The 57,671-nt window shown below is 65.1% G+C and carries 47 protein-coding genes (1 of these 47 cut by a window edge); 25 read left to right on the plus strand and 22 right to left on the minus strand.

Annotated features, from left to right (window positions below; translation table 11 throughout):
• A protein-coding gene (gene rimO, locus OX462_RS11365) for a 30S ribosomal protein S12 methylthiotransferase RimO (protein WP_409028743.1) crosses the window boundary here: on the plus strand, positions 1-794 show its 3' portion. 562 nt of this gene lie to the left of the window's left edge; 794 of the gene's 1,356 nt are visible here — the last part of the coding sequence; the start codon falls outside the window, past its left edge; it ends in the stop codon at positions 792-794.
• A gap of 95 nt (positions 795-889) precedes the next feature.
• Positions 890-2,056 (plus strand): cystathionine beta-lyase, encoded by a 1,167-nt coding sequence (locus OX462_RS11370; protein WP_070291546.1) that lies wholly within the window; start codon positions 890-892, stop codon positions 2,054-2,056.
• A gap of 37 nt (positions 2,057-2,093) precedes the next feature.
• On the opposite strand, the gene OX462_RS11375 is transcribed toward OX462_RS11370, so the two are convergent.
• Entirely contained in the window at positions 2,094-2,456 is a 363-nt protein-coding gene (locus OX462_RS11375; RefSeq protein ID WP_070220215.1) for a DUF4870 family protein, read from the minus strand.
• 86 nt (positions 2,457-2,542) lie between these two features.
• Here OX462_RS11375 and OX462_RS11380 point away from each other — a divergent pair, with 86 nt between their 5' ends.
• Positions 2,543-4,408 carry a serine hydrolase domain-containing protein gene (locus tag OX462_RS11380; RefSeq protein WP_409028436.1) on the plus strand — a complete coding sequence of 622 codons (1,866 nt, stop codon included), beginning with the start codon at positions 2,543-2,545 and terminating at the stop codon, positions 4,406-4,408.
• Positions 4,409-4,412: 4 nt separating this feature from the next.
• On the opposite strand, the gene OX462_RS11385 is transcribed toward OX462_RS11380, so the two are convergent.
• The 7 genes from OX462_RS11385 to OX462_RS11415 all read right to left on the minus strand — a co-directional run bounded on the left by OX462_RS11385 (position 4,413) and on the right by OX462_RS11415 (position 12,763).
• Positions 4,413-4,670: a hypothetical protein gene (locus OX462_RS11385; RefSeq protein ID WP_070220210.1), complete on the minus strand. Its 258-nt coding sequence runs from the start codon at positions 4,668-4,670 to the stop codon at positions 4,413-4,415.
• Positions 4,667-5,521 carry an MbnB/TglH/ChrH family RiPP precursor modification enzyme gene (locus OX462_RS11390; protein WP_070300331.1) on the minus strand — a complete coding sequence of 285 codons (855 nt, stop codon included), beginning with the start codon at positions 5,519-5,521 and terminating at the stop codon, positions 4,667-4,669. Before OX462_RS11390 ends, OX462_RS11385 begins: the two co-directional genes overlap by 4 nt.
• The gene (locus OX462_RS11395) at positions 5,511-6,437 is read right to left on the minus strand and encodes a TIGR04222 domain-containing membrane protein (RefSeq protein ID WP_070291551.1); all 927 of its coding nucleotides are present in this window, start codon (positions 6,435-6,437) and stop codon (positions 5,511-5,513) included. Before OX462_RS11395 ends, OX462_RS11390 begins: the two co-directional genes overlap by 11 nt.
• Entirely contained in the window at positions 6,434-7,162 is a 729-nt protein-coding gene (locus OX462_RS11400) for a nucleotidyltransferase domain-containing protein (RefSeq protein ID WP_139143150.1), read from the minus strand. Before OX462_RS11400 ends, OX462_RS11395 begins: the two co-directional genes overlap by 4 nt.
• A gap of 105 nt (positions 7,163-7,267) precedes the next feature.
• A complete protein-coding gene (serB, locus tag OX462_RS11405) occupies positions 7,268-8,110 on the minus strand; it encodes a phosphoserine phosphatase SerB (RefSeq protein WP_070218909.1) in 843 nt (280 codons plus the stop codon).
• A 55-nt stretch (positions 8,111-8,165) separates the two neighbouring features.
• Positions 8,166-11,609: a transcription-repair coupling factor gene (gene mfd / locus OX462_RS11410; RefSeq protein WP_070218906.1), complete on the minus strand. Its 3,444-nt coding sequence runs from the start codon at positions 11,607-11,609 to the stop codon at positions 8,166-8,168.
• A 218-nt stretch (positions 11,610-11,827) separates the two neighbouring features.
• Positions 11,828-12,763: a 5'-nucleotidase gene (locus tag OX462_RS11415; RefSeq protein ID WP_121669819.1), complete on the minus strand. Its 936-nt coding sequence runs from the start codon at positions 12,761-12,763 to the stop codon at positions 11,828-11,830.
• Positions 12,764-13,103: 340 nt separating this feature from the next.
• On the opposite strand from OX462_RS11415, the gene OX462_RS11420 reads away from it, so the two are divergent.
• From OX462_RS11420 to OX462_RS11440, 5 genes are all read left to right on the plus strand, one after another.
• Positions 13,104-14,879 carry a methyl-accepting chemotaxis protein gene (locus OX462_RS11420; RefSeq protein ID WP_070300218.1) on the plus strand — a complete coding sequence of 592 codons (1,776 nt, stop codon included), beginning with the start codon at positions 13,104-13,106 and terminating at the stop codon, positions 14,877-14,879.
• 353 nt (positions 14,880-15,232) lie between these two features.
• Positions 15,233-15,925, plus strand: a complete 693-nt coding sequence (locus OX462_RS11425; RefSeq protein ID WP_409028437.1) for an MCP four helix bundle domain-containing protein — start codon at positions 15,233-15,235, stop codon at positions 15,923-15,925.
• 31 nt (positions 15,926-15,956) lie between these two features.
• Positions 15,957-16,799 (plus strand): methyl-accepting chemotaxis protein, encoded by an 843-nt coding sequence (locus OX462_RS11430; protein ID WP_409028438.1) that lies wholly within the window; start codon positions 15,957-15,959, stop codon positions 16,797-16,799.
• Positions 16,799-17,845, plus strand: coding sequence for a putative bifunctional diguanylate cyclase/phosphodiesterase (locus OX462_RS11435; protein WP_070219917.1), 1,047 nt, complete (start codon positions 16,799-16,801; stop codon positions 17,843-17,845). The genes OX462_RS11430 and OX462_RS11435 overlap by 1 nt, the downstream gene beginning before the upstream one ends.
• Before the next feature lie 98 nt (positions 17,846-17,943).
• Positions 17,944-20,685, plus strand: a complete 2,742-nt coding sequence (locus OX462_RS11440) for an ATP-binding protein (RefSeq protein ID WP_409028439.1) — start codon at positions 17,944-17,946, stop codon at positions 20,683-20,685.
• Between the two features lie 3 nt (positions 20,686-20,688).
• Here OX462_RS11440 and OX462_RS11445 read toward each other — a convergent pair whose 3' ends face one another.
• Both OX462_RS11445 and OX462_RS11450 read right to left on the minus strand, forming a co-directional pair.
• A complete protein-coding gene (locus tag OX462_RS11445; protein WP_409028440.1) occupies positions 20,689-21,615 on the minus strand; it encodes a lipase secretion chaperone in 927 nt (308 codons plus the stop codon).
• 10 nt (positions 21,616-21,625) lie between these two features.
• On the minus strand, positions 21,626-22,540 hold the full coding sequence (locus OX462_RS11450) for a lipase family alpha/beta hydrolase (protein ID WP_409028441.1): 915 nt from the start codon (positions 22,538-22,540) through the stop codon (positions 21,626-21,628).
• A 357-nt stretch (positions 22,541-22,897) separates the two neighbouring features.
• On the opposite strand from OX462_RS11450, the gene OX462_RS11455 reads away from it, so the two are divergent.
• Positions 22,898-23,551 (plus strand): TetR/AcrR family transcriptional regulator, encoded by a 654-nt coding sequence (locus OX462_RS11455; RefSeq protein ID WP_257218064.1) that lies wholly within the window; start codon positions 22,898-22,900, stop codon positions 23,549-23,551.
• 348 nt (positions 23,552-23,899) lie between these two features.
• Here OX462_RS11455 and OX462_RS11460 read toward each other — a convergent pair whose 3' ends face one another.
• Positions 23,900-26,227 carry a penicillin-binding protein 1A gene (locus OX462_RS11460; RefSeq protein WP_409028442.1) on the minus strand — a complete coding sequence of 776 codons (2,328 nt, stop codon included), beginning with the start codon at positions 26,225-26,227 and terminating at the stop codon, positions 23,900-23,902.
• Positions 26,228-26,426: 199 nt separating this feature from the next.
• On the opposite strand from OX462_RS11460, the gene OX462_RS11465 reads away from it, so the two are divergent.
• Positions 26,427-28,694, plus strand: coding sequence for an OPT family oligopeptide transporter (locus tag OX462_RS11465; RefSeq protein WP_409028443.1), 2,268 nt, complete (start codon positions 26,427-26,429; stop codon positions 28,692-28,694).
• A 55-nt stretch (positions 28,695-28,749) separates the two neighbouring features.
• Here OX462_RS11465 and OX462_RS11470 read toward each other — a convergent pair whose 3' ends face one another.
• Positions 28,750-29,679, minus strand: a complete 930-nt coding sequence (locus OX462_RS11470) for an AAC(3) family N-acetyltransferase (protein WP_409028444.1) — start codon at positions 29,677-29,679, stop codon at positions 28,750-28,752.
• Positions 29,672-30,865 (minus strand): prenyltransferase/squalene oxidase repeat-containing protein, encoded by a 1,194-nt coding sequence (locus tag OX462_RS11475; protein WP_409028445.1) that lies wholly within the window; start codon positions 30,863-30,865, stop codon positions 29,672-29,674. Before OX462_RS11475 ends, OX462_RS11470 begins: the two co-directional genes overlap by 8 nt.
• 144 nt (positions 30,866-31,009) lie before the next feature.
• Between OX462_RS11475 and OX462_RS11480 the strand changes: the two genes are divergently transcribed.
• On the plus strand, positions 31,010-31,237 hold the full coding sequence (locus tag OX462_RS11480; protein ID WP_070291560.1) for a hypothetical protein: 228 nt from the start codon (positions 31,010-31,012) through the stop codon (positions 31,235-31,237).
• A gap of 9 nt (positions 31,238-31,246) precedes the next feature.
• Here the strand turns inward: OX462_RS11480 and OX462_RS11485 are convergent, their stop codons facing one another.
• The 4 genes from OX462_RS11485 to OX462_RS11500 form a co-directional block, all read right to left on the minus strand.
• Positions 31,247-31,630 (minus strand): hypothetical protein, encoded by a 384-nt coding sequence (locus OX462_RS11485; protein WP_409028446.1) that lies wholly within the window; start codon positions 31,628-31,630, stop codon positions 31,247-31,249.
• A 13-nt stretch (positions 31,631-31,643) separates the two neighbouring features.
• Positions 31,644-33,338 carry a hypothetical protein gene (locus OX462_RS11490; protein ID WP_409028447.1) on the minus strand — a complete coding sequence of 565 codons (1,695 nt, stop codon included), beginning with the start codon at positions 33,336-33,338 and terminating at the stop codon, positions 31,644-31,646.
• A gap of 12 nt (positions 33,339-33,350) precedes the next feature.
• Positions 33,351-34,028 (minus strand): UPF0149 family protein, encoded by a 678-nt coding sequence (locus OX462_RS11495; protein WP_409028448.1) that lies wholly within the window; start codon positions 34,026-34,028, stop codon positions 33,351-33,353.
• Between the two features lie 131 nt (positions 34,029-34,159).
• The gene (locus OX462_RS11500; RefSeq protein ID WP_070219941.1) at positions 34,160-35,665 is read right to left on the minus strand and encodes a peptide MFS transporter; all 1,506 of its coding nucleotides are present in this window, start codon (positions 35,663-35,665) and stop codon (positions 34,160-34,162) included.
• A gap of 310 nt (positions 35,666-35,975) precedes the next feature.
• Here OX462_RS11500 and ppnN point away from each other — a divergent pair, with 310 nt between their 5' ends.
• From ppnN to OX462_RS11555, 11 genes are all read left to right on the plus strand, one after another.
• Positions 35,976-37,346: a nucleotide 5'-monophosphate nucleosidase PpnN gene (gene ppnN, locus OX462_RS11505; RefSeq protein WP_070219944.1), complete on the plus strand. Its 1,371-nt coding sequence runs from the start codon at positions 35,976-35,978 to the stop codon at positions 37,344-37,346.
• A 205-nt stretch (positions 37,347-37,551) separates the two neighbouring features.
• A complete protein-coding gene (locus tag OX462_RS11510) occupies positions 37,552-38,622 on the plus strand; it encodes a LacI family DNA-binding transcriptional regulator (protein ID WP_409028449.1) in 1,071 nt (356 codons plus the stop codon).
• A gap of 215 nt (positions 38,623-38,837) precedes the next feature.
• Positions 38,838-39,644, plus strand: a complete 807-nt coding sequence (locus OX462_RS11515) for a transporter substrate-binding domain-containing protein (RefSeq protein ID WP_070219948.1) — start codon at positions 38,838-38,840, stop codon at positions 39,642-39,644.
• Positions 39,645-39,734: 90 nt separating this feature from the next.
• Positions 39,735-40,427 (plus strand): amino acid ABC transporter permease, encoded by a 693-nt coding sequence (locus tag OX462_RS11520; RefSeq protein ID WP_409028450.1) that lies wholly within the window; start codon positions 39,735-39,737, stop codon positions 40,425-40,427.
• A 1-nt stretch (position 40,428) separates the two neighbouring features.
• Positions 40,429-41,079, plus strand: coding sequence for an amino acid ABC transporter permease (locus OX462_RS11525; protein ID WP_070291566.1), 651 nt, complete (start codon positions 40,429-40,431; stop codon positions 41,077-41,079).
• Entirely contained in the window at positions 41,066-41,800 is a 735-nt protein-coding gene (locus tag OX462_RS11530) for an amino acid ABC transporter ATP-binding protein (RefSeq protein ID WP_034755389.1), read from the plus strand. The genes OX462_RS11525 and OX462_RS11530 overlap by 14 nt, the downstream gene beginning before the upstream one ends.
• Complete coding sequence (locus OX462_RS11535; protein ID WP_409028451.1) at positions 41,797-42,543, plus strand: sugar phosphate isomerase/epimerase family protein; 747 nt, start codon at positions 41,797-41,799, stop codon at positions 42,541-42,543. The genes OX462_RS11530 and OX462_RS11535 overlap by 4 nt, the downstream gene beginning before the upstream one ends.
• 11 nt (positions 42,544-42,554) lie before the next feature.
• Complete coding sequence (locus OX462_RS11540) at positions 42,555-43,514, plus strand: sugar kinase (protein ID WP_070291645.1); 960 nt, start codon at positions 42,555-42,557, stop codon at positions 43,512-43,514.
• Positions 43,515-43,533: 19 nt separating this feature from the next.
• Positions 43,534-44,493 carry a 2-hydroxyacid dehydrogenase gene (locus OX462_RS11545; protein WP_409028452.1) on the plus strand — a complete coding sequence of 320 codons (960 nt, stop codon included), beginning with the start codon at positions 43,534-43,536 and terminating at the stop codon, positions 44,491-44,493.
• Positions 44,494-44,528: 35 nt separating this feature from the next.
• Positions 44,529-45,551: a porin gene (locus OX462_RS11550; protein ID WP_409028453.1), complete on the plus strand. Its 1,023-nt coding sequence runs from the start codon at positions 44,529-44,531 to the stop codon at positions 45,549-45,551.
• Between the two features lie 12 nt (positions 45,552-45,563).
• On the plus strand, positions 45,564-46,565 hold the full coding sequence (locus OX462_RS11555; protein ID WP_409028454.1) for a Gfo/Idh/MocA family protein: 1,002 nt from the start codon (positions 45,564-45,566) through the stop codon (positions 46,563-46,565).
• Positions 46,566-46,757: 192 nt separating this feature from the next.
• Here the strand turns inward: OX462_RS11555 and lysS are convergent, their stop codons facing one another.
• The 3 genes from lysS to prfB all read right to left on the minus strand — a co-directional run bounded on the left by lysS (position 46,758) and on the right by prfB (position 50,114).
• Complete coding sequence (gene lysS, locus OX462_RS11560; RefSeq protein WP_070291572.1) at positions 46,758-48,287, minus strand: lysine--tRNA ligase; 1,530 nt, start codon at positions 48,285-48,287, stop codon at positions 46,758-46,760.
• A gap of 18 nt (positions 48,288-48,305) precedes the next feature.
• Positions 48,306-49,007, minus strand: coding sequence for an HAD family hydrolase (locus tag OX462_RS11565; RefSeq protein ID WP_070291573.1), 702 nt, complete (start codon positions 49,005-49,007; stop codon positions 48,306-48,308).
• 2 nt (positions 49,008-49,009) lie between these two features.
• Positions 49,010-50,114 (minus strand): peptide chain release factor 2 gene (gene prfB, locus OX462_RS11570; RefSeq protein ID WP_121669803.1). Its coding sequence is split into 2 segments (ribosomal slippage): positions 49,010-50,032 and positions 50,034-50,114, totalling 1,104 coding nucleotides; the frame shifts between segments, so codons are not numbered across the junction.
• A 202-nt stretch (positions 50,115-50,316) separates the two neighbouring features.
• Between prfB and OX462_RS11575 the strand changes: the two genes are divergently transcribed.
• From OX462_RS11575 to OX462_RS11585, 3 genes are all read left to right on the plus strand, one after another.
• Entirely contained in the window at positions 50,317-52,362 is a 2,046-nt protein-coding gene (locus OX462_RS11575; protein WP_070219965.1) for a bifunctional 2',3'-cyclic-nucleotide 2'-phosphodiesterase/3'-nucleotidase, read from the plus strand.
• Complete coding sequence (locus OX462_RS11580) at positions 52,359-52,847, plus strand: tetratricopeptide repeat protein (RefSeq protein ID WP_139143752.1); 489 nt, start codon at positions 52,359-52,361, stop codon at positions 52,845-52,847. The genes OX462_RS11575 and OX462_RS11580 overlap by 4 nt, the downstream gene beginning before the upstream one ends.
• Positions 52,848-53,158: 311 nt before the next feature.
• Positions 53,159-56,209 carry a heparinase II/III domain-containing protein gene (locus tag OX462_RS11585; protein ID WP_409028455.1) on the plus strand — a complete coding sequence of 1,017 codons (3,051 nt, stop codon included), beginning with the start codon at positions 53,159-53,161 and terminating at the stop codon, positions 56,207-56,209.
• 21 nt (positions 56,210-56,230) lie between these two features.
• Here OX462_RS11585 and OX462_RS11590 read toward each other — a convergent pair whose 3' ends face one another.
• Both OX462_RS11590 and OX462_RS11595 read right to left on the minus strand, forming a co-directional pair.
• Complete coding sequence (locus OX462_RS11590; RefSeq protein WP_121669799.1) at positions 56,231-56,653, minus strand: hypothetical protein; 423 nt, start codon at positions 56,651-56,653, stop codon at positions 56,231-56,233.
• 24 nt (positions 56,654-56,677) lie between these two features.
• On the minus strand, positions 56,678-57,586 hold the full coding sequence (locus tag OX462_RS11595) for a hypothetical protein (RefSeq protein ID WP_409028456.1): 909 nt from the start codon (positions 57,584-57,586) through the stop codon (positions 56,678-56,680).
• Positions 57,587-57,671 lie beyond the last annotated feature (85 nt).

Below are 57,671 nucleotides of genomic sequence, written 5' to 3' on the forward strand. Positions count from 1 at the left end.
TCAAGGAATTGCTGGTCATTTCGCAAGACACCTCGGCGTATGGCGTGGACGTGAAATTCCGCTCCGGCTTCTGGAATGGCCGTCCCGTCAAGACGCACATGACGCAGCTGACGGAAGCGCTGGGCGAGCTGGCCAAGACCTACGGCGCCTGGGTGCGCCTGCACTATGTGTACCCGTACCCGCACGTGGACCAGATCATCCCGATGATGAGCGGCGGCCACATCCTGCCTTACCTCGATATTCCGATGCAGCATGCGCATCCTGACGTGTTGAAACGCATGAAGCGCCCGGCCAGCGGCGAGAAAAACCTCGATCGCATCCAGGCCTGGCGCGCCATCAACCCGGACCTGACGATCCGTTCGACCTTCATCGCCGGTTTCCCTGGCGAAACGGAAGCGGAATTCGAGTATCTGCTCGACTTCCTCAAGGAAGCGCAGATCGACCGCCTCGGCTGCTTCGCCTATTCGCCCGTCGAAGGCGCGACGGCCAACGAAATCGCCAATCCCGTGCCGGAAGAGCTGCGCGAAGAGCGCCGCGGCCGCGTGATGCTGCTGCAGGAAGAAATTTCCAAGAAGCGCCTGCAAGCCAAGGTCGGCAAGACCGTGCGCGTGCTCATCGATGAAGTCACCCGCTCCGGCGGCGTGGGCCGTTCGTCCGCCGACGCGCCGGAAATCGACGGCGTCGTGTATGTGAAGCCGCCGTTCGAGCCGCACCGCAAGCTGGCCGTGGGCCAGTTCGTTGACGTAAAAATTACTTCCGCGGACGCGCACGACCTGTGGGGCGCCGCCGAGTAAGCAGGTGTAACAACAGTACGGCAGGCAAGGGCATAAGCCCTTACAATCAAGGCGGATCAGCACAGGCTGATCCGCCTTTTTTTATTCCTGACGCCATGACCACACCCAAATCTCCGCAAACCGCGCTGATCCACAGCGATTACCAGGCGCCGCAAGGCTTTGCCGCGTTTCCCAACGCCATCCATCACGCATCGACCGTGCTGTTCAAGGACGTGGCGGCCATGCGCTCGGGCGACTGGAAAGAGAAGAACGCCTATACCTACGGCTTGCACGGCACGCCGACCACGTTCACCCTGGAAGCGCGGCTGGCCGAGATCGAAGGGGGCACGCACTGCCTGCTGGCGCCGTCGGGACTGGCGGCCATCGCCATGGCGGACTTTGCCTTGCTGAAGACGGGCGACGACGTGCTATTGCCGGAAAATATCTACAACCCGAACCGCGAACTGGGACGCTGGCTGGCGCAGGATTTCGGCATCACGGCCCGTTATTACGATCCGCTCATCGGCGCCGGGATCGCGGCCTTGATCCAGGAAAATACCAAGCTCATCTGGACGGAAGCACCGGGCTCCGTGACGATGGAAGTGCCGGACTTGCCCGCCATCTGCGCGGCCGCCCACGCGCGCGGCGTGCTGGTGGCTTTGGACAACACCTGGTCGGCGGGCCTGGCCCTGCGCGGCTTCGACCTGGGCGTGGACATCATCATGCAGGCGCTGACGAAATACCAGTCGGGCGGTTCCGACGTGCTGATGGGCGCCCTGATCACGCGCGAGCGGGCGCTGCACGACCGCCTGGCGCAGGCGCACATGCGTCTGGGCATGGGCGTGGGGGCGGACGACGCCTACCTGGTGCTGCGCGGCTTGCCGACGATGAAGCTGCGCTTCGACGCCCACGATGCGGGCGCGCGCACGGTGGCCGCCTGGCTCAAGAGCCGGCCGGAGATCGCCACGGTGCTGCATCCGGCTTTCGCCGATTGCCCGGGCCACGCCATCTGGCAGCGCGATTTCACGGGCGCGGGCGGCCTGTTTTCCGTGCTGTTCGATGCCCGCTACACGGAGGCGCAGACGGACCGTTTCGTCGATGCCTTGCAGTTGTTCAAGATTGGCTACAGCTGGGGCGGTGCGAACAGCCTGGTGATGCCGTACCGCATCGCCGCCATGCGCAAGGGCTGGCAGTTGCCGGGCCAGTTGGTGCGCCTGAATGTGGGGCTGGAAGATCCGCAGGATCTGATCGCCGATATCGAACGGGCGTTCGCGGCGATGTAGCGGTATGGGGCAAGCATGTGGGCTTGCCCGCAAGCGCCTACATGGGCACGGGTTTGTTGTTGTTCAGGTCGAGGAAGCCGCGCAGCAGGCGGTAGGCTTTCCACAGCCAGGCCACGCCCCACACGATGATGGCCAGCGGAATGCCGATCAGCGTGATCCACAGGATGGCGCCGACGACGATCCAGGCCGCATACCACCAGAAGGAACGGATCATCCAGCTGTGATGGCTGTACACGAAGGTCCCGGCCGCCTCGTCCCGCTTCACATAATTGATGATGAGCGGAATGAAGGAAAACGCGCCCAGCGAAAACACGAAGCTGGCGCCATGTATCAGGTACAACCACCAGGCCAGGTTTTTGGTCTGCTGGAGTTGGGTATCCAAAATAATATCTTGTGACATGAAAGCTCCCGTCGTTGCGCAATTTTTAATTGTAACAAGCAAAGCGGCGAGGCAGCGCAGTCCATGGAAAAAGGCAGAGTACATTGTTGAAGCGAAATCAATATTCCACCCTGGCCGCGCGCGCCGGGTCCTGGCTGCGGCGCGCCGTGCCGGCCTTGCTGCTGTGGGCCACTGTCGCCCATGCCGCCGTTCCTGCCCTCGAGGCGGAATTTGCCGCCGGCTTGAAGGAAGAGGGACTGGCGGGCGCCGTCTGGAGCGAAGTTTTGCCCGACGGCACAGTCAAAGTCGGCGCGTCCGGCCTGCGCGACGCCGCCAGGCAAGTACCGATGCAGGCCGATACGCGCATGCAGGTGGGCTCAGTGGGCAAGGTGGCGCTGGCGCTGGGCGTCTTGCGCCTGATCAGCGAAGACAAGCTCACGCTCGACACGCCCCTGCAGCAAGTGCTGCCCGAACTGGCGCTGAGAAATCCGTGGCTGGCCAGCGATCCTGTGCGCATCCGCCACCTGCTGGCGCATACGTCCGGTCTCGATAATGTGCGCTTCTGGCAGGCCTTCAGCCTGCAACCGGCGCCGGACACGCCGTTGGCCGCCGCTTTTGACTGCGGCGGCAATCTGCTGCGCGTGCGCACGCGGCCCGGCAGCCGCTACGCCTACTCGAATATGGGCTATGGCTTGCTGGGCATGGTGATCGAGCGAGTCACGGGCCAGCCGTATGAACGCTACCTCGATGCGCAGCTGCTGCAGCCGCTGGGCATGGGGGACAGCACGTTTGGCTTTGTCAGCCAGGCAGGCGCGCAGGCTGATCCGCGCCTGGCCATGGGTTATTTCGAGCATGGCGTGGCGCAGCCGGCCGTGCCCCAGTACCTGCGTCCTGCCGCGCAATTTACCACCACGGCGGCCGACATGGGCAAGCTGGCGCAGTTCCTGATGGGCGACGGCAAGCTGCAGGGTACGCAGTTCATCGACCTGGCCCTGATGGGCGCCTTGTCCGAACCGGCCGGCACGGATGCGGCGCAGGCGGGCCTGGCGACGGGCCACGGTCTGGCGCTGGCCGTGCGCGACCGCCACAATGTCGTGGGCGCCTGCCACCCTGGCACGGCCGTGGGTTTCCGCGCCATGCTGTGCATCTATCCGGAGCAGGACAGCGCCTTCTTCGTGGCCTTCAACACGGATGCGGAGCGGGCCGACTATGAACGCTTCAACCGCCTGCTGCTGCGCGACCTGGAACTGCCCCTGCGTGCGCCGGCCCCGCAGGGCACGCCCGCACCCACGGTGGAAAACTGGCAGGGCGTCTACGTGCCGTCGCCCAGCGCCATGGCCAGCATGGCCTGGGTCGATGCCGTCTTCGGCTTTACGCGCCTCAAATGGGATGGCGAATCGCTGTTCCTGATCCCGTTCCAGGGCGAGCCGAAGGAGCTGGAACCGGTGGGCGGCTTGCTGTTCCGCGCCAGCGACCGCAGCACGCCATCGCATGTGCTGATGCAGGAAGATGGCAAGCATGTGCTCAGCGACGGTTTGCGCAGCTATGAGCGCGCGTCGATGCTGCGCATGCTGGTGCTGTGGGGCAGCCTGGCCCTGGGGGCTGCCGGCTTGCTGTACGTGCTGGTGGTGGGCGTCTGGCGCGCCGCGCTGCGCAGCCTGGGACGGGGCGACCATCTGTTCGCGCCCCTGTTGTCGCTGCTGGCGCTGCTCTTGCCGCTGCCGTTTTTCTATTTCCAGTCCTATCTGCGCCTGGGCGACGTCACCGTGGCCAGCGTGCTGCTGACATTGGCGACGGGCGCGCTGCCGCTGGCCACGGCATTCGGCCTGGCCCGCTGCTGGCGCAGCCGCGGTACGGCGGCCGAGGCGGGCTCATGGGCGAAATGGGATTGGGTGGCCTTGCTGGCGGCCTTGCAACTGCTGCTGGTGCTGGCCTGGTGGGGCTTGCTGCCGCTGCGGCTGTGGCAGATGTAGGCGGTCAGGTCCAGGCGGCCAGCAGCCGGCGCCACCAGGGTTGCGCTGGCGTGGACCTGCTGCCGTGCGCGGCCCGCTTGGCGCGATAGCTGGCCGCCGCCATCTGCAGGCCGACGCGGTCCATCGCCGCCATCGCGTCCGCTTCCTGCGGCGACAAACCGTGCAGCAAGGCTTGCGCTCGCGGCGCGAGCAGGAAGGCGGCACGTACGGCGTCGTCCGTGTACAGCCTGGCCAGATAGGTTTCCAGTGCGGGAGAGCTCATGCGCCGCGCCCCGCGCGCAAGGCCGCGCGCGCCAGCTCCAGCTGGCCCAGCACATGCCCGAACGACGGGTAATTGCCGTCGCGTTCGACGATCACCGTCAACGGTTGCGGTGCATGGCGCGCCAGCAGGGTCAATAAAGCGAAGACTTCAGGCGGCACGTCGTGCAGGTGGTCGTCCAGCAGACGCTGGCCGCCGCCCGGCGCAGCTATCCAGTGGCCGCCACTCAGGTGCACGGCGCCGACCCTGTCCAGCGGCAGGCGCAGCAGCAGTTGTTCCGGCTGCTCGCCAATATTGACGGCGTTCGCAAACAGGTTGTGCAGGTCGAGCAGCAGCGGCACTTGCGCGCCGTGGATAATCTGCGCCACCCACTCGGCTTCGTCCATGGTGCTGGCCGGCGGGGCGACGAGGGTGGCGATGTTTTCCATCAGCGGCGTGCTGCCGACGATGCGCGTGGCCAGCGCGATATTGGCGACGGCACCGGCGGCGCTGTGCGGCGTGCGCGGCGGCGCCGCCAGGTGGCCGATTTCCACGCCGCCGGCGCGCACAAAGCTCAGGTGTTCGGACCACGATTCCGCCTGCACCTCCTTCATCAGGCGCGCCATCGCCTGCAGCCGGCGCGGGTCGGCGGGTATCGTCGAGGCCAGCCCCATGCCCACGCCGTGCAGGCTGACGGGCACCTGGCGCGCCAGGCGGCGCAGGGCGGCGATGCCGGCGCGCGGGGCATGGTAATAATCGTCGGCGATCACTTCCAGCACGTCGATCCGCGCCAGGTGGGACAGGATGCCGGCGGCCAGTTCGCCGCGCCAGCCCAGGCCGACGCGGTCGCGCGCGCTTGCCTGGCTAACTGCCACAGCCGCCGCCACCGCCGCACCCGCCGCAGCCGCTGCCGCCGCCATCACCGCCGCCGTCACCGCCCGATGAAGAGCCGCCCGAGTCGCCCGTGCCGCCGGACGACGAGTCGCCGCCCGAACTGTGCCGGGGCGCCGGGTACAGCTCGGCGACATATGCGTACACGGACAAGGGCAGGGCGCCGATGCCGAAGATGGCGGCCAGCAGTGCCATGTCCGCGCTGCTGCTGCCTGCCTGCAGGCGCGCCGAGCGCATGTTCAGGCGGCCAAACAGCATGCGCAAGTCGGTCAGCAGCCGCTGCGCGCTCCAGCTGGTCGCCTGGGTACGCAGGCCGCGCAGCATGAGGAGAAAAATCGCCAGCAGGACTGCCAGGAACAGCAGGTTGTAGTGCTGGCGGCTGATGGCGATGACGGCCTTGACGCCGGCCACCGTCACCAGCAGCCAGTGCGCGGCCCAGGTGATGCGTTCGCGCCGGCGCAGCAGCGGCGGGCCGACCAGCAATTCCTGCTGCGTCAAGGTCTCCTGGTAGGCGCGGCACGATGGCAGCATCCCGGCCTGCACGGCGAGTTCCTTGCTATGGCCCTGGCGGCCCAGGTACAGCCGCAGCACGTCGCGTTCGATGTCGTGGCTGGCGAAGCGCAGGCTGTCGGCGCTGGCCGTTTCCAGCAGCGGGCCATCGGCGCGCAGCAAGCCGCGGTCGACCAGCACGATGGCGGCGATCTTCACGGCTTCGAGGGCGCCGCCGCGCAAGAAGGCGATGCGGTAGGGATCGTCGGCGAGTGTCAGCTGGGCGTGCGGATTGCGCAATTCCTGGCGGATCAGCAGCTCGCGCACGCCGTAGTACACGAGCAGGCCGAAGATCAGATAGGCCAGCAGGAACCACGGTCCGCTCCAGTCAAAGGGATTGAGACCGTTCACCGCATCTGCTCCGCGTGCTCGCGCAGGCGTTCGGTCATCGTCATCAGGCTGGTGAAGGCGGGCAGGGCTTGCCCCGGCGCCAGGCGCGCCGTTTCGCGCGCCGCCGACATCGCTTGCAAGGCTGCGTGCAGCGACGGTTCGCCCAGCTGGTCGACAAACGCTTCGAGCGCCTGCTTGCCGGACAGCGCAGACTTGCCCTCCAGCTGCGCCAGCGAGGCGGCGGCCGAGCGCAAGGGACCGGCGGCGTCGGCGATGGCGCCGGCCAGCTGTTCTTCATTCAGGCTCAATAGCATATAGCGTTCGCGCATGCGCACCTGCTGGTTCAGCAGCACTTGCCGCAGCCGGCGCAGCACGGCATCGCGGCTCGTGTGCAGGCTGGCGAAAGGATCATTGCCCAGCAGGACGCGGTGGCGCGCGATGATGTCGGCGAACTTGACGGCGAAGGCGTCGGCAGCCTGCGTCAATTCGCTTTCGAGCAGGAACATCACCTGCAAGTCGATGGCGGCGTGCGCCAGGCGCAAGGGAGCGCGCAGCGCATCGGCCGCCTGCGGCGTAAAGCGCTTGAGCAGCAACAGCAGGTTGACGTCGGACGTGGCGCGCAACTGGCCGTCGGCGGCCGAGCCAAACAGCACGGCGGCGGCCAGGTCGGCGCCGAAGGCCGTTTGCGCGGCGGCGACGAACACATCCAGGTGGCGTTGTATTTCTTCTGGCAGCGGTGGCGGCATGCGGTGTTCTTTCACGGTGGGCGGGCGGGGTGAATATAAGTTTGCAATATAGCAAACTTATGCAACCGTGCGCGCACCGTCCGGCGCCGCGAACTTGGCCCCGGCTCAGCTCAAGACGTTGAGCAAGCCATCGAGTCCCACAAAGTTCAGCGCCACATCGGCTTGCGAGCGCACCACGGGCTTGGCGCGGAAGGCCACGGACAGGCCGGCGATGCCCATCATTTTCAAGTCGTTGGCGCCGTCGCCCATGACGATGGCCTGCGATGGGGAAATGCCCATCTCCGCGCACACGCGTTCCACCGTACGCTGCTTTTCCTCCGCGTCGACGATGCCCCCTAAGACTTTGCCCGTCAGCTTGCCGTCGACGATTTCCAGTTCGTTCGCGTGCGTGTAGTCGAGGCCGAGGCGCTCTTTCAGGCGCTCGGTGAAGAAGGTAAAACCGCCCGAGACCAGCAGGGTTTTCAGGCCGGCCGCCTGCACGGCCGCCAGCATCTTCTCGGCGCCGAGCGACAGTTTCAGGCGCTCGTCGTAGACGCGCTGCAGGGCCGATGCATCGAGGCCTTCGAGCAGGGCCACGCGCTGTTTCAGGCTGGCCGCGAAATCGAGTTCGCCGCGCATGGCCGCTTCCGTGATGGCCGCCACTTGCGGTTTGAGGCCCTGCATGTCGGCGATTTCATCGATGCACTCGATGGTGATCAGGGTCGAATCCATGTCCATCGCCACCAGCTTGAACTCACTGAGTTCGCGCTGGCCCATCATGTAGGTCGCGTCCAGCTGCGCCGCCTGGGCCGCCACTTCGATGGTGGGGCGCAGGGCTGGCGAATAGGCGATCTGCTCGCAGCGCACGGCATTCGGACCGAGGCGCGTGACGGACGTGGGTGCGGCCAGCGCGGCGATGCGTTCGAGGCGCGCGCTATCGCCGTCGAGGCCCTGCAGGATCAGGTTCATGGTGATGGTTGTGGTATTGGTCATGGGTCAGGCCTGCATAAATGGTCGAAATGGTCTACACCGTCAATTGCTTGATGGTGGTCTTGATCTGCGTCACACGCGCGGCCAGGTCCGGCATGGCGGCCGTGATTTTCAGCTTGTCCTGGCCATGCAGCTTGATATGGCGGTTCTTCTGGATCAGGCCGATGATGCGCATCGGGTCAATGGGCGGCTTGGCCATGAATTGCAGGGTGGCCGCCTCGCCATGCACGTCGATCTTGACGATGCCCACGGTTTTCGCCGCGATGCGCAGGCGGTGCGTCTCGACCAGGGCCTTGACGGCGTCGGGCAGCTTGCCGAAGCGGTCGATCAGCTCTTCCTGGATATCGTCGATTTTCTCTTGCGTGGCGCAGTTGGCCAGGCGCTTGTAGATCGACAGGCGCTCGTGCACGTCGCCGCAGAAGTCCGCCGGCAGCAGGGCCGGCACGTGCAGGTTGATCTCGGTGGTCGAGGCCAGCGGCGCGGCCAGGTCCGGCTCCTTGCCGGCCTTCAGCGAGCGCACGGCTTCGTTGAGCATGTCCGAATACAGCTGGAAGCCGATTTCCGTCATCTCGCCCGACTGGCTCTCGCCCAGCACCTCGCCGGCGCCGCGGATTTCCAGGTCGTGCATGGCCAGGTAAAAGCCGCTGCCCAGCTCTTCCATCTGCTGGATGGCGTCCAGGCGGCGCTGCGCCAGTTTCGTCAGGCCCTGCACGTCGTGCACCAGCAGGTAGGCGTAGGCCTGGTGATGCGAGCGGCCCACGCGGCCGCGCAACTGGTGCAGCTGCGCCAGGCCGAACTTGTCGGCGCGGTGCATGATGATGGTGTTCGCCGTCGGCACGTCGATACCCGTCTCGATGATCGTCGTGCACAGCAGAATATTGAAACGCTGGGCGACGAAGTCGCGCATGACCTTTTCCAGGTCGCGCTCGTGCATCTGGCCGTGCGCCACGGCGATGCGCGCCTCGGGCAGCAGTTCCGTCAGCATGGCCAGGCGGTTCTGGATGGTTTCCACCTCGTTGTGCAGGAAGTAGATCTGGCCACCGCGTTTGAGTTCGCGCAAGCACGCTTCGCGGATGATGGCTTCGCCCTCGCTGCGGACAAACGTCTTGATGGCAAGGCGCTTTTGCGGCGCCGTGGCGATGATGGAAAAGTCGCGCAAGCCTTCCAGCGCCATGCCCAGGGTGCGCGGGATCGGCGTGGCCGTCAGGGTCAGCACGTCCACTTCCGCGCGCAAGGCTTTCAATGCTTCCTTCTGGCGCACGCCGAACCGGTGTTCCTCATCGATGATGACGAGGCCCAGGCGCGTGAATTTCACGTCGTCCGACAGCAGTTTATGTGTGCCGATGACGATGTCGATGGTGCCGTCGGCCATGCCCTTGAACGCCTGCGTGATCTCCTTGCCGGTGCGGAAGCGCGACAATTCCGCGATGCGCACGGGCCAGTCGGCGAAGCGGTCGGCGAAGGTTTGTGCATGCTGCTCGGCCAGCAGGGTGGTGGGCGCCAGTATCGCTACCTGCTTGCCTCCCATGACGGCGATGAAGGCGGCGCGCAGCGCCACTTCCGTCTTGCCGAAGCCGACGTCGCCGCACACGAGGCGGTCCATCGGCTTACCGGACGTCATGTCCTTGATGACGTTGTGGATGGCCTCGGCCTGATCCGGCGTCTCGTCGAAGCCGAAGCTGTCGGCGAAGCGCTGGTAGTCGTGCGACGAGAATTCGAACGAGTGGCCCTGGCGCAGCGCGCGGCGCGCGTACAGGTTGAGCAGTTCGGCGGCCGTGTCGCGCACCTGTTCGGCGGCGCGCTTCTTCGCCTTTTCCCACTGGCCCGAGCCGAGCGAATGCAGCGGCGCGTCTTCCGGCGAGGCGCCCGAATAGCGCGAGATCACATGCAGCTGCGACACGGGCACGTACAGCTTGGTGTCCTTCGCGTATTCGAGGTGCAAAAATTCCGTCTCGCCTTCGCCCAGGTCCATGCTGGTCAGGCCCATGTAGCGCCCGATGCCGTGGTTGATGTGCACGACGGGGTCGCCGATTTTCAGCTCGGACAGGTCGCGCACCATCGACTCGACCTGCGTCACGCCTTCCTGTTTCTTGGTGCCGACCCTGCGGCCGGAACCGGCATACAGCTCCGTCTCGGTGATGAAGGATAAATTTCCTTCCGGCGTAAACAGCTCGAAGCCCGCGTGCAGCGGCGCCACGCCCAGCATCAGCTTGGCGTCGGACTGCAGAAAACCGTCGCTGCCTTCCACCGGTGTCAGCTGCAGGTCGTATTCGCTGAAGTACTGCTGCAGGGTTTCGCGGCGGCCGTTCGATTCGGCGCAGATCATCACGCGGCGGCCCGCTTGCAGCAGATAGCTGCGCAGGTTGGCCAGCGGGTCGTCGGCGCGGCGGTTGACGGCGATGTTGGGAATCGGCGCCGACAGTTCGGACGCCAGCGCATCGTTCGATTTCGCAATCGCCAGGCGCGGGTAGGGCTTGGCCAGGCCAAAGAACTGCTCGTCGGACAGGAACAGCGCTTCGGGCGGCAGGATAGGCCGCTCGCGGTCGGCCTTCAAAAAGCGGTAGCGCGACTGCGTGTCGGTCCAGAAGCGGCCGATGGCGGCGTCGATCTCGCCCACCAGGGCCAGTGAGGCGTCGGGCGGCAGGTAGTCGAACAGGGTCGCCGTCTGCTCGAAGAACAGGGGCAGATAGTATTCGATACCGGCCGAGGCAATGCCGCTGCTGATGTCCTTGTAGACGACGGAGCGCGACGGGTCGCCTTCGAATTGCTCGCGCCAGCGGTTGCGGAAGGTGGTGCGCGCCGCTTCGTCCATGGGAAATTCGCGGCCCGGCAGCAGCCGCACTTCATGCACGGGGTAGAGCGAGCGCTGGGTGTCGGCGTCGAAGGTGCGGATGGTTTCGATGGTGTCGCCGAACAGGTCGAGCCGGTAGGGCAGGGCCGAACCCATGGGGAACAGGTCGAGCAGGCCGCCGCGCACCGAGTATTCGCCCGGCGACATCACTTGCGACACATGGCTGTAGCCGGCCAGGGTCAGCTGCGACTTCAGGCGTGCCTCGTCCAGGGTTTCACCCTTCTTGAAGAAGAAGGTGTAGGCGGCCAAGAAGGACGGCGGCGCCAGGCGCACCAGCGCCGTGGTGGCCGGCACGATCAGCACGTCGCACTGGCGCGTCTGGATTTCGTGCAGGGTGGCCAGGCGCTCCGAGACCAGATCCTGGTGCGGCGAAAAGGCGTCGTAGGGCAGGGTTTCCCAGTCCGGCAGCAGATGGCAGCGCAGTTCCTTGCCGCCAAACCACGGGATTTCATCGAGCAGGCGCTGGCCGTCGCTGGCCTGCGCCACCACAACGGCCAGCATCTGGCCCCGCGCTTTCAATTCCAGTGCGGCCAGCGCCAGGGCATAGGCGTCGGATGAACCATACAGGGCGGGCAGCGCGTAGCGGTTGCCGGGCTTGGGGAGGGCTTTCGTTAAGTCTAAGGACATGCAGGCGATGACACTAGTGGCAGAGGCAGTTGAGTGGAACAGCTGTGATGCGCGCCGCGCCGCCAGTGACGGCGCTGACAGGCGAGATTATAGACCATCGCCCGCACCTCCGCGCTTGAGAAAACCGTCGCGAGCGGCAGCGATTTGTGGTCAAGAAGCGCAGCCGTACGCTAGTACGGTGAGCATCGCAGGCCGCAAGGCGCGACGCGCAGCAGGTTTTATCCTGCGCGGACATTGGCGATGCCGAATGGGACATGCACCATGGGTATCGTGCCGCCCGCCGATTTCAGGTGGCTCAACTGGTCGTCGAAGAAGATATGCGGCTTGAACACGGACAGCACGCGCGATTTGTCCATGCCGCCGAGGAAAAACGTCTCGTCGGCCGCCACGCCCCAGCTTTTCAGGGTCGTCACGACGCGTTCGTGCGAGGGCGCGTTGCGCGCCGTGATGATGGCGATGCGCAGGATCTTTTTGTAGCCGGGGTCGCGCCGCTGCGCCTTTTCTTCCAGGCGCTGCATGGTGGCCAGCTTCTGGAACAGGTCGGCCAGCGGGCCGGGGCGGTGCGGCGTGCCCACGTTCAGGGTTTCATGGGCGTGGAATTCATCGACGTCATTGTTGCGCTTGAACACGGTTTCCGCCTCGTCGTCGGCGATCACGCCGTCGAAATCGAAGGCCACGCGCAGTTCCTCGTCGTTTTCGTCGTCTTCCGTGCGCGATGGCAGCACCAGGCCGGCCGGATAGTCGCACGCCAGCGCGCTGCGCACGTCGTCCTCGTTCGCGCTGAGGAAGAGCGAGGCGTTGAAGGCGGGCAGGTAAGGATAGGGCGACTTGCCCGTCATGAAGGCGGCGCGCGAGATATCGAGGCCGTAGTGGGCGATCGAATGCATGACGCGCAAGCCCGTTTCCGGCGAATTGCGCGAAAACAGCACCACTTCCACGGGCGACTGGCGCGGGTAGTGCTTGTTGATGTTCAGAAAGCGGCGAATGAAGGGGAAGGCCACGCCGCGCGGCAGGACCGTGTCGATATGCGCTTCCTGGTACTTGCGGTATTCCTCGGGGCCGCTGTCGAGGTAGACCTGGTGCGATTCTGCCAGGTCGAACAGGGCGCTGGAAGCGACCCCGATCACCAGTTTGTGTTCGATAGGATAAGCCATGGTCTGCCTGTTGTTTGCTTGTTGCTCATCTTATACGACTATCAACTGCGTAGCCAATAGTGGCGTATCGGGATTTTTTGCACCAAAGCGGGGCGCCAGGCCGTTTTTTCTGTCCACTGTGCAATATGCGCCACAGTAAAGAAAGAAATCTTGTTTTGTATCAAGTATGTAGCAGCCAGCGAGCGTATTTTCCACTATGCTTTCACTTATGAAATCTCGCCAATTGTAACGAAGCGTACGCCCTATCCCCGCCACCTTTATACAAGTGTCAGCTGTTTTACTCGAACATGCCAGCCCCAACTTCGCCAGCAGTCGTCGTGACTTTATAAAGGACCTAGCCATGTTTAAGAATTTACTGATCAAATGGAAGCTGGCGACGCTCGTTGCCGTGATGATGGTGGCCTTGCTGGTGGTGGGCATCAGCGGCTACACGGGCATCGCCACCGTGGGGACCGCCGTCAATGAGATCGGCGTGGTGCGCCTGCCGTCGATCCAGGGCCTGATGATGATGAACGAGGGCCAGACGGCCGTCGCCGCCGCCACCCTGACGGCCGCCATCTATGAAAACAATTACCAGGCACAGGACAAGTTCGCGGAAGCGCTGCAGCTGCGCACCAAGGCCTGGAGCAATATCGAGGCAGGCCGCAAGCTGTACGAGCCGCTGCCGCAAACCCCCGAGGAAGCCGTGCTGTGGAAGCGCTTCCTGGACGAATGGGCGGCCTGGAAGGGCGATGACGACAAGGTGCGCGCCATCCTGCGCCAGCTGGCCGACAACCGCGACGAGCCGCGGCAGAAAGAGCTGTTCGTGGCGTTCTACAAGCAGTACCAGGATTCGCGCAGCCTGTTCAGCAAGGCCGAAGCCACGCTCAACGAGATCATCAAGCTCAATAACGGCGTGGCCGATGCCAGCGTCAAGGAAGGCAGCGCCGCCGTGATCCGCTCGGAAAGCCTGATGGTGATCCTCGGCTTGCTGGCTTCCGCGCTGGGCATCGGCTGCGCCGCCTACATCACGCGGGCCATCACGCAGCCGATCAATTCGGCCGTGAAAGTGGCGCAAACGGTGGCCTCGGGCGACCTGACCAGCCACATCGAGGTGCACACAACGGAAGAAACGGGCCAGCTGCTGCAGGCGCTGAAAGACATGAACACCAGCCTCGTGAACATCGTCGGCCAGGTGCGCAGCGGCACGGAGACGATCGCCACGGCCTCGTCGGAAATTGCCAGCGGCAACCTGGACCTGTCCTCGCGCACGGAAGAGCAGGCCAGTTCGCTGGAAGAGACGGCATCGTCGATGGAAGAGCTGACGTCCACCGTGCGGCAGAACGCCGACAACGCCCAGCAAGCGAATCAGCTGGCGCTCTCCGCCTCGGGCGTGGCGGTGAAGGGCGGCGCCGTGGTGGGCAAGGTGGTCGAAACCATGGACGCCATCAACGACTCGTCGCGCAAGATCGTCGACATCATTTCCGTCATCGACGGCATCGCCTTCCAGACGAATATCCTGGCCCTGAATGCGGCCGTGGAAGCGGCGCGCGCGGGCGAGCAGGGACGCGGCTTTGCGGTCGTGGCCACCGAGGTGCGCAATCTGGCGCAACGCTCGGCGGCGGCCGCCAAGGAAATCAAGACCCTGATCGGCGACTCCGTCGTGGCCGTCGACACGGGCAGCAAGCTGGTGGCCGAGGCGGGCAGCACGATGGCCGAAATCGTCTCCAGCGTGCAGCGCGTGACGGACATCATGGCGGAGATCAGCCTGGCGACGCAGGAGCAAAGCTCGGGCATCGACCAGATCAACCAGGCCATCGGCCAGATGGACCAGGTGACGCAGCAAAACGCGGCCCTGGTGGAAGAGGCGGCCGCCGCGGCCGAATCGCTGCAGGAGCAATCGGGCCAGCTGGCCCAGGTGGTCAGCGTCTTCAAGCTCGATGGCGCACAGGCGCCGGCCGCGCGCGTGAAGCCTGCCGCGCCGCGCGCCGCAGTGGCCAGTGCCGCGCCCAGGCGTCCCGCACCGGGTCCGGCATCGCCTCCCGCATCACGCCCCGCTGCAGGCCGCCCGGCCTTGCGCGCCGTGCCGTCCCAGCGCCAGAGCGCATCGCGCGACGACGAGTGGGAAGTGTTCTGACGGATTGACGGACTGACGGCGCCAGGATGCGCTGACCGGACGGCCGCCCTGTGCGGCCGTTTTTGCATGTGCGCCCAAGCCCGCACTGCGGTTACTACTTACTAAAAAAACAGCGTTATAAAAATAGCTGTTTTGTCATCTAAGCAAATCTTTTCAAAACTTAACGCGACATTGCTTGTGAGATAACTCACACTGCCTGCCGTACCACCCTTGTTCCCGCCTCGGCCACATCCCGGCTGACCCCTCCGCCTGCTGCGTCCAGCCATTCGTGGCAGGCGGCAGCCATTGCCGTCAGCCTTGCATGCGAGCCCGGCGCGGTGACCGATGATGCACCACATTGAAGGATGCGAATAATGATGGCAAATATGAAAATCGGCACGCGCCTGCGCTGCTCTTTTGCGTTGTTGACCTTGCTGCTGCTGGCGACTGCCGCGCTGGGCATGTTGCACCTGTCCAGCCTGGAGCTGCGCATGCGCGACGTGATCGATGACAAGTATCCGAAAACCGTGCTGGCCAACGACATCATCAAGAATGTCAACATCATCGCGCGCTCCTCGCGCAACCTGCTGCTGATGATGGAGCCGCAGCAGCTGGCGCAGGAGCGCGCGAGCATCGCCAGGGCGGGCGCGGACACGGAGCAGCGCCTGGCGCAGCTCGAACGCATCGTGCTGTCGGAGCAGGGACGCGCACTGATGGCGGCCGTGACGCAGGCGCGCGCCACCTTCAACGAGGGCCGCGACAAGGTGCTGGCCCTGCTCGACGCCGATGCGCGCGACGAGGCGGCGGAGCTGCTGCTCGGTACCGTGCGCAACGACCAGCTGCGCTACATGGCGGCGCTGGAAACCTTGATCACGCACCAGCATGACCGCATGGAAGAAGCGGGCGCCCAGGTGCACGCAGAATATCTGTCGGCGCGCACCATGATGCTGGCGCTGAGCGCCCTGGCCATCGGTTTCTCGCTGGTGACGGCATGGCTGGTCACGCGCAGCATCGTCCATCCGTTCCGGCGACCTGACATCGACCTTCGGCCGCCACGGCGGCGATGAAACGGGCAAGCTGCTCGACGCGCTGTGCATCATGAACGGCAACCTGCTCGAGATCGTGCAGCGGGTACGCAGCGGCACCGACACCATCGCCACGGCCTCGTCGCAGATCGCGGCCGGCAATAGCGACCTGTCGTCGCGCACCGAGGAGCAGGCCAGTTCGCTCGAACAGACCGCGTCGGCCATGGAGGAGCTCAGCTCCACCGTGCAGCAGAACGCGGACAATGCCCGCCATGCCAGCATCCTGGCCGTCGAGGCGGCAAACATCGCCGGCGCCGGCGGGCAAGCCGTGGGCCAGGTGATCCACACCATGGACGCCATCAGCGCGTCATCGGCGCAGATTGCCGACATCATCGGCGTGATCGACATGCTGGCCTTCCAGACGAATATCCTGGCCTTGAACGCGGCCGTGGAAGCGGCGCGCGCGGGCGAGCAGGGGCGCGGCTTTGCCGTCGTGGCAACGGAAGTGCGCAGCCTGGCGCAGCGCAGTGCCGCGGCGGCGCGCGATATCCGCGCCCTGATCGCCAATTCCACCCAGCAGGTCGACGCGGGCGCGGCCCTGGTCGCACAGGCCGGCGCCACCATGCAGGAAGTGGTGGCGGCCGTGGGGCGCGTGAGCCAGATGGTGGCCGACATCACGGCTGCCAGCGCCGAGCAAAGCACGGGCATCGGCCAGGTCAGCCAGGCCGTCGTGCAGATGGACGAGGTGACGCAGCAGAACGCCGCCCTGGTGGAGGAGGCTGCGGCCGCGTCGCAATCGCTGGAAGGCGAGGCGGCGAACCTGCTGCAGGTGGTCAGCGTGTTTCGCCTGCAGCAGGGGCCGGCGCACGCCTTGCCGCGCCGGAGCGCGCCGGCCGTGCCGCGCCTGCTGGCCTAGTGGCGCGCCTGGCAAGGTTCTGGCACGGCCCGCGCGCGCGGTCGCTGCTGTGCGCTGCGCTGGCCGTCTGCCTGCCGTTGGGCATCTGGCTGGACGATGCGCAGCCGCGTCACGTGGCGCTGGCGGGACTGGCGGCGCTGGCGCCGGGTTGCGCCATGCTGTGGCGGGCGCTGAATGGGCGCGGCGGCACGCGCATGGCGTCGGCGCGCAGCCGGGAGCTGCAGGCGCGCCTGGACAGCGCCATCGGCGACGGCGAATTCTGTTTTCACTACCAGGGCAAGTTTGATACGGCGCAACTGCGCCTGGTGGGCCTGGAAGCGCTGCTGCGCTGGGACCACCCGCGCCACGGCCTGATCTACCCGAATGCATTCATCGGCCTGGCCGAGCAGACCGACGCCATCGTCGCGCTGGGCAACTGGGGTATCGATGCCGCCTGCCGCCAGCTGGCGCAGTGGCGCGCGGCGGGCCTGCCCTTGGTGCCTGTCGCGGTGAATGTCTCGGCGCGCCAGCTGTGCCAGCCGCACTTGCCGGACTTCGTGCTGCGCTGCCTGCGGCGGCACGCCATCGTGCCTGGCCTGCTGGAGCTGGAAGTGACGGAAAGCTGCTGCATCGACGACATGGCGCAGGCGACGCAGGTCTTGCGCCGGCTGCGCGCGCTGGGCCTGGCCATTTCGCTCGATGACTATGGCACCGGCCATTCGGGGCTCAGCCATGTCAGGATGCTGCCGATTCACACCATCAAGATCGACCGCTGCTTCATCCGCGACCTGGGCAGCGCAGGCAGCGCAGATAGTGACACTGTGATCGTCGCCTCGACCATTGCGCTGGCGCGCGGCCTGGGCTTGCAGGTGCTGGCCGAAGGCGTGGAAAACGGCGAGCAGCTGGCGCGGCTGCGGCGGCTGGGCTGCCCCCAGGTGCAGGGCTTTTACCTGCACCGCCCGGCGTCCGCGGCCGACGTGGCCGCACTGCTGGCCGACGGCGCGCCGGCCGGCCTTGTAACAGTGCCGAAACATGGCGCCATGCGGCCTGGCGTGGATGCTCAGTAAAATATGGCCACTGCAAGCCGCATGCTTTAACACTTCTCCCCCACGCAAGAATGATAAACAGTCCCGTCCCGGCCTATGTCTTCGGCCCGTTTCGCCTTTTGCCGCTAGAACGCGTGCTGTTCGAGGGCGATCGCGCGCTGCGCCTGGGCAGCCGGGCCATGGACTTGCTGCTGGCCCTGCTGGAGCGCGCAGGCGACATCGTCGACAAGCATGAACTGGTGGCCATCGTCTGGCCCAATGCCGTGGTCGACGACGCGACCTTGCGCGTGCACCTGGCGGCGCTGCGCAAGGCGCTCGGCGATGGCCGCGATGGCCAGCGCTACATCACCACCGTTCCCGGGCGCGGCTATGGCTTCCTGGCGCCGCTGGCGCACACGGGCCAGCCGGCGCCCGGAACGGCCGGCGTCGAGCCGCGGCATAACCTGCCCGTCATGCTGACGCGCATGCTGGGCCGCGCCGAGGCGCTGCAAACGATGGCCAACCAGCTGCTGCAATTGCGCCTGCTGTGCATTGCCGGTCCGGGCGGTATCGGCAAGACCACGCTGGCTGTCGTCCTGGCCACGCGCGTGCTGCGCCGCTATGCCGATGGCGTGTGTTTCGTCGACCTGGCGCCGCTGGACGAGGCCCGCCTGGTGCCGCTGGCGCTGGCCACGGCGCTGGGGGTGGCGGTGCCGGCCGGCGACGCCATGCCGGTCCTGCTGGCCTACCTGCGCCCGCGCCACATGCTGATCGTGCTCGATAACTGCGAGCACGTGATCGGCGCGGCCGCCATGCTGGCCGACGCATTGCTCAAGGGCGCGCCGTTGCTGCACGTGCTGGCCACCAGCCGCGAGCCGCTGCGCATCACCAGCGAGCAGCTGCAGCGCCTGCCCGCGCTGGAATTGCCGCCGGCCGATGCCGTGCCCGATGCGGCGGCAGCCCGGCATTTCGCCGCGGTGCAGCTGTTTTGCGAACGCTGCGCGGCCGTCGACGATGCTTTCGTGCTGGCCGACGCCGATGTGCCCGTGGTGGTGGACATTTGCCGGCGGCTCGACGGCATCCCGCTGGCGCTGGAGCTGGCGGCCGGGCGCATCGGCCATTTCGGCTTGCATGAATTGCGCCGCCAGCTCGACGACCGCTTTCGCCTGCTCACGCGCGGGGCGCGCAACATGCCCTTGCGGCACCAGACCCTGCGCGCCACCCTGGACTGGAGCTACTGCCTGCTCGACGCGCAAGAGCGCCAGGTGCTGCAGGCGCTGAGCGTGTTCAAGAGCCGCTTCCGCCTGGAGTCGGCCAGCGCCGTGGCGGGTTGCGACGTGTTCGACACGCTGGCCGATCTGGCGGCCAAGTCCCTCGTCAGCATCGAATTTTGCTGCCAGCACGTGTATTACCGCCTGCTCGACACCACGCGCGCGTATGCTAGCGCGCAGCTGGCGGCGGGCGGGGACGCCAGCGCCGTGCTGCGGCGCCATGCGCGCCATTGCCTTGGCCTGGCCGGACGCATCGCCGCCGACTGGGAGAGCATGCCGCCGGCGCACTGGAGCGCGCGCTACGGCCGCCATGTGGATGACCTGCGGGCCGCCATCGACTGGACCTTCGGCGAGGAGGGCGACGTGGCGCTGGGCGTGGCCCTGACTCTGGCCGCGCAACCCCTGTTCTATCAGCTGTCGCTGATGGATGAATACCGCGTGCGCGTCGCGCGGGCGCTCGAGTGCATGGCCGCGCAGGCAGTGGATGACCCCGACAGCGAGATGCAGCTGCATGCCTCGCAGGCACACCTGCTGCTGCATACGCAGGGCGTCACCGGCACCATGCTGCGTTCGTTCCAGCGCGGCTATGCGCTGGCCATGCGCACGGACGATGACAGCCGCCGTGCGGAAGCGATTTGCGGGATGTGGATCTGCAGCCTGCAGCTCGCCGATTTCCAGCGCGCCGACAGTTACGTGGCCCAGCTGGCCCTCCTGTGCGAAGCGCGCGACGACACGGCGATGCGGCTGGTGCTGGCGCGCATGCGCTCGGCGGGCGAGTACTTGCGCGGACGCTACGCGGAGTCGGCGGCGCTGGCGCGCATGGTGCTCGCGCATCCCGAGGGCGCCGGGCAGCTTGGCTTCAACAACGCCTTGCTGGCCGATCACCAGGTTTGCCTGCGCGGCACGCTGGCGCGCTGCCTGTGGATGCAGGGCCGCGCCGACGACGCACTGGCGCTGGCGCGCGAGGCGGTGACGGTGGGCTTCGAGCACAATGGCGTCACGCTGTGCGTGGCGCTGGCCATCAATGCCATTCCCGTCGCCCTGTGGTGCGGGCAGCGGGGACTGGCGCATGCCTGGACTTGCCTGCTGTGCGAGCACGCGGCCCGCTATGGCTTGATGTACTGGAGCGCCTGGGGCGCCGCCTACCAGCGGCTGCTCGACGCGGGCGATACGCTGACGGAATTTCCCTGGCCTGCCGTGCGCAGCTGGCCGATACAGATCGATTTGATGGCCACGCTGCACGACGCGGCCGCCGATAGCCAGGCGCTGCGGCGCGCACGCACGGGACTGGCGCCATGGAGCGCGCCGGAAGTGCTGCGCCGCGACGCGCACCACCGCTGGCGGGCGCTGGCGCAAGACGATGCGGCCGGCCTGGAAGCGGTGCGCGTGCAGCTGGAAGAAGCGCTGCAGCTTGCCCGGGGCCAGCAGGCGCCGGGCTGGGAGCTGCGCTGCGCCACCAGCCTGGCGGCCGTGATGCAGGCGCAAGGCTGCGGCGCCGCCGCGCATGCCTTGCTGGCCCCCGTCCATGCCGGCTACCGGCAGGGGCGCGACACCACGGATGTGATGGCGGCGGCAGCTTTGCTGGCCCGGTTGCTGGCGCAGCTGGCTTGATGGCTATTCGTAGGCGCCCAGCCGGCGCTGTTCGTCCGGCGTGAAACTGGCATCGCGCAAGCGCTGCAGGGCTGCCGCATCCTGCGCGCCGCCGGGCAGGCCGGACTGCTGCGCCTTGAGCGCCTGGTACGCGATGATGCGCTGCTGCCACTGCGATTCCTCGCGGTCCAGTTCCGCCAGGCGCGCCGCCGCCGCCGGGGTGAAGGTGCTGGCGCGCAGGCGGTAGACTTCATTCTCGCCGCCGCCCTGCGCCCGTAAGGCTTTGACGGAGGCATCCAGCTGCGCCACCCTGACGGGGGCGTCGCGCGCATCGCGCTGTGCGGGTGACATTTTCTGGTCCAGCACGGCCAGTTGCGCCTGGCGCTGGGTTTCATCGAGCGACGGATCGCCGAGGATCGCCATGCGCGCCACGGCATCGTCGTCATACGCGTCGCTGGCGCCGAACAGGCCCGCGCTTTCTTCCGCCGTAAAATAATTGCCGCGCAGGGCGCGCATCGCTTGCAGGCGCGCGCGCGCCGCCACGGCGGGATCGGCCTGCGCCGGCAAGGCCTGTTCCGCACCGGCCAGCGCCTGCTTGTAGGCCAGGTAAGCACCCAGCAGGCGCTTGGCTTCGCGGGCGGGGACGGGCGCGAGGCGCCGGTCCAGTTCCGCCTCGATCTGGCTGCGGATGGCGGCCAGCGGTTTTTCACCGAGGCCCGCCAGGTAGTAGTCGAACAGGTGCCCCAGTTCCGCGTCGACCACCAGCTTGTCGCCGGCGGCCACCGTCACGTTGCCGTCGGGGCGCGTGCCTTCCATCGAGCGCACGAACGCGAACAGATCCGGTTCCGCCTTCTCCGGCGGCGGAGCGGGCGGCTCCCCCGGCCGCAATGCCAGGTACAGGACCAGGGCCGCCAGGCTGCCGCCGATGAGCCATCTCGCGTTCGTGCGCATCGCAGCCTCCTTACAGTCCCAGGCCTTGCAGGCGGTTGGCCTGCTGGCGGAAGACGGTGACGGGGTTCGTCTCGAACAGGTTGACGATGCCGACGAACTGGTTGACTTCATCGAGGTGGTTCATGGCGTAGTCGTCGCGGATCACCTTGCCCAGGTGGCTGGAGCAGCTGCTGACCAGACCATCGTTCTTCACGCCGCCGAAGGCCAGGCTGATGGCCGCCAGCGCCGGGTCGCCCACGTCGAGTACATTCGTGTACGGTTGCGCGCCGCTCCACGAAAAGTATTGCACGCCCTGCACCTGGTAGGCCCCTTCGCCGCAGGAGGAGGTGGGCACGCCTTGCGGATGGCGGCTATTGAAGGCCAGCGAACCGGCCGTGGACAGCGAGGCGAGCGAGGCGCCCGCGTTTTGCGGCAAGCCCTTGTTGCCCGACAAAATGCCGATCAGGGAAGCGAGCGCATTGCCCAGCGCGCCGCTGGTGTTGGGAATGGCGCCGCTGAGGATATCGGCCACCTTGGAACCCTTGTTGACGCCGGCCACGCTGGTGACGGACGCCACCAGGTCGGGCCGCACGGAGGCGACATAGCGGGCCGTGGGGCCGCCGTGGCTGTGGCCGATCAAGTTGACCTTGGCCGCGCCGGTGGCGGCGAGGATTTGCCGCACCTGCGACAGCAGCTGCTCGCCGCGCACTTCCGTGCTGTTGGCGGCCGAGACGGTGGTCACATACACTTGCGCGCCGCCGCTGCGCAGGGCGTCGGACACGCCATAGAAATAGTCGACGGGTCCCAGCTTGTCGAAGCCGAACAGGCCGTGCACGAGCACGATCGGGTACTTCGTTTGCGTGTAGCCGGCGGCGCCGGCGCTGCCGGGCAGGATGGCGAGGGAAAACAGCAGGGTGGATAGCAGTTGCCAAAAGCGAGTCTTCATTTTGTCTCCGTTATTATTGAATAGTGGAAATGTCGATGCTGTAGCGATGAACCGTGCACTCCTTACATTCTCGATGCATTAAAAATAGCGAGCGCTCGGTTTATTGAATGTAGCATTGCTGGATTTAAATTGCTGTGAATTACATGATGCAGCGCAATAACTGTGCGCATTTGGCGTTGCGTATGGGCCCATTGCATAGTTGAAAGGTCAAATAGTTGTTTTCCTGAGCTATAATCGGCCCCGCATCCGCCGTCCCGCCGTCTTGCAGCGCCGCCCAGGTGCTGTCTTACATTGCTCATACACCGTTACTTGGGAATGCACTTGTCGACCCATTTTAATTTTGAACAGTTTCAGCAGATGACGCCTTTGAATGGCGAAAACATCTGGGAATATATTCTTGACCGCCACGCGGAGCGCATCGGCGTCAAACGCCGCAAGCCGGCGCTGGAAAATCTCGAACGCATCTTCGTCGCCACCTTTCGCCTGGCCAATGACGTGGGTTTCCGCGCCATGAGCTTGCGCGACCTGTGCCGCGAAACGGGGCTGTCGATGGGCGGCCTGTATGGCTACATCACCAGCAAGGATCAATTGGCCGAAATGATCGAGGACGTGGTGCGCCACGCCACGCAAGCCTTGCCGCTGCTGTTCGTTGACGTGAAGTCGCCGCTGGACCGCCTGGAGGCGATGATACGCTCGTCGATCTACCTGTCCGAAGTGCTGCAGCCGTGGTTTTATTTCGTCTTCATGGATTCGCGCGTGCTGCAGGTGGAGCAGCGCAGCATGGCGAAAAATTCCGAGCTGTATGTGCAGACCCTGATCGCCGCCACCATCGCCGAAATCGAACCGAAGCCGCAGGGCGATCCCACCCTGCTGGCGGCGCACTGCCTGGCCCTGTTCCAGGACTGGTACGTGAAACGCTGGAAGTACCGCGCGGCGAAGGTCAATGTCGACGATTTTGCCGACAGCGTAGTCGGTACGGTGCGCGGATATTTGAGCATGACCGCCGCGTAAACCTCGGCGGCACCTGTCGGGTTACGCCGTCCCGGCTAACCCGACCTACGACTGGCGATTGATGCAGTAAGAAGTAGGTCGGATTAGCGAAGCGTAATCCGACAAGATACTGGTGATTGATGCAGTAAGAGGCAGGTCGGATTAGCGAAGCGTAATCCGACAAGATACGGTGTAAACCTCTGCGGCACTTGTCGGGTTACGCCGTCCCGGCTAACCCGACCTACGACTGGTGATCGATGCAGTAAGAGGTAGGTCGGATTAGCGAAGCGTAATCCGACAAGATACTGGTGATTGATGCAGTAAGAGGCAGGTCGGATTAGCGAAGCGTAATCCGACAAGTTACCTGTGTCAGTTCGTGGTTTCCACCGGCAGCGTCTCCGGCAGTGCTGCCGGGTCCGTCGGCGTCTCCGCCTCCATATCCAGCGTCTTCACGCCATTCATGTCGATGAATTCATCGTACAGCCATTCGCCGTCGACCTGGCTCAGGCCCGCCGGCACGTCGCGCGTGACTTGCGGGCGCGTCGACAGGGCCGTGCGCATGTAGTCGATCCAGATCGGCATGGCCAGGGTCGAACCGAATTCGCGTCCGCCCAGCGATTTGGGCTCGTCGTAGCCCATCCACGCCACCGCCACGATACCGCCGCTGTAGCCGGCGAACCAGCCGTCGACGGCGTCGCTGGTGGTACCCGTCTTGCCGGCGATGTCGCTGCGTCCCAGTTTTTTCGTCGCCGCCGCGCCCGTGCCCGTGCGGGCCACTTCGCGCAGCATGCTGTCCATCACGAAGGCGTTGCGCGGGTCCAGCGCCAGGGTCTTGTCGTCGTTCGGCGCGGGCGGCTTGGTCTGCATCAGGATGGTGCCCCTGGCGTCGACGATGCGGTCGATCAGGTACGGTTCCACCTGGTGGCCGCCATTGGCGAACAGGGCGTAGGCGCCCGCCATCTGCACGGGCGTGACGGAACCCGTGCCCAGCGCCATGGTCAGATTGCTGGGCTGGCGGGCCGGGTCGAAGCCGAATTTTTCCAGGAAGTCGTGCGTGTACGGCACGCCCAGCGCGCGCAGGATGCGCACCGAGGCCACGTTCTTCGACTGCGCCAGCGCGTAGCGCATGGTGATGGGGCCGTCGAACTTGAAGTCGTCATTCTGCGGCGCCCACACCTTGCCGCCCGCCTGCATTTCCAGTGGCACGTCATTGATCAGGGTGGCCGGCGAAAAGCCTTTTTCCAGCGCCGCCGAATACACGAAGGGCTTCATGGCCGAACCGGGCTGGCGCCACGCCTGCGTGACGTGATTGAACTTTTGCAGGTTGTAGTCGAAGCCGCCCACCATGGCGTGGTAGGCGCCCGTTTCCGCATCGAGCGAGACGAAGGCGGCGGCCACCAGCGGCACTTGCGTGATGGCCCAGTTGCCCTTGGCGTCCTGGCTGATGCGGATCACGGCGCCCGGGCGCAGCTTTATGCCGGCGCTCGCCTTGGCGGACAGGGCCGGGGCGGCAAAGCGCAAGCCGTCGCCCGTGATGGCCTTGGCGTCGCCGTCGCCCGTGTCGGCCACCACCTTGCCGCTGGCGACTTCCGTGACGACGGCGGCGATCAGGCCGTCGCTGTCCGGGCGTTTTTGCAGCGCAGCATCGATGGCGTCGTCGCGCTGCTCGGGATCGGCCGGCATGTCGATGAAGGTTTCCGGGCCGCGGTAGCCGTGGCGCTGGTCGTAGGCGATGACGTTGCGTCGCGTCGAGGCGTAGGCCGCATCCTGGTCCGCCTTCAGGATCGTCGTGTAGACGCTGATGCCCTTGATATAGCTGTCTTCCTTGAACTGCGCAAACACGGCCTGGCGCGCCAGTTCGGCCACGTATTCGGCGTGCGTGTCGAACCCCTGTTTGCCGCGGCTGTTGATATGCAGCGGCTGCGCCAGCGCCTGCCGGTACTGGCCTTCGCTGATGTAATCGAGTTCACGCATGCGTTTCAAGACCAGCTGCTGGCGCGCGTGCGCCTTTTTCGGGTTGCTGATCGGGTTGTGGCGCGACGGGTTTTGCGGCAAGCCGGCCAGCATGGCCATTTCCGCGATCGACAGTTCCGACAAGGGTTTGCCGAAATACGTCTGCGCCGCGCTGCCGAAGCCGAACGAGCGCTGGCCCAGGTACATCTGGTTCATGTACAGCTCGAGAATCTGCTCTTTCGACAGGGCCGCCTCGATTTTCAGGGCCAGCATGATTTCATTGAGCTTGCGCGAGGCGACTTTTTCGCGCGTCAGGAAGAAGTTGCGCGCCACCTGCATGGTGATGGTGGAGCCGCCGCCATGGCCGAAGCCGTGGCGCAGGTTCGACAGCACGGCGCCGCCGGCGCGCACGAAGTCGATGCCGTGGTGTTCGTAGAAGCGGCTGTCCTCGATGGCCAGCAGGGCTTTCTTCATCATTTCCGGCACTTGCGCAATCGGCACGAAGTCGCGGTGTTCTTCGCCGAATTCGCCGATCAGCACATTGTCGGCCGTGTACACGCGCAGCGGGATCTTCGGCTGGTAATCGGTGATGACGCCCAGCTCGGGCAGGCGCGGGCGCACGTACAGGAACAGATAAGCAGCCAGCAGCACGGCGGCGGCCAGCGCGGCGCCGCCGGCGATGATGAAGCCGCGCACGGTGGCGCGGCGGGAGGGCCAGGGGAATCCGGATCGTTTGGCAGTCAAGGCAGTCTCACGTGAGCGTGCAGGGCACGGTGGCAGCGATTATAGACCAATGCGGCGGCGCTTCCGGCGCGGGCACGGCGCCGGGACCGGGAGCAAAAAACCTTTTCATCGAAACGCGGCTGTGCGATAGTCTCGGCTTCAAGCAAATAGCCCGGGCATCGATCCGGGCTGTTTAATTTATACAATTAAGGATTTATTTATGGCAAAAGATGCAATGCCGAGCGCCGTGAAGCCGTACATACCGGCCGATGCGAAGCTGCCCGAGATGACCTTCCGCGCGCTGTTCATGGGCGTCATCCTGGGGATGGTCTTTGGCGCCTCCTCGCTGTACCTGGTGCTGAAGGTGGGCCTGACCGTCAGCGCCTCGATTCCCGTCGCCGTGATCGCCATCACCCTGTTCGGCCTGGCCAAGAAGGTGGGCGGCAAGGATTCGTCGATCCTGGAAAACAGCATCACGCAGACGGCCGGTTCGGCCGGCGAATCGCTGGCCTTCGGCCTGGGCGTGACCATGCCCGCCATCCTGATCCTCGGCTTCGACCTGGAAATCTCGCGGGTCATGCTGGTCGGTATCCTCGGCGGCCTGCTGGGCATCCTGATGATGATTCCCATGCGCCGTACCATGATCGTCGACCAGCACAAGGAACTCAAATTCCCCGAAGGCACGGCCTGCGCCGAAGTGCTCAAGGCAGCCGCCACGGAAGAATCGCGCATCGCCGCCGGCGAAAGCATCGAGAAGGATTCGGCCGCCGCGCTGGACGCCAAGCGCCGCGCCAAGATCATCTTCGGCGGTTTTGCCGTCGGCTTGCTGTATAAAGTCTTCAATATCTCGTTCAAGGGCTGGAAGGACACACCGGGCGTGGAATTTGCCGCGCCGCTCAAGGGCGGCTCCATCGGCGCCGAGATTTCCCCTGAATTGCTGGGCGTGGGCTACATCATCGGCCCGCGCATCGCCGCCACCATGGCGGCCGGCGGCGTGCTATCGTATTTGCTGTTGATCCCGATGATCAAGTTCTTCGGCGACAGCCTGACGACCGTGCTCTCGCCGGGCACCAAGTTGATCAGCGAAATGGGCGCGGACGACGTGCGCAGCGCCTACGTGCTGTACATCGGCGCGGGCGCCGTGGCCGCCGGCGGCCTGATTTCGCTGGTGCGCGCCATGCCCATGATCTGGCGCAGCCTGTCGGCCGGCCTGAAGGGCATCGGCAAGGGCGTCAAGACCGATTCCACCTTGCGCACGGACCAGGATATTCCCCTGAAATGGGTCGTCATCGGCTGCCTGTCCATCATCGCCGTGATCACGTTCGCCACGCCGCTGCACATGAATTTCCTCGGCGCGCTGCTGATCCTCGTCTTCGGCTTCCTGTTCGCCACCGTCTCGTCGCGCCTGACGGGCGAAATCGGCTCCTCGTCGAACCCGATCTCCGGCATGGCCGTGGCCACCCTGCTGTTTACTTGCCTGATCTTCCTGATCATGGGCTGGACGGGCGGGCGTTACTATGTGACGGCCCTGTCGGTGGGCGCCATCGTCTGCATCGCCGCCAGCAATGCGGGCACCACCTCGCAGGATTTGAAGACGGGTTACCTGGTCGGCGCCACGCCGCGCCTGCAGCAGTACGCGATTTTGGCGGGCGCCTTGTCGTCGGCCCTGATCCTCGGTCCGATTCTGCTGAAACTGAACGAGGCGAGCACCGTCTACGTGCCGGCCGCGCAAGTGGCGCCCGGCCTGACGGTCGATGCATCGAAGCTGACGGTGACGGGCGAGCTGCATGGCCCGCAAGCCGAGACCGACCACAACACGTATAAAGTCTGGCAAAAGACCGATACCGTGGGTGGCCCGGCCGGCAAATACTTCGTCAAGGAAGACGGCCAGCTCGCCTACCTGGTCGATCCGGGCATCAATGGCCACTACAGCAAGCGTCCGGACGGCTCGGAAGTGAAGAAATACGATGCGCCGAAAGCCGTGCTGATGTCCTACATCATCAAGGGCATCCTCGACCAGCAGCTGCCGTGGACCCTGGTGCTGTTCGGCGTGATGATCGCCGTGGTGCTGGAAATGGCCGGCATTCCATCGCTGGCGTTTTCGGTGGGCGTGTACCTGCCGCTGTCGTCGACCTTGCCGATCTTCGTCGGCGGCCTGGTGCGCTGGCTGGCGGACCGCCGCAACAACAAGCTGGAACACAACGCCAAGCTCAATGAAGAAGAACGCCAGCTGGCGGGCGACCGCAGTTCGGGCGTGCTGCTGGCGTCCGGCTACATCGCCGGCGGCGCGCTGGCCGGCATCATCATTGCCATCACGGCCGGCGTGCTCACGCACTTCGACCAGATGATGGCCGACTGGGCCGAACACGGCAATCCGTTCTACGCCGGCTTGAACGCGGATGCGCTGTCCCTGCTGCCGTATGCGGCCATCATCGTGCTGCTGTATATCGTGGCGCGCGAGAAGAAAATGGACCGCCCGCAGGCTTGATTTTTTAAGCACGCTAATGAAAACCGCCCGGTGTCATGACGATCCGGGCGGTTTTTTATGCGCGCCCGACAGGCCGCGCCGCCAGTTGCGCAGCGCTTGCGTAGATCGTCACGTGTTCGGACGCCATTTGGCGCAGGTGGTCATAAAATGCCTGCGCCGGTATGCACCATGACGCCGCGTCGCCCACGTGACCGTTGACGCGCAGGCCGGCGGCGTCGAACTCCCGGTGAAAGTAGTCGCGCAAGTCGCCGCGCCCGGGATGGTCGATGCGGCGCTGCGCGATGGCCGGATCGAAGGGGCGCACGGGCACGTCCCAGCGCCGGCCGGCGTGGTCCAGGCAGGTCAGCAGCTTTGTCTCGCCTGCCCACACGGGCACGGGAAAGGCCTCGCCCATGGCGTCTTCCAGCGCGTGATAGAACGTCACCGGTCCCATGGAAATGCCCAGGCCCAGCACCTTGGCCCGCTCGCAGCCGATGAAGCGCTGCCAGGGCGAATCCACGCCGAAAATCGACGGCGCGCGGTGATGCGCCTCGGTGAGCGCGGCGGCATGGCGGCCCCACGCGGACACGGAGTGGGTCGGGTGGATGCTGCGCCGCACACCGGCGCTGGCGAGGAACGCTTCGGGCAGGCGCCCCATGTGCGTGCCATGGCGGCGCGGGTCGAACACATAGTCTTTCATGTCGCAGGTGGCGCGCACGGTCCCGCCCGGCAGATAGTAGGTGGGCAGCAGCAGGGTGCCTTGCGGGCCGACGGCGTCCTGCAGGGCGCGTATCACGGCCGCCGCGCCGCCTTCCACGTAGCCGAGGCTTTTCAGCGAAGAGTGCACGAACAGCGTATCTCCGTGCGCGATGCCCAGCCGCGCCAGATCGGCGGCCAATCCGGCGCGCGTCACGTGGCGCGCGCCGTGGCGCATGTTGCGGGCGCTGGCGGCGCGGCGCCACGCTTGCAGCGCGGCCCTGGCGGTGCGCCTGGCCCCGTCAAGCATGGCCTGACTCCAATTCCAGCAGGTTGGCATCGATGCAGAACTTGGCGGCCCAGTTCAGGTAAGCCCAGGTGCCGTAGTCGCCATCGACGGGAAACGAGCCCTTGACGCCGCCGCGCGCGTGCGCGGGTCCGTCGATGCTGACCGCGCGCCGCACGTAACTATTCAGGCGCCGCGCCGCGTCGAGGTAGTGCCGCTCGCCCGTGAGCTGGTACAGCAGGAACAGACAATGCGCGTTTTGCGCGGAACCGGTAAGGCAGGCGTAGCCGGCCCCCGGCTGGAAGTCGGGTCCGAGACGGCCAGGCAGGTAGCCGTCGGCGGCCACGGCCCTGGCGACGCTCGTGCCGGTGCGCGCGGCGGCGTCCAGCAGGTCGGCGCGCGCCGAATAACGGTGCGCTTCGAGCACGCCGCGCAAGGCGTAGCCGATGGTATGGGTCAGGGGCAGCAGCGGGTTGTCCAGGCAGTTCGAGGCAAACCAGCCGTTGGGGCGCTGCTTCGTCAGCGCCCAGTCGACCTGGCGCAAGCCCGCCGCGCCATAGCCGTGGCCCGGCGCGACGCGGTCCGCTTCGAACAAGCCCCATGCCACGTGCGTTTCATAGGCCTTGTCGCCGGCGCTGGCGAACGGCGTCGGATGGCGGCGCCAGCAGCCGTCGGCATCCTGGCTGTCGCGCAGCCAGCGTGCGGCGCCGTGCATGGCGTCCTGGTAGGCGTCGCCGTACGCTGCCACGCCGGCCGCCAGGCCAAGCAGGATCTGGCCCGTGTTGAAGGTGACGGGCACGCGCGGCGTCGAATCGATCTTCCCGCCCTGGAAACCGCCTTCCGGGAACTGGATGGCCACGCACCAATCGAGCATGCGGCGCGCCCGCTCGTGCAGCGCATCATCCCCGCCCTCGTCGCCCGTGCGCTGCGCCAGGGCGATGACGGTGGGGATGATGTAGCCGGTGGTTTCGGGATAGGAGCTAGCCCAGCCCGTCAGCAGGCTGTAATCGCGCGCGACGCCGCCGTCGTTGGAGCCGGAATGGTCCTGCGCCGCGCATAGCCAGGCCGTGCAGGCCTTGACGACGGCTTGCGGCCCGGGATCAAAAGCGGGCAGGCCGCGCCTGTCCGACAGCCGCTCCATGCGCGCCGCCGCCGGCAGGCCCGGCTCCGGCGCAAGAGTATTCCTGAGTTTCGCGAGCAAGGCGCGCATGGCATTCCATCCGGTGGTTGGCTCAGGCTACTGTAGCGCCGGCCATCGGCAGGGCTATTGACTTACCGCAAGGATTGGCCGCCGTGTCGCTGCCGCGGGAATTGACGCATAATGGCTGTATCACCATCGCCGACGAGGACCGCCATGAACACCGTCACGCTTGAGTATTCGGTCGTCACCAATCCCGACTCGTTTGTCGGCTTCAAGTATTACGTCAAGGCGGGGCAGGCATTCGATGCCGACGATTTCGCCTATTCCTACAAGCTGAACCGGTCCGACCTGGACCCGGACAGCGTGCTGGCCACGCGCGAGGCGGCGGCGAATTTGCAGCCGGGCGAGTGGTTGACGGTGTCGCATTCGATTGCGGCGTAGCCGGCATCCTTATGCTGGCGCAAACCACGCGCGCAGTTCATCGACGGCCTTCTGCGCCGAGTCTTCGGTCAACGTGAGCACGATGACCATTTCCTGCGCCGGGCGATGCTGCCCATCGCTGCCGGCCAGCTCGATGGCTTGCCTGAAGCTCGTGTAGCAGGGGCCGAACTCCTGCGGGCATTGCTGCACGATGCGCGCCGCCTTGCCGGCGTTGCGGTCCGCCAGGTTGACGATGGGATTGCCGACATAAAATGGCTGGCCGTTGGCAAATGCGGTGCGCAGATACGGCGCGCATTGGCCGTCGAGGAAGGCCAGGCGTGCCTGCCAGTAGGCCTCAGCCGCCGCGTACGCGGCCTGATCTTCGAGAAAATCGGCAAACAGGAAGTCGTTCATATGGTCTCATCGGCTAGATGCCGAACACTTTCAGGATCGCGTCCGTAAAACCCTCGAACCAGCTGCCTACCTTGCCCGGCTGCTTGCCGTGGCGCGGGGTTTCTTCGTACAGGTAGACGCCGTTGCCGCCGTCGAAGCGGTCGTTGAGCAAGGCTTGCTGGCCGCGCAGGTAGGGCAGGAAGGTTTCGCTGCGCATCGTCGAGTACAGCACGTCGGTGCTGAAACCCAGGGTGGCGGACTGGCTGATGGAGCGGCCCTGGCCCGCCCGTTCCAGGCGCACGCCGCGGCAGCCGCGCACGATCAGGGTGACGGGGCCGCGAAACACGATGAAGCGCAGCTGCAATGTGAGCCAGGCGTGCAGACTGCCCAGGCGCCAGTGGCTCGATAGCGCCAGCGGCTGGCCAGCGTCGCAGACCAGGCCCACGAGGCCCCGCGGCTGGAACACGAGCGCGCTGCCGGCCGGCAGGCGGACGACGGCCACTTCCAGCAGCGGGTCGTCGCTGGCGGAAATCGTCACGGATGCGGTCACGTCGCTTTCCAGCCGCGTCAGCGCCGCCATGCCGGCGGCCAGGCTGGTGAAGGGAAAGCGCCAGTCCAGCAGCCACTGCGTGCGTTTATGCGTGCCGACGGGCGACGCTTGCAGGTATGCGGGGTGGAGCAGCATCTGCTGGCCGGGTTTGAGCTGCAGCGCCTGCGAGACGGCGGAGATGCGGGACTGGCCGTCGGGCGGCAGGGGGAGCGCAGTGGCCGTCACGCCCAGCGCGTGCGCGATGGACAAGGGCTTCAGGCGCGAAGCGATGGGCGCCAGCACGAAGTAAAAGAAGGCCTTGATGGCGACGGGCAGCAGGATGGCCGACAGCACCAGCAGGGCGGCCGTGGGCGCCACGTCGAGCACGGGAGCGCGCCAGCGGGCGATCCAGTTGCGCGCCAATTGGGTCTCTCCGGCCGCAATCGCCGCCCGCACGGGCGCCAGCGCGCCGCTCAAGGCTTGCTCGTCGACGGCGAATGGGGCGGGGCGGGCAGCATCGCTGGTGCGCGCGCGCTGCGCCAGCCAGGCCTGGTAGGCTTGCAGATTGATCTCGCGCAAGCGCTGGCCCTCCGCGTCGAGCTGCGACAGCTGCGCGTAGGCGTCGCTGCCGGGCAGGCGCGCGGCCAGCGGGTGCAGCGCTTCCAGTTCCCGGCGCTGGCGCAGATTATTGTGCAGCGCCGCATACGCGCTGACGTGTTCCGCATGCAGGCGCGCCAGCGTCTGGCGTGCATCTTCGCCGCTGATCGCCGCCTGCAGGGCGCTCAAGTAACGGGATTCCTGCACCAGCACTTCGATTTCCACGCGGCGCATGGCTTCGTCCTGCGCGTGCAGGGCCAGGGTGTGCGTGTCGGGCAGGGGAATAGTAAACAGCGACGGTTGCTGCCGCGCGCGCAAGGCCGTCAATTGCGCCTGCACTTGCTTCAGGCGTGCCGCGATGACCGCGTGCGAGGCGTGCTGCAAGGCGTTGACGCGCAGCGTGGCCGCCTCGGCCAGGCTGGCGCCATGGCTGCCGGCGCTGCCGGAAGCCTGGCGCAGGGCGGCGACAGCCTCGCTGCCGGCGCTGTAGCTGCGCCATTCGGCCAGCAGCAATCGGCCGGCCAGCAGGATGACGATGAACAGGGCGAACTGCAGCGCGTGGCGCAGCAGGAAGCGCAGGATGGCCGTCAGCAGCTGGCGCAAGGAGTAATCGCCTTAGCTTGCCGCGCTATCGGCGTCGGCACAGCATTTCTTGTATTTTTTACCGCTGCCGCAGTGGCACGGGTCGTTGCGGCCCGTTTTCGGCAGTTCGCGCAGCACGGTGGCGCCGGGCTGGCTTTGTTTCAGGTGGCGCTGGCGCGCCCAGGCGGCGTTGATGGCGATCACGGCGGGAATCACGCCATCCATGGCCGTTTCAGCCGCATCGTCATCGAGTTCGCTGGCGCTGGCCAGGTGCTGGAACGGCGCCAGGTATTCCGGGTGGCTGACGGCCAGGGCCGCCCACTGGGGCTTGTCCAGGCTGGTGCCCAGGATAAAGCCGGCGCACCAGGCGGGCACGCTCCATTCGGGGCCGCAGACGTAGATGGGCTCGAAGCTGTCCGGATCCTTCGCCAGCCATTCGACCATGTAGGCGTGGTGGCGGCGGGCCAGGCTGGCCGCCCGTTCGCTGGCAGCATCCGCTGCGGGCGCGGCGCTGCCGGCCGCCTTGTCCCATACCCATGGCAACCACTGTTCCGGCGCGATCTGCTTCGGGTTCAGGGCGACGGCCGTGAGAAAACCTTCGAGCATCGACACGTCCATGGCGCGGCCTTCCAGCGCGGGCGCGGCCAGCAGGGTGTCGAGTTCGGCGTATTCGTCGTCGGAGAGGGGCGAGGTGGTGGAGATGCTGGACATAATATTCTTTGGTGATGTGGGGGGAGTGGCCGGTGGCCCTGGCGGTATTGTACCGCCCGCCAAGGCAATAACCGGCGCCGGAATGAAAAACGGCGGCCCGCAGGCCGCCGTTTTCAGCTAAGGCAGAACGCTTACTTCACGCCGTGCATCAGTTTGTTGATCAGCGGTGCGATCAGGAACAACACGACGCCGGCGCCCAGCAGGGACCAGAAGCCGAAGGTATAGCCGGACAGGGCCGACTGCACCGACATGCCGCTCGTGCCGCTGACGTGGCTGGCGAAGATGCCCGACAGGTTGTTGCCGATGCCGGTCGACAGGAACCAGCCGCCCATGCCCAGGCCCACCAGGCGCACCGGCGCCAGCTTGGTGACCATGGACAGGCCGATAGGCGACAGGCACAGCTCGCCGATCGATTGCAGCACGTAGACGGTGGTCAGGGTCCAGAACGGGATCTTGTTATCGGCGCCAACCAGGCTCGACAGAGCGAAGATCAGCAGGCCGAAGGCCAGCGCATTGCCCAGCAAGCCCAGGCCGAATTTGCGCGGGATCGACGGGTTGACGTTGTGGCGCGCCAGGAAGACCCAGACGGCGGCGATGATCGGCGCGAAGACGATGATGGCGACCGAATTGACGGTCTGGAAGTAGGCGGTCGGGAAGATCCAGAAGCCCAGGTCGCGGTTGACGATCTTGTCAGCCAGGAAAGTAAACGAGCTGCCAGCCTGTTCGAAGAACATCCAGAACAGGATGTTGAAGACGAAGATCAGCAGCATGGCGATGACGCGGTCGCGCGCCACTTTGCCGTTGCGGATGCCTTCGATCATCAGCATGACGGCCAGACCGACGAACAGCACGGTCAGGACGATTTGCAGCTTTTCAGCGCCGACGGTCAGCAGGAAATACATCAGCGGGATTACGCACAGGGAGCCGACGGCCACCCAGACGACGCGCATCGGGTTGCCGGAACCGGCTTCCGGAGCGCCGATGCCCTTCAGGGCGCGGCGGCCGATGAAGAACCATACCAGGCTGATCAGCATGCCGAAACCGGAGGCCATGAAGACCATCTTGTACGACGGCATGGCGCTGGTGCCGAAGATCGACTCGGCCAGCCATTGCGTGAAGACAGGCGCGACCATGGCGCCCATGTTGATGCCCATGTAGAAGATCGTGAAACCACTGTCGCGGCGCGGATCGGCGGTCGTGTACAGCTTGCCGACCATGGTCGAGATGTTCGGCTTGAACATGCCGTTACCGACGATCATCGTGGCCAGGCCCAGGTTGAAGATGTCCTGGTTCGGCACGGAGATGCAGAACAGGCCGGCAGCCATGAAGATGGCGCCCAGCAGGATGGAACGCTGGTAACCGATGACCCGGTCGGCGATGTAACCGCCGAACAGGGCGCCGGCGTACACCAGCGCGAGGAAGGAACCGTAGGTCAGGTTGGCCGCTGCCTGTCCCGAACCGTCGCCGCCGTGGAACTGGGCCACGATGTACAGTACCAGCGCCCAGCGAACTCCGTAGAACGCGAAGCGTTCCCAGAATTCAGTCATGAACAACATCCACAATGGGCTTGGATGGCCCATAATCTGCTTGAACTCGGGAATAACGGCTTCCTTGTTGGGCGTAGTCGCACCGCTCATGCGGTTCCTCCTGAAAAATTATTATAGTCAATCGATACAACGAACTTATGGAAGCCTGCGGGCGGCGGGGACTCTCATGAAGAACCGTACGCACGGGAATTCCAATAGGCTGGCATTCTAATCTACAAATTGCGCGGAGCGAAGGTTTCGATTCGCATTAGCAAGAATGACTGTTTCATATTAGTCAAACCGGTTTGCAGGCAAGAACGGCCCGGGCGATTTTGCGGCGGCACAGCACAACTTGCCTGACTTGTCGTATATTAAGGCTGCAAGACCTTCGAGCATCGATTTTTAAAGGATTTTTCGCATTATGGAACACGACGTTATCGATACTCTGGTTTCACCGGAAGGCCGCCTGGACGTGCTCTCCAAGACTGAAGTCAACAAACTGCTCGACACCAGCCAGGGCGGCCTGTACAACACTTTCCGCCGCTGCGCGCTGGCGGTCTTGAATTGCGGCAGCACCATCGACGATGGCCGCGCCCTGCTGGAGCGCTACCAGTCGTTTGAAATCTCCATCATCCAGCGCGAGCGCGGTATCAAGCTCGACATCAAGGGCGCGCCAGCCATCGCCTTCGTCGACGGCAAGATGATCAAGGGCATCCACGAGCACCTGTTTGCCGTGCTGCGCGACATCATCTTCGTCAGCGACGAAGTGACGGGCAACCCGAAATTCGACTTGCAGAGCACGGAAGGCGTGACGGACGCCGTCTTCCACATCCTGCGCAACGCCAACGTGCTGCAAACCCAGCTCAACCCGAACCTGGTCGTCTGCTGGGGCGGCCACTCGATCAACCGCGCCGAATACAATTATTCGAAGGAAGTGGGCTACCAGCTGGGCTTGCGCGGCCTCGACATCTGCACGGGCTGCGGCCCGGGCGCCATGAAGGGCCCCATGAAGGGCGCCACCATCGGCCATGCCAAGCAGCGTTTGCACAATGGCCGCTATCTCGGCATCACCGAGCCGGGCATCATCGCGGCCGAATCGCCGAACCCCATCGTCAATGACCTGGTCATCATGCCGGACATCGAAAAGCGCCTGGAAGCGTTCGTGCGCGCCGGTCACGGCATCGTCGTCTTCCCCGGCGGCGCGGGCACGGCCGAAGAGATTCTGTACATCCTCGGCATCCTGCTGCACCCGGACAATGCGGAGATTCCGTTCCCGCTGATCTTCACGGGCCCGGAAACGTCGCGCGAGTACTTCGTGCAGATCAACCAGTTCATCCACGACACGCTGGGCCCGGAAGCGCAGCAGCGCTATAAAATCATCATCGACGACCCGGAACTGGTGGCGCGCGAAATGCTCGAAGGCATACGCCAGGTGCGCGAATTCCGCAAGGCGCACAGCGACGCGTATTACTTCAATTGGCTCTTGAAAATCGACCACGAGTTCCAGAAGCCGTTCCAGCCCACGCATGAAAACATGCGCAATCTGAGCCTGCATAAGAACCAGCCCACGCACTTGCTGGCGGCCCAGCTGCGCCGCGCGTTCTCGGGCGTGGTGGCGGGCAACGTCAAGGATGACGGCATCCGCTCGATCGAAAAGCACGGCAACTTCGAGATCCATGGCGACAAATCCATCGCCGGCCCCATGGATGCGCTGCTGGCCTCGTTCGTCGCGCAGCACCGCATGAAACTGGCGGGCACGGCCTACGTGCCGTGCTACACCGTGGTCCAGTAAGCCGTTTTCCAGCCAGCGCCGCCCGCCTCCTGCGTTTGCAAGGGGGGCGGGCGGCGTTTTTTCATCCGCGTTCCCATCCATGCACCCACCGTGTTCCTTCGCCGCCACAGGCAATCAAATCGCTTGCGTCATCGATGCGTGGGTGCTATCTTTGGAACCGGTTCCAAAATAAAAATATGCAGATCAACAGGTAGTGGAGAGCACCTTGGATTCAGTACGCGGCAACAAAAAAACAGCCTCCGGCGAGCCGCCACGGCCCGTGACCATCGCCCAGGTGGCGCGTGAGGCGGGCGTGTCGAAAACGAGCGTGTCGCGCTTTCTCGGCGGCGAACTCGATGCCCTGTCCGAAAATATCCGCCAGCAGATCGCCAGCACCATCGCGCGTCTCGGCTACCAGCCGAACCAGATGGCGCGCGGTCTCAAGCGGGGACGCACGCGCCTGATCGGCATGGTCGTGGCCGACATGCTCAATCCCTACACGGTGGCCGTGCTGCAAGGCGTCGAAGCGGCTTGCCAGCAGCACGGCTATACCTTGATTTTGTGCAATACCGGCAATGACGAACAGCGCGAACGCCAGTCGCTGGCCGCGCTGCGCTCGTACAGCGTGGAAGGGTTGATCGTCAATACGCAGGGGCGCAATATTCAGTCGTCCGACTTGCAGCAGGCGGACATGCCCATCGTGCTGGTCGACCGCCGCATCGAGGGCGCCGATTTCGACCTCGTGGGCCTGGACAATGTGCAGGCGGGCCGGCTGGCCACCGCGCATCTGATCGAACAGGGTTTCGACGCCATCGCCTTCGTCGCGCCGCCATTGACGGGCGTCAGCTCGCGGCTGATGCGCGCCGACGGTTTCCAGGCCGTGATGGCCGAGCATCCGGGCTGCGTGGGCGAAGTGCTGGCCGTGGACCTGGACGACCGGCCCGCCATCGACGCGCAGGTGCGTCTATGCCTGGCGCGGTGGCGCGGCCGCCGCGTGGCGCTGCTGGCCTCGAACGGCATGGTGGCGCTGGAACTGGCGCTGATGCTGCAGCGCCTTGCCTTGCGCATGCCGCAGGACGTGGGCTTGCTGGGCTTTGACGAGTTGCCGTGGTCGCCGTTGGCGGGCCTGAGCACGATCGAGCAGCAGACCTATGAGATCGGCTTTTCGGCGATGACGTGCATGCTGTCGCGCCTGCAGGGCGATCAATGCCCGCCGCGCGAGGTGCTGTTGCCGGGCAAGTTGATTGTGCGCCATTCCACCCAGGGTAGCGAAGTACGCAAGGGCGGCGACGCTTGAGGAGGGGAAGGGGGCCTTGCCCTTTTTTTTGAGATAGTTATGGAACCGGTTTCATAGATGGTATTCACCTGGGAAAGGAGCGCGGATAGTCAGGCAGGGCAATGGTTGGCATGAAGTTGAAATGACACGGCAAGAGACGATCTGAATCGTCCATTTGACAATATTCCCGGCAGTGCCTCGACGAGGCCGGTACCGGGATCACAGGAGACTGAAGCATGAAGATGACTACACTGTTGTATTCGAAGATCGTGGCGTGCGCGCTCGCAGCGACGTTTGCCCTGGGGGCGGCGGCCGATGCCGGCGCCCAGACGCTTGGCGACCTGATCAAGAAAGGCAAGCTGACCATCGGCGTGGTCAGCGGCACGCCGCCGTTCGGCAGCATCGACGCCAAGGGCGCGCCCGTCGGCTATGACGTCGACGTCGCCAACCTGATCGGCAAATACATGAACCTGCCCGTGGAAATAGTCCCGTTGACGGCGCCGTCGCGCGTGCCGTCGCTGGAGTCGGGCAAGGTCGATTTCCTCGTGGCGACCCTGGCGCCCACGCCGGAACGGGCCAAGACCCTGATGTTCACCATGCCTTACAGCGCGTTCGAACTGGCCATCGTCGCGCCGGTGGGCGGCAAATTCAAGGCCCTGGCCGAGTTGAAGGGCAAGAAAGTGGGCGTGACGCGCGGCACCACCAACGATACGGCCTTGAGCCGCCTGGCGCCGGCCGGCACCAATATCGTGCGTTTCGAGGATGACGCCACCGTCACCCAGGCCTTGCTCAGCAAGCAGGTCGACGCCGTCTCGATTCCCAGCACGATGGCGCTCGACATCATCAAGACGCGCGGCGCGGGCAAGATCGAGGTCCGCTTCACCTACTCGCTGCAGCCGAACTCGATGGCGGTGCGCCGCGGCGACTTCGAGCTGCACCAGTGGCTCAACAACTTCATCTACTACGTCAAGCTGAACGGCGAACTCGACGCCATCGCGCGCAAGTGGAGCGGCGCGCCGCTGCCAGCGCTGCCGACTTTCTGATACCGCAAGCCGCATAGGAAAGTGCCCGTCCGCACGGCGCGCCGCCATGGTGGCGCGGCCGGGGACGCGCACGCAGACAAGGAGTTGAGTATGCCGTATGAATTTCATTTCGAACTCGTCATGCAATCGCTGGACCGCCTGTTGTGGGGCGCGGCGCTGACGATACGCCTGAGCGCCATGGCGATGGTGCTGGGACTGGCGGTGGGCGTCTGTGCCGCCGTCATCCTGAAGAACGGTCCCGCCTATGCCCGCGCCGTGGTGCGCGCGTATGTCGAGGTCATCCGCAGCACGCCGTTCCTGGTGCAGCTGTTCATCATTTACTTCGGCTTGCCGTCGCTGGGCCTGCAGCTCGACGCGAACGGCGCCGCGCTCGTCGCCATGACGGTCAACCTGGGCGCCTATGCGGCGGAGATCGTGCGCGCCGGCATCGGCGCCGTGCATCCGTCGCAGCTCGAGGCGGCGCAGGCGCTGGGCATGACGCGCTGGCAAGTGATGCGCCACGTGGTGCTGCTGCCGGCGCTGGAAAAAGTGTATCCGGCGCTGGCCAGCCAGTTCACCTTGATGATGCTCGCCTCGAGCGTCGTGTCGGCCATTTCCGCCGAAGAGCTGACCGCCGCCGCCCACCTGCTCGACGCGGAAACCTTCCGCAGCTTCGAGATCTACATCGTCGTGATGGTGCTGTACATCGTGCTGGCCCTGCTGTTCCGCTTCAGCTTCTGGGTGCTGGGCCAGATCGTCTTCAAACGCCGCCGCCGTCTGGGCGCGGCGCGCATGGGAGCTTGACATGATCAGTGACTTTTCCTGGGATAACCTGCAATTCCTGCTCGAGGCCACGCGCTGGACCATCGGCCTGTCGCTGATCGTCTTCATCACGGGCGGCATCGCCGGCTTCGCCGTGGCGCTGCTGCGCACGGCGCGCAGCCCGCTCCTGCGCTGTATCAGTGCCCTGTACATCCAGCTGGTCCAGGGCACGCCCGTGCTGATCGTGCTGTTTTTGACCTATTACGGCCTGGCCCTGTTCGGCTACAAGCTGTCGCCGGTCATCGCGGCCGGCGCGGCGATGACGATCTTTGCCAGCGCCTACCTGGGCGAGATCTGGCGCGGCTGCATCGAAGGCGTGCAGCGGCAGCAGTGGGAAGCGTCGGCCGCGCTGGCGCTGAACCGCTACCAGCAGCTGCGCTACGTCATCCTGCCGCAGGCGCTGCGCCATTCGCTGCCGCCGACGGTGGGCTTCATGGTGCAGATCATCAAGAACACTTCGATCACCTCGATCATCGGCGTGGTGGAATTGACGCGGGCAGGGCAACTGGTCAGCAATGCGACCTTCCTGCCTTTCATCGTCTTCCCCGTCGTCGCCCTGATCTACTTCGCGATGTGCTATCCGCTGTCGCGCTACAGCCATTCACTGGAAAGGAAATTCCATGCCCATCGTTGAAATCGACAATATCAGCAAGAGCTTCGGCGCCAATCACGTGCTCAAGGGCGTTTCGTTCGCCGTCGAGCGGGGCCAGGTGATCGCCGTGATCGGCCGCAGCGGCTCCGGCAAGAGCACCATGCTGCGCTGTATCAACGGCCTGGAAACCATCGACAGCGGCAGCATCGTCGTCGCCGGCCATACGCTGACGGCGCGCCAGGAGCACCTGCTCGACTTGCGCAAGGACGTCGGCATGGTCTTCCAGAGCTACAACCTGTTCCCCCACCTGACCGTGGAAGAAAACGTCATGCTGGCGCCGCGCATCGTCAAGAAGGTGCCTGACGCCCAGGGCCGCGCCACGGCGCTGCGCGTGCTCAAGCAGGTGGGCCTGGACCACAAGCGCGAAGCCTATCCCGAGCAGCTGTCGGGCGGCCAGCAGCAGCGCGTGGCGATCGCCCGTTCGCTGGCGATGGAGCCGCAAGTGATGCTGTTCGACGAAGTGACGTCGGCGCTCGACCCGGAACTGACGCAGGAAGTGCTGAAGGTGATGGAAGAGCTGGCGCAGGCGGGCATGACGATGCTGCTCGTGACGCACGAGATGGAGTTCGCGCGGCGCATGGCCGACGTCACCGTCTTCATGCACCAGGGATTGGTGTGGGAAAGCGGGCCGTCGGAAGCGTTTTTCAGCAATCCGCAAACGCCTGAAGCGCGCCAGTTCGTCGGCGCGGGAGCGATCAAATGAGCCCCGTTTTGGTGGCGGCGTCGGCTTATGGCGCAAGCAGGGTAAGGCAGCTGGGGCAAAGCCATTTCATCGACGTGGTGGCCGATGCGGGCGGCGCCGGCATCGAGATCCGCCGCGAACTGTTCACCTCCGACTGGCCGGACCTGGCGCGCATGGGTGCGGCGGTGGCCGCGCGCGGCCTGTACTCCGTGTATTCCACGCCCATCGAATTGTGGGACGCGGACGGGCTGCTGCGGCACGAGTTGCTGCAGCAGATGCTGGACGAGGCGGCGCGCCTGGGGGCGCGCTACCTGAAGGTGTCGCTGGGCCATTACCCGGCCGCGCCGGACTTGCAGGCCTTGAGCGCCCAGCTGGCGGCCGCGCCCGTGGCGCTGCTGGTGGAAAACGACCAGACGGCCCATGGCGGCAAGCTGGCGACGATGGCGCGCTTTCTGGAAGCGGCGCGCGACATCGGGCTGCCCGTGGGCCTGACCTTTGACATCGGCAACTGGCGCTGGGTGGGCGAGGATGCGCAGCAGGCGGCGCGCCTGCTGGCGCCGTACGTGCGCTATGTGCACTGCAAGGCCGTGCTGGAGGATGGGGGCCGGCTGTCCGCCTGCGCCGTTTCCGACGCCGATCCGGCCTGGCGCGCCGTCTTCGCGCACTTTGCGCCGGGCGTGCAGCGGGCCATCGAATTCCCGCTGGAGGCTACCGACCTGGTGGCCGAAACGGGCCGCTACATCCGGATGCTGGAGGCCGCATGATGGAACACGAAATGATGCATGGAGCGCATGCGCTCGACGTCGTCACCTACGGCGAAGCGATGGCGATGTTCGTTGCCGAGGAAACGGGCGACCTGGCGGCCGTGGCGCATTTCACGCGCCGCCTGGCCGGCGCCGAGACGAACGTCGCCATCGGCCTGGCGCGCCTCGGTTTGAAAGTCGGCTGGCTGAGCAGGGTGGGCGATGACTCGTTCGGCCGCTTCATCCGCGCCAGCGTGCAGGCCGAGGGCGTCGATTGCAGCCGGGTCGCCGCCGTCGCCGGCCAGTCCAGCGGCTTCCTGCTCAAGGAGAAGGCCGAGAACGGCGCCGATCCCCTGGTCGAATACTTCCGCAAGGGTTCCGCCGCCAGCCGGCTGGCGCCCGAGCACTTCGACCCCGCCTATTTCCTGTCCGCGCGCCACCTGCACGCCACGGGCGTGGCCGCCGCGCTGTCCGCCACCAGCCTGGCGTTCGCCGGCCAGGCCATCGACTTCATGCGCGAGCATGGCCGGACCGTGTCGTTCGATCCGAATCTGCGGCCTTCGCTGTGGCCGTCGCAAGCCGTCATGGTGGAACAGATCAACCGCCTTGCCGCCAGGGCCGACTGGGTGCTGCCCGGCCTGGGGGAGGGAAAAATCCTCACCGGTCATGACTTGCCGCACGACGTCGCCGGCTTTTATCTGCAGCAGGGCGCGCGGCTGGTGGTCATCAAGCTGGGCGCCGAGGGCGCCTACTACCGCACGGCCGACGGCGACAGCGGCATGGTGCCGGGCGAGCGCGTGGCCAACGTGGTCGACACGGTGGGCGCCGGCGACGGCTTCGCGGCCGGCCTGGTCAGCGCCTTGCTGGAAGGCTTGCCGCTGGCGCAGGCGGTACGGCGCGGCAACAGAGTCGGCGCCTTCGCCATCCAGGTGGCCGGCGACATGGAAGGCTTGCCGACCCGCGCCCAGCTCGACGCGCTGGGCCAATCTTGAACCGAACAGGGGAACACTCGTGAAAAAACATGTGCTTGTGTATAAAAAGCTGGCCGAGCCGCTGCTGGCGCGCCTGCGCGCCGAATGCGAGGTGACGTATTTCGAAGCGATCGACGCGGACAACCGCGCCGCATTCGCCGCCGCCATCCGCGGCGCGCATGGCTTGCTGGGCGCCAGCGTGCGCCTGGACCGCGAACTGCTGGACCCGGCCGTCGACCTGCGCATCATTTCCACCATTTCGGTGGGCGTCGACCAGTTCGACGTCGACTACCTGCGCGAACGGGGTATTTTGCTGGCCAATACGCCGGACGTGCTGACGGAAACGACGGCCGACACGATCTTCGCGCTGATCCTCGCCAGCGCGCGGAGGGTCGTCGAACTGGCCGAATTCGTCAAGGCGGGGCGCTGGACGCGCAGCGTGGGCGAAAGCCAGTACGGCGTCAACGTGCATGGCAAGACCATCGGCATGCTGGGCATGGGCCGCATCGGTCGCGCCGTCGCCCGCCGCGCCGCGCTCGGTTTTGGCATGCAGGTACTGTACGTGAATGGCGAGGCGGTGCCCGAGGTGGAAGCGGCGCTGGGCGCGCGACAGGTGGCGCTCGACGAGCTGCTGGCCGGCTCCGATTTCGTTTGCGTGGTCCTGCCGCTGACGGCGCAGACGGAACGCATGATGGGGCGGCGCGAGTTCGCGCTGATGCGCCCCGGCGCCATCTTCATCAACGGTTCGCGCGGGCGCATCGTCGATGAGGCGGCGCTGATCGAGGCCCTGCAGCAGGGCACCATCCAAGGCGCCGGCCTGGACGTGTTCGAGCGCGAACCGCTGGCGCCGGACAATCCGCTGCCGGGCATGGCCAACGTGGTGGCGCTGCCGCACATCGGCTCGGCCACGCATGAAACGCGTTATGCCATGGCGCAGCAAGCCGTGGACAACCTGCTGGCCGGCCTGCGCGGCGAGCGTCCGCGCCACCTGGTCAGCTAAGAACAGTATCCATAAAAAGACAGACAGGGAAAGAAATGAAGAACAAGGTAGCAAGGGCAATGATCATCGGTGCGGGCGCCTGCGGCGGCCTGTGCGCGGCGCAGTCGAACGTGGCCATGTACGGCATCGCGGACCTGGGCGTGGTGTCCGAGAGCGGCGGCCCCGGGGGCAGGGTGCTCAAGCTGACGAGCGGCATCGCCAACGGCTCGCGCCTGGGTTTCAAGGGCAGCGAAGACCTGGGCGGCGGCATGACGGCGATCTTTACGATGGATGCGGGCATCCTGGCCGACACGGGCGCTTCGGCCCAGGGCGGCCTGCTGTTCGGGCGCCAGGCCTTCGTCGGCCTCGCCGGTGCGGCGGGCACCTTGCGGCTGGGCCGCCAGTACACGTTCATCGATAGCAGCCTGGGGGCGCTGGACCCGTTTTACCTGGGTTTTGCGGGCAGGATGAGCAACGTCTTCACGGCCGGCTACATCAGCCGCGTCGACAACAGCATCACCTACAGCTCGCCCGTGCGCGGTGGCCTTTCCGGCGAACTGGCGTACGGCTTCGGCGAAGTGCCAGGGGATGCTTCCGCCAGGCGCTACATGGGCGCGGCGGCCACCTATGCCAGCGGGCCGCTGTACGTGCGCATGGCGCACCAGGATGCCAACACCCTGTCAAGCGCGCTGGTGACGGGCAGGGCGCGCAACACGGTGCTGGGCGCCACCTGGGGCTTCGGCGTGGTCAAGGCGCATGGCGCCGTCGCCGTCAGCAAGAGCACGGCCGGTGCCGCCACCACGGTCGACAGCGCGGACCTGATGCTGGGCGCCACCGTGCCCGTGGGCCCGCACCGCATCCTGTTCTCGTACGTGCGGCGCGACGACCGGCGCGCCGCCAACGGCGACGCTTCTCAAATTGGCATCGGTTACACGTATGCGCTGTCGAAACGCAGCACCTTGTACGCGGCCTACGCGCACATCGACAACCGCAACGGCGCCGCCTACCTGGTGGGCAATGCCACCGACAACGGCACCGGCAACCAGGCCTGGAACCTGGGCCTGCGCCACACTTTTTAACGGGAGAATCGAATGAAGAAAACCGGATGGATTTTGGTCGGCGCCAGCACCGTGGCGCGCGAATGGATGGTCGACGCGATCCGCCAGCAGGGCGATGCCGAGGTGCTGGCCGTGGTCAGCCGCGACGCCGCGCGCGGCGCCGCCTTTGCGGCGCAATTCGGCATCGCCGCCAGTTATACCGACCTCGATGCGGCGCTGGCCCATCCGGGCGCGGACGCCGTATACATCAGCACCACCAACGAATGGCACATGGCGCAGACCTTGCAGGCGGCGCGCGCGGGCAAGCACGTGCTGTGCGAAAAACCGCTGGCGCTGAACCTGAAGGACGCCCGCCGCATGGTCGACGGCTGCGCCGAGGCGGGCGTGGTGCTGGGGATTAACCACCACCTGCGCAACGCGGCCAGCCACGGCAAGGTGCGCGAGCTGATACGCGCGGGCGAGATCGGCCAGCCCCTGTATGGCCGCGTACTGCACGCGAACAACCTGCCGCAGCACTTGCGCGGCTGGCGCCTGGATGCGCCGGAATCGGGCGGCGTCACGCTCGACATGTTCGTGCACGATGTCGACACCCTGCGCTTCCTGCTGGATTCGGAACCGCGCCACGTGACCGCCTGCGCCACCAGCGGCGGCATGACGGTGGCGGGGCTGGAAGAGGGCCTGATGGCCGTCATCGAGTTCGACAACGGGACTTTGGTACAGGTGCACGACGCGTTCAACGCGCCGTATTCGCTGTCCGGCGTGGAAATCATCGGCAGCAAGGGCACCATCTTCGCCACCGGGGTGATGACGCAGCGCCCCGTCGGCAGCATCAGCCTGACCCGCGACGGCGGCAGCGTCGACATCCCCGTCGAGCACGAGAACCTGTACGTGCGCTCGGTGCGCGCCTTCCAGCGCGCCATGCGTGGCGAAGGGCAGCCGGCAGCCACGGGCGACGACGGCATGCGCGCGCTGGCGACGGCGCTGGCGGCGCAGCAAGCCAGCCGCAGCCACCAGCGCGTGACCTTGGCCGATTGACGGCCTGCGACAGACGTAAAAAAGCCGCCTGATTAAAAAAATCAGGCGGCTTTTTTTGCCTTGAAGCATCGAACGCCTGAAAAAATCGTAGCGAGCGGATGGGAGTTGCGGCTAAGAAGCGCAACTGTGCTATAGCACAGTGAGCATCGCAGGCCGCAAATCGCGACGCGCAGTAGATTTTTCAGGTGTTCATCACTCTTCGCGGCGCAGGTGAGGGAACAGCAGGACGTCGCGGATGTTCGGCGAATCCGTGATGATCATCATCAGGCGGTCGATGCCGATGCCGCAGCCGCCGGCTGGCGGCATGCCGTATTCCAGCGCGCGGATGTAGTCGGCGTCGTAGAACATCGCCTCTTCATCGCCGGCGTCCTTGGCGGCCACTTGCGCCAGGAAGCGGGCCGACTGGTCTTCCGCATCGTTCAACTCGGAGAAGCCGTTGGCGATTTCGCGGCCCACCATGAACAGCTCGAAGCGTTCGGTGATGCCGGCCACCGTGTCGGAAGCGCGCGCCAGCGGCGACACTTCAACAGGGTAGTCGATGATGTAGGTCGGTTCCCACAGCTGCGCTTCAGCCGTCTCTTCGAACAGCGCCAGTTGCAGCGCGCCCAGGCCGGCCGTGGCGAACGGCTTGACGCCGAATTTCTTCAGCTCTTCCTTGATGAAGTCCGCATCGTTCAACTGCTCCGGCGTGTAGCCCGGCGCGTACTTGTTGATCGCTTCGACGATGGTCAGGCGGTGGAACGGCTTGGCCAGGTCCAGCTCGCGGCCGCCGTAGGTCAGGGTGGCGGTGCCGTGCGCGTCGATGGCGGCCTGGCGGATGACGGCTTCCGTGAAATCCATCAGCCATTTGTAGTCGGTGTAGGCCGCATAGAATTCCATCATCGTGAATTCCGGGTTGTGACGGATCGACACGCCTTCGTTGCGGAAGTTACGGTTGATCTCGAACACGCGGTCGAAGCCGCCCACGACCAGGCGCTTCAGGTACAGCTCGGGCGCGATGCGCAGGAACATTTGCATGTCGAGCGCATTGTGGTGCGTGATGAACGGCTTGGCCGCCGCGCCGCCGGGGATCGTGTGCAGCATCGGCGTTTCCACTTCCATGAACTCGTTCTTTTCCATGAAGCGGCGGATCGACGAGATGGCGGCGGTACGGGCCTTGAAGGTGCGGCGCGTCTCTTCGTTCATGATCAGGTCGACGTAGCGCTGGCGGTACTTCGTTTCCTGGTCGGCCAGGCCGTGGAATTTGTCCGGCAGCGGGCGCAGCGACTTGGTGATCAGGCGCAGTTCCGTGACCTTGATGGTCAGTTCGTCCGTCTTGGTCTTGAACAGGGTGCCCGTCACGCCCAGGATATCGCCCAGGTCATAGTGGTGCAGGGCGGCCATGGCCGCTTCGCCGGTGAGATCAAGCGTGGCGTAGATCTGGATGCGGCCGTCGGCCTTCGGGCCGGAAGCGTCCTGCAGGGTGGCGAAGGCGGCTTTCTTGCCCGCTTCGCGCTTGAGCATCATGCGGCCGGCCAGCACCACGGTGACAGGTTCGGCTTCCAGTTCTTCGCGCGTCTTGCCGCCGTATTGCGCGTGCAGATCGGCCGCCTTGTGTTCTGGGCGGAAATCGTTCGGGAAGGCGACGCCTTGTTCGCGCAGTGCGGCCAGCTTGACGCGGCGCTCGGCGATGATCTTGTTTTCATCGGGGGCGGCGGCTTGTTCTTGGATATCCGTAGTCATGGTGTTCTTCGTTGGTGATTATTGATGATGTGGTGCCAGCGCTGGCGCCACGCTGGCAAACAGTGCGTCGACGTCGAGTGCGGAGAAATCCGGCACGATGGCAATGATGTTGTCGAATGCGGCAAACGCCTCGGCCGGCAGGGTGGTGGTGAGTACCACGACGCGCATGCCGGCACGGCGCGCCGCTTCCACGCCCAGGGGCGCGTCTTCGAAGACGATGCAGTCTTGCGGCAGCGCGCCGGCCAGCTGCGCGCCTTTCAGGAACACGTCCGGGTGCGGCTTGCCCCGTTCCACGTCGGCGGCGCCGACGATGGCGTCGAAGCGGTGGCGCAGGTCCAGGCCGTCGAGCGTGAACGCGATATTCTCGTCTGGCGCGGCCGTGCCCACCACCAGCCCCACGCCATGCTGGCGCGCGCTGGCGATCAGCCGGTCGAAGCCAAGCACCGTGGCCAGGTGCGGGCCATACAGTTCGCGGTAGACGACTTCCTTTTCCGCCAGCAGGGTGACGTGGTCGGCATCCTCGCCCAGGTACTTGGCGATGATTTCGTGTCCCTGCCGTCCCGCCGTGTCGCGGAAAAAGGCGTCCGCGTCCAGCGCATGGCCGTGGCGTTCAAAGAACGCCAGCCACGATGTCGTGTGGAAGGCCATGTTGTCGACGATCGTGCCATCCATGTCGAACAGGAAGGCGCGCTGCGCCAGTGCTGGAGCGGATGCGTTCATCCTTATACGCCTTGCTTGAGCGAGGCGGAGATGAAGTCGTCGATGTCGCCATCGAGCACGCCCTTGGTATTGCCCGTCTCGAAACCGGTGCGCAAGTCCTTGATGCGGGACTGGTCCAGCACGTAGGAGCGGATCTGGTGACCCCAGCCCACGTCCGTCTTCGAGTCTTCCAGCTTTTGCTGTTCGCTCATGCGCTTGCGCAGTTCATGCTCGTACAGTTTCGCTTTCAGCATTTCCATCGCTTCGGCGCGGTTGCGGTGCTGCGAACGGTCGTTCTGGCACTGCACCACGATGCCGGTCGGCGCATGGGTCATGCGGACGGCGGAGTCGGTTTTATTAATGTGCTGACCGCCGGCGCCCGACGCGCGATAGGTATCGACGCGGATATCGGCCGGGTTGACGTCGATCTCGATCGAATCGTCGACTTCCGGATACACGAACAGCGACGTGAACGACGTGTGGCGGCCGTTGGCCGAGTCGAACGGCGACTTGCGCACCAGGCGGTGCACGCCCGTTTCCGTGCGCAGGAAGCCGTAGGCGTGATCGCCCTCGACCTTCAGGGTGGCCGTCTTGATGCCAGCGACTTCGCCGTCGGACTGCTCGAGGATTTCGACCTTGAAGCCCTTGCGTTCGCAATAGCGCAGGTACTGGCGCAGCAGCATCGAAGCCCAGTCCTGGGCTTCCGTGCCGCCGGCGCCGGCCTGGATGTCGATGAAGCAGTTGTTCGGGTCCATCGGATTGTTGAACATCCGGCGGAATTCCATGCTTTCGATGACCTTGCGGATTTCCTGCACGTCCTGCTCGATCGCTTCCAGGGTCTCGTCGTCGCCTTCTTCACGGGCCATGTCGAACAGGTCGCGGGTGTCGCGCAGGTCGGCATCGGCCTTGGTCAGCGTGAAGACGATCGCTTCCAGCGCCTTCTTCTCTTTACCGAGGTCCTGGGCGCGCTTGGGATCGTTCCAGACGGTTGGATCTTCCAGCTCTTCGTTGACTTGCTCTAGTTTCTCCGACTTGACAGTGAAGTCAAAGATACCTCCGAAGTTCGGCTTCGCGGACCGTCAGGTCGTTGAGCAGGGCGGAGATGATATTGATGCGTTCGGCTTCCATAATGTTCTGGTCTTCTATGGTGAAATCAAACCCTGAATTATACGCGAGCGTGGCGCGTTTCCGCTGCCGCCGCGGCGCAATTGCGGCCGCGCGGGGCAATAAAATGCGTATTTTGCTATATTTGCGACAATATTTTTGCCTTGATGATGGCTATCGTGCTGCGTATGATGCTGGCGATATTGTCTTTCCACAGGAACATCTCATGCGCCACCCCCTGCGTCAACTGCCCCGTCTCGCCCTGTTACCGCTGCTGCTGGCCGGCTGCGGCGCCTTGCCGCCCGCCGCCACGGGACCCGCGCGGGCGCCTTCGGCCGCGCCGGCCGGCAGCAGCGCCACCCTGGCCCTGTTGGAGACGACGGACTTGCACGCGAATGTGCTCAGTTATGACTACTACAAGCTGCAGGCGGAACCGTCGATCGGCCTGGAACGCACGGCGGCCCTGATCGCCCAGGCGCGTGCGCAATTCCCGAACAATCTGCTGCTCGACAACGGCGACACCATCCAGGGCACGGCGCTGGCCGACTACCAGGCACTGGTAAAACCGCTGGCTTGCGACCAGACCCTGGCCATCTACAAGGCGATGAATCTGCTGAAAGTGGACGGCGGCGGCATCGGCAACCATGAATTCAACTACGGCCTGGCGTTTTTGAGCCAGGTGACGGGCAACCGCTTCGACGTCGACAGCGTCGACGCCGGCAAACCGCGCTGCGCCGGTCCCGCGTTCCCGCAAGTGCTGGCCAACGTCTACAGCGCCAGGACGGGCAAGCCCCTGTTTGCGCCGTACCACATCATCGACAAGCAGATCACGGCCACCGGTCCCGATGGCAAGGCCATCACCGCCACCGTGAAGGTGGGCATCATCGGCTTTGCGCCGCCCACCATCATGGCCTGGGACAAGCGCTGGCTGGAAGGGCGCGTCTACACGCAGGGCGTGCGCGAGACGGCGGAAAAATTCATTCCCGAGATGCGCGCGAATGGCGCCGAACTGGTGGTGGCGATCTCGCACGGCGGCCTCGATGACAGCCCGTACTCGCCGACCATGGAAAACGGCAATTACTACCTGTCGCAAGTGCCGGGCGTGGACGCCATGCTGATCGGCCATTCGCACCAGCTGTTCCCGAACGCCGCCAGCACGGTGCCGCAGTTTAATTTGCCCGGCGTCGACAAGGTCAAAGGATTGGTCAACGGCGTGCCCACCGTGATGGCCAATTTGTGGGGCAAGCACCTGGGCGTGATCGGCTTGCGCCTGCGCCACGACGGCAAGCAGTGGGTGGTCGACAAGAGCGCCACGACGGTGGAAGCGCGCGGCATCCAGAACGCGGACAAGAGTTATGTCACTCCCGATGCGGCCATCGCCACACTGGTGGCCAAGGAGCATGCGGCGACGATCGCCTACGTGCAGACACCGGTCGGCGCCACGGACTTCCGTATGTCGACGTATTTCGCCGACGTGGGGGACGTGAGCGCCATCGAGGTCGTGAACCAGGCGCAATCGAGCTATCTGGCCGCGTATGTGAAGGCGAACCTGCCGCAGTACGCGCACTTGCCCGTGCTGTCGATGTCGTCGCCGTTCAAGAGCGGCTCGGCCGGCGTATCCGACTACACGGACGTGAAGGCGGGCAATGTGGCGCTGAACAATGCGGCCGACCTGTATTTGTATCCGAACGCGCTGTACGGCGTGAAGATGAATGGCGCGGAGCTGAAAGCCTGGCTGGAGCAGTCGGCGCAGCGCTTCAATACCATCGACCCGAATAAGCTGGAAGCACAGGAGCTGGTCAACACCGCCCACCCGAGCTACAACTTTGACGCCATCACCAGCGCCGACGTGCGCTACCAGATCGACGTCACGCAGCCGCCGGGCCGGCGTATCAAGGCGCTGACCTACAAGGGTAAACCTGTGGACGCGGCGCAGGAATTCCTGATCGCGACGAACAACTACCGCGCCAGCGGCGGCGGCAATTTCCCTGGCCTCGACGGCAGCAAGACGGTGGTGGCCTCGCCCGATAACAACCGCGAACTCTTGATTGCCTACGTCACGCAGCAGAAAAACCTGACGCGCGCAAAAAACGGTTCGGCGCGCAGCTGGCGCTTCGCCAAAGCTGCCACGAAAGGCCCTGTGGTGTTCCATTCCGCGCCGGGCGTGATCGACCTGGCGAAAGCGGCCGGCATCGACAACGTGACGCAGCTGAAAGCTGACGATGGTGCGGGCAAGGGCTTTGCGCTGTATCAAGTGGACCTGTCGAAGTGAAGGCATGGTTGTGTGCCATCGCCCTGGCCGTATCGCCGCTGGCATCGGCGGCACCGGACCTGACGGCCCAGGCCAAGACCCTGATGCGCGCGGGAGTCGCGGCCCAGCCGCAGGCGCGCATCCTGTTCGAACGCGAGGCGGGGCAGGGCAGCGGTCCCGCCGCGTACTACCTGGGATTGATGCACAAGAACGGCATGGGCGGGCCGCAGGACGGTGCCGCCGCGCTGCGCTGGCTTGAACTGGCCGCGCAGCGGGGCGTGGCGCCCGCCATGTTCATCGTGGCGAACATGCTGCTCGATACCGACGAAGCCAGGGCGCGCTACTGGCTCGACGCTGCCTGCGACCTCGAATACCCGGAAGCGCTGCAGCAGAAATCCGTGGCCCTGGCCGAAGGACAGATGGGCTACGCGCACAGCGAGGAGCAATCGTTCCTGTATCTGAAGATGGCCACGCATGCGATGGGGCACCGTCCGCCTGAGCCTTGAGGGCATGGCCGGCTGCCTGGGGCAGGCCTGTTGCAATTGGAATGTGTTGAAGGAATTGTTTGTTTTTGATCGGAAAGATTAATTCTTCGTGATCATTCTGACTGCTTATATTTTCTTTCAATAATTTGTTATTTGATAGTCATTATTGGTTTTTTTAAAAAATTGTATGGCAGTATTCGGCATATGGTTTTTTTATTAACTGGATGATTCCGGGAGCCCGTGTGCAAAGTCAAATGATTCGCCAACAAAAAACAATGTTTCACCATCGCCGAAGCGGTATACCGTTCTTGCCGAGGAAAATGGCGCATGCCATGCTCGGCATGTTTTGCCTGCTTGCCTCTACCGCGATGGCGCAATTGCCAGCGCCGATCAAGCAAGGCCATCCGCGGCTATTCCTGAATCAAGCCAGTTTCGATGCGCTGAAACCGCAATTGCCAAATCTGCCGGCCGCATTCCCAGCCGCAGGCGGCAGCATCAGCCTGGAGCTGTTCGCCGGGCGCAAGGATCCGCTCGATAGCGTCAACCAGCCGATTTTTGGCGAATTCAGTCCGAGCCGCAACGGCTTTTTTATCCGCCACGTCGATTCCTACGATAGCCCGGCCGGCGCGGCGGGGGAAAGCCTCGGTTTCCAGGTCGGTTTCCAGGTCAATGGACTGGACCAGTATCTGTCTGTCGCCAGGATCGATTTGAAACCCGATGTCTGGTCGAACATCCAGTTGTCATGGAACAGCCAGACCCATCAAATTGACTTGAGAGTCAATGGCGTTGCCGTGCCCATGGGCTGGAGAACGGTCGACGGCACCAGCGCCACGCCACCGATGGAATGGAAGGCGGATGGGCAGATCAGCAGGATAGGCATGCGGCGCAACGAAACCATGCGCAATTTCCGTTTGCTCGATGGCGCTGGCCATGAATTGTGGCAAGCACCGGCGATGGATGCTTTGCTCAACAAGGCCTGGTACGGCTTCATGGAGCGTGTCGACGGACGGGTGAGCACGCTTCAAGCCTGCCCGCTGATTCCCCCTGCCAGCGGCGTGCCGGAGCTGTGCAACGTGGCCACTGGCAGCCGCGGCACGATTTATGAAACTGCGCAGATGCTGGCCATGGCCTACCGCCTGACTGGCAATGCGAAATATCTGAATGGCGCCCTGAATTACCTCGACAAGCTGCTGGTGACGCCCTCCGTGGCCGGCGGCGAGTGGTCGTCGGGCGGGCGCGTCGGCGCCATGGGCATCCTGTACGACTGGCTGTTTGCCGAAACGGGCGCGCGCGCCGTGCCCGACGCCGTGGGTTTCGGCAGCTACCGCGACCTGACGGCGCAGCGAATCAAGGAAACGATCGCCGCCGATACGGGCCAGGGGCACGAGAATCTGTTTGTCTCGATGTGCGGCTATCAGCAGTTGTATATCACCAGCACCAGTTTTGATTGCAAAAAAAAGCCCGTGTATGAACAGTGGGACCGCAGCGAATCGAAGCCGTCCATCGCCGGTTTCTATATCAGCGGCCACCCGTTCAGCGCCGTCAATAATGTCACCGTTGGCTTGCTGGCCATCGTTGACGAGCATCCGGAAGTGTTGCCGATGATTGAAACGTCGTATGCGCACTACGAAAAGGGTTTTCTTGCTGCACGCGCTCTTATTTCGGTCGACGGCGGCCATCATATGGGCTTTGCCTATGGCGTATCGAGCATTCCCGAGCGCCTGCTCCTGTGGCGCAGCGCGCTGGAAAGTACGGGCACGGCGCCCCTGTTGCAGGCCGACTGGCAAGCCAGGCTGATTTATCCGTATATCTACGGCTTGCGCCATGACGGCAGCTTTCCCGCCAGCGGCGACAATTTCACAACGCCGCTCGGCAGCACATTGATCGGGCAGCTGGCGCTGGGCGCGGTGACGGATACGGCCGATGGCGTGGCAGGGAAGTTTTATCGCGAGCATGTCGTGGCGTCGCGCAGCGCGCACGATGCCTTGATACTGGAACGGCTGTTGTGGCCCGTTCAACTGCCGGCGGCGCCGCTGGAATCGCTGGAACTGTCGCGCCATTTCAGGACGTCGGGCCAGGTGCTGATGCGTGATAGCTGGGACTATGCGAATGCCACGTTACTGGAATTCAAATCGACGTCCTTTATCGCGGAAAATCACCAGCACTTCGACCAGAACAGTTTTTCGCTCAATTACAAGGCTCCGCTGCTGCTCGACACGGGCTTGTATGAAGAATATGGCAGCAGCCACTGGTGGAATTACTACACGCGCAGCATTGCCCACAATACGCTGCTGATATTTGACAAGAACGAGCGGTTCACGCGCGGAGACAGGGAATTCAGCAATGACGGCGGCCAATGGTTCTATGCGCCGAGACAGGGCTACCCGACGATCGAGGAAATCAGCCCTGCGGGACCGAATGCGCTCGACGGCATCGTCCGCTACGAAAATACGCCGCAGTACACCTACACCAGCGGCAATGCAAGCAAGGCCTATGCGTCCAGCAAGCTCGATATGGCCAACGGTTTCGTGCGCAATGTGCTGTTCCTGCGCTCGCCATCGTTCTGGGGCAAGCCGGTCACTGTCGTCTTCGATAGCGTGCGCAGCAAGCAGGCCTTGCCGGCCACGTTCCTGCTGCACACGGCAAATGATCCCGTATCGGGCGCGTCGGGCGTGACGGCGCTGGGCAATGGCCAGTACCAGCTGGGCTACAAGGCCGGCCAGGAGCGCATCGCCACCATTCGCAATGGCGGCGGTATGCTGACGGCGCAGACGATCCTGCCGCTCAATGCCAGCGTGCGCAAGGTGGGCGGTGCGCAGGAGGGGGGCAATGGCTGCGCGCAGACCGATCTCGAAACTGGTGCTGTTGCCGGCAACGGCGCCGATTGCCGCTTCACCGTGCGCCGGCGCCAGGCCGATGGCAGTTACCTGTGGCGCAATCAGACGCCGCTGGTCAGCAAGCAGCAATCGTCGACCAGCGATGTCGGCGCCTGGCGCCTGGAAGTGGCGGCGCCCGCGGCGCCCGCCCTGAACGCGCCCGAGTACTTCCTGCATGTGCTGGCCGTTGCCGACAATGACGGCGGCACGGGACCGGCCGCTGCGCCGAGCGCCATACGCCTGGCTGCCGCGGCCAACACCGAGGCGCTGTTGCTGGGCAGTCAGCTGCATGTGCTGTTCAACCGCGACGTGGCGCCCGCCGCCCGCATGGACTGGGTCTCTACCCAAGCCGGCGGCGCCATCCTGGCGACAGGACTGAAACCGGGCGCGCAATACGCGTTGACGTCGGCACCGGCGGCCGGCGGCTACGCCTGGAGCCTGGCCGAAGCGGCCGATGGCGCAGGAACGTATCTGAGCTCGGACCAGGGCGTGCTCAGCATCGAGTAAGCCGCTTGCCTGGCGGCCGGGTCAAGCCTGAGCGTCTTTTTTAGGCTTGGCCCGCAAGCTGGCCGCCGCCTCGCCGATGGCGAACGGGTCGCGCGACAAAATGGCGGCGCCCAGGTCGACCAGCCGTGCCGCCGTGCCGATGGCCGCCTTGATGTCGGCGATGCGCTTGAGCTGCGACTTGCCCTTGGCGATGGCGCCCTCGATGTCGACGCGCGCCTGCTCGGCGCCTTCGGCCGTCAGGTAAATGCCATACGCACGGAACAGCGCGACCATCTGGTCCAGGTGATTTTCATATTGTTCCAGCAGCGCGCGCTCGTCCGGCGCCAGCGCCTCGCGTTCGCGGATGCGCAATTCCAGCACCAGGCTCGACGCCTGCGCCAGGTTGTCGGCGATGGCGTAGCTTTGGTCTTTCGTCAGTTCGCTCAGTTCGGTCAGTGGGGCCATGGGATACTCCTGTGTGCGCGCCGCTTACCAGCGGGCGGGGGCATAGAACGCCGCTTGCCGCTGCAGCGTGTCGACGTCGCGTGAAAATTGCGCCAGCTGCCGCTCCAGTTCCGGCGCCTGCAGGCGGTCGAAATTGGCCCGCAGCGCGGCCACGCTTGCTTGCAGCGCGTCGACGGCGGCGACATACGCGGCGACGATCTTTTCCCTTTCCTGCAACTGCCGGCCTTCCAGGTGCAAGCGCGTGCGGATGTAGTTGGCGGCCAGCGGTTCGCGCGGCGCGGCGTTATCGACGGCGCCGCGCAGCAGATCCAGGTCGCGCAATTCATCCTGCAAGCCGGCCCGGTAACTGCGTTGCGCATACTCCTTGAGCGCATTGCTGACGATATCGACGGCTTCCTGCTCGTCGAGCAATTCGCGCAAGGCCGATTTCTGCCGGCGCTGCGTGGCCAGCCGGCTCAGATGCTCGCTCAGTTTGACGACCTTGGCCAGCTTGTCCGCATCGAGCAGGGGCGCGCCGGCGCCCGGCTGCGCGAGACCGCCCAGCGCATCGCCCAGGCCGGAAAACTCTTCCTTGTAGACGGGCAGCTTGTCATCGGCCAGCGCCGCCATGGTCTGGGCATAGCGCAGCAGGACGTCGTTCAGGCTGGCGATCGACGCGCTGGCTTGCGCGATCGCGGCGCAATCGGCGCGCGCCGCCTGTTCGCTCGCTTGCGCATCGAAACGCTCGGCCAGGATCAGACGCTTGCGCATGGCCTTGTCCATGCAGCTGCGGACGCCGCCTGCCAGCATGGGTTCGAAGTGCAGCGACACCTTTTGCGTCTGTTCGGCGAAGCTGCGCACGGGCGCCAGGTTGGCGGCGCAGCCGCCCAGCAGCAGGCTGGCGCTGGCGCAAAGAAGCAGGGTGGAAATGGACGAGTTCGACGGGCGCTGCATATGGCCTCCATGCGGTAGCAGTGGCTGACGGGGCCGGCGCACACGCGCTGGCATAGCCGACGTTAGCATGCTGAGCAATGGCGGT

It is taken from the genome of Janthinobacterium aestuarii, from assembly GCF_046113285.1.
Classification (GTDB): Bacteria; Pseudomonadota; Gammaproteobacteria; order Burkholderiales; family Burkholderiaceae_D; genus Janthinobacterium.

Bases quoted from the DNA above. Each gene is read 5' to 3' on its own strand.
- OX462_RS11475 (WP_409028445.1), bottom strand. From the start codon at position 30,865: ATGCGCGCCTTGCTCGCGAAACTCAGGAATACTCTTGCGCCGGAGCCG.
- OX462_RS11495 (WP_409028448.1), bottom strand. From the start codon at position 34,028: ATGTCCAGCATCTCCACCACCTCGCCCCTCTCCGACGACGAATACGCC.
- OX462_RS11590 (WP_121669799.1), bottom strand. From the start codon at position 56,653: ATGGCCCCACTGACCGAACTGAGCGAACTGACGAAAGACCAAAGCTAC.
- serB (WP_070218909.1), bottom strand. From the start codon at position 8,110: ATGAACCTGATCCTGCAGGGCCTCGACGGCGATAGCGCGCGCCTCGAA.
- OX462_RS11520 (WP_409028450.1), top strand. From the start codon at position 39,735: ATGCCGTATGAATTTCATTTCGAACTCGTCATGCAATCGCTGGACCGC.
- ppnN (WP_070219944.1), top strand. From the start codon at position 35,976: ATGGAACACGACGTTATCGATACTCTGGTTTCACCGGAAGGCCGCCTG.
- OX462_RS11515 (WP_070219948.1), top strand. From the start codon at position 38,838: ATGAAGATGACTACACTGTTGTATTCGAAGATCGTGGCGTGCGCGCTC.
- OX462_RS11425 (WP_409028437.1), top strand. From the start codon at position 15,233: ATGATGGCAAATATGAAAATCGGCACGCGCCTGCGCTGCTCTTTTGCG.
- OX462_RS11530 (WP_034755389.1), top strand. From the start codon at position 41,066: ATGCCCATCGTTGAAATCGACAATATCAGCAAGAGCTTCGGCGCCAAT.
- OX462_RS11415 (WP_121669819.1), bottom strand. From the start codon at position 12,763: ATGGCTTATCCTATCGAACACAAACTGGTGATCGGGGTCGCTTCCAGC.
- OX462_RS11480 (WP_070291560.1), top strand. From the start codon at position 31,010: ATGAACACCGTCACGCTTGAGTATTCGGTCGTCACCAATCCCGACTCG.
- lysS (WP_070291572.1), bottom strand. From the start codon at position 48,287: ATGACTACGGATATCCAAGAACAAGCCGCCGCCCCCGATGAAAACAAG.
- mfd (WP_070218906.1), bottom strand. From the start codon at position 11,609: ATGTCCTTAGACTTAACGAAAGCCCTCCCCAAGCCCGGCAACCGCTAC.
- OX462_RS11500 (WP_070219941.1), bottom strand. From the start codon at position 35,665: ATGAGCGGTGCGACTACGCCCAACAAGGAAGCCGTTATTCCCGAGTTC.
- OX462_RS11400 (WP_139143150.1), bottom strand. From the start codon at position 7,162: ATGCCGCCACCGCTGCCAGAAGAAATACAACGCCACCTGGATGTGTTC.
- OX462_RS11525 (WP_070291566.1), top strand. From the start codon at position 40,429: ATGATCAGTGACTTTTCCTGGGATAACCTGCAATTCCTGCTCGAGGCC.
- OX462_RS11430 (WP_409028438.1), top strand. From the start codon at position 15,957: ATGAACGGCAACCTGCTCGAGATCGTGCAGCGGGTACGCAGCGGCACC.
- OX462_RS11465 (WP_409028443.1), top strand. From the start codon at position 26,427: ATGGCAAAAGATGCAATGCCGAGCGCCGTGAAGCCGTACATACCGGCC.
- OX462_RS11550 (WP_409028453.1), top strand. From the start codon at position 44,529: ATGAAGAACAAGGTAGCAAGGGCAATGATCATCGGTGCGGGCGCCTGC.
- OX462_RS11370 (WP_070291546.1), top strand. From the start codon at position 890: ATGACCACACCCAAATCTCCGCAAACCGCGCTGATCCACAGCGATTAC.
- OX462_RS11575 (WP_070219965.1), top strand. From the start codon at position 50,317: ATGCGCCACCCCCTGCGTCAACTGCCCCGTCTCGCCCTGTTACCGCTG.
- OX462_RS11455 (WP_257218064.1), top strand. From the start codon at position 22,898: ATGACGCCTTTGAATGGCGAAAACATCTGGGAATATATTCTTGACCGC.
- OX462_RS11565 (WP_070291573.1), bottom strand. From the start codon at position 49,007: ATGAACGCATCCGCTCCAGCACTGGCGCAGCGCGCCTTCCTGTTCGAC.
- OX462_RS11375 (WP_070220215.1), bottom strand. From the start codon at position 2,456: ATGTCACAAGATATTATTTTGGATACCCAACTCCAGCAGACCAAAAAC.
- OX462_RS11445 (WP_409028440.1), bottom strand. From the start codon at position 21,615: ATGCGCACGAACGCGAGATGGCTCATCGGCGGCAGCCTGGCGGCCCTG.
- OX462_RS11485 (WP_409028446.1), bottom strand. From the start codon at position 31,630: ATGAACGACTTCCTGTTTGCCGATTTTCTCGAAGATCAGGCCGCGTAC.
- OX462_RS11385 (WP_070220210.1), bottom strand. From the start codon at position 4,670: ATGAGCTCTCCCGCACTGGAAACCTATCTGGCCAGGCTGTACACGGAC.
- OX462_RS11585 (WP_409028455.1), top strand. From the start codon at position 53,159: ATGCTCGGCATGTTTTGCCTGCTTGCCTCTACCGCGATGGCGCAATTG.
- OX462_RS11540 (WP_070291645.1), top strand. From the start codon at position 42,555: ATGATGCATGGAGCGCATGCGCTCGACGTCGTCACCTACGGCGAAGCG.
- OX462_RS11535 (WP_409028451.1), top strand. From the start codon at position 41,797: ATGAGCCCCGTTTTGGTGGCGGCGTCGGCTTATGGCGCAAGCAGGGTA.
- OX462_RS11595 (WP_409028456.1), bottom strand. From the start codon at position 57,586: ATGCAGCGCCCGTCGAACTCGTCCATTTCCACCCTGCTTCTTTGCGCC.
- OX462_RS11470 (WP_409028444.1), bottom strand. From the start codon at position 29,679: ATGCTTGACGGGGCCAGGCGCACCGCCAGGGCCGCGCTGCAAGCGTGG.
- OX462_RS11420 (WP_070300218.1), top strand. From the start codon at position 13,104: ATGTTTAAGAATTTACTGATCAAATGGAAGCTGGCGACGCTCGTTGCC.
- OX462_RS11450 (WP_409028441.1), bottom strand. From the start codon at position 22,540: ATGAAGACTCGCTTTTGGCAACTGCTATCCACCCTGCTGTTTTCCCTC.
- OX462_RS11555 (WP_409028454.1), top strand. From the start codon at position 45,564: ATGAAGAAAACCGGATGGATTTTGGTCGGCGCCAGCACCGTGGCGCGC.